This is a genomic window from Brevundimonas sp. UBA5713 (assembly GCF_002419815.1).
GTDB lineage: Bacteria > Pseudomonadota > Alphaproteobacteria > Caulobacterales > Caulobacteraceae > Brevundimonas.
In genome coordinates, this window is sequence record NZ_DIGV01000061.1 from 1 (window position 1) to 57,671 (window position 57,671).

Annotated in this window: 49 protein-coding genes and 1 tRNA gene (1 of these 50 running past the window's edge); 29 read left to right on the top strand and 21 right to left on the bottom strand. The window is 61.6% G+C overall.

From position 1 onward, the window contains the following. The 6 genes from B3B04_RS14010 to B3B04_RS14035 form a co-directional block, all read right to left on the bottom strand. A partial coding sequence (locus B3B04_RS14010; protein WP_292043760.1) for a hypothetical protein occupies positions 1 to 569 on the bottom strand: 569 nt, incomplete at its 3' end. Positions 570 to 713: 144 nt separating this feature from the next. After that, positions 714 to 1,892, bottom strand: coding sequence for a tRNA 2-thiouridine(34) synthase MnmA (gene mnmA, locus B3B04_RS14015; RefSeq protein ID WP_409516047.1), 1,179 nt, complete (start codon positions 1,890 to 1,892; stop codon positions 714 to 716). Positions 1,893 to 2,076: 184 nt separating this feature from the next. Then, complete coding sequence (locus B3B04_RS14020) at positions 2,077 to 2,361, bottom strand: DUF1153 domain-containing protein (RefSeq protein WP_292043763.1); 285 nt, start codon at positions 2,359 to 2,361, stop codon at positions 2,077 to 2,079. Positions 2,362 to 2,548: 187 nt separating this feature from the next. Beyond that, a complete protein-coding gene (locus B3B04_RS14025; RefSeq protein WP_292043764.1) occupies positions 2,549 to 3,946 on the bottom strand; it encodes a flagellar hook protein FlgE in 1,398 nt (465 codons plus the stop codon). Between the two features lie 12 nt (positions 3,947 to 3,958). Further along, the gene (locus B3B04_RS14030) at positions 3,959 to 4,720 is read right to left on the bottom strand and encodes a flagellar hook assembly protein FlgD (RefSeq protein ID WP_292043767.1); all 762 of its coding nucleotides are present in this window, start codon (positions 4,718 to 4,720) and stop codon (positions 3,959 to 3,961) included. A gap of 4 nt (positions 4,721 to 4,724) precedes the next feature. Beyond that, the gene (locus tag B3B04_RS14035; protein ID WP_292043768.1) at positions 4,725 to 6,263 is read right to left on the bottom strand and encodes a flagellar hook-length control protein FliK; all 1,539 of its coding nucleotides are present in this window, start codon (positions 6,261 to 6,263) and stop codon (positions 4,725 to 4,727) included. A 385-nt stretch (positions 6,264 to 6,648) separates the two neighbouring features. On the opposite strand from B3B04_RS14035, the gene flgK reads away from it, so the two are divergent. The 6 genes from flgK to B3B04_RS14065 all read left to right on the top strand — a co-directional run bounded on the left by flgK (position 6,649) and on the right by B3B04_RS14065 (position 13,364). Beyond that, entirely contained in the window at positions 6,649 to 8,766 is a 2,118-nt protein-coding gene (gene flgK, locus B3B04_RS14040; RefSeq protein ID WP_292043770.1) for a flagellar hook-associated protein FlgK, read from the top strand. Then, positions 8,763 to 9,683: a flagellin gene (locus B3B04_RS14045; protein ID WP_292043771.1), complete on the top strand. Its 921-nt coding sequence runs from the start codon at positions 8,763 to 8,765 to the stop codon at positions 9,681 to 9,683. The genes flgK and B3B04_RS14045 overlap by 4 nt, the downstream gene beginning before the upstream one ends. Before the next feature lie 181 nt (positions 9,684 to 9,864). Further along, complete coding sequence (locus tag B3B04_RS14050) at positions 9,865 to 10,986, top strand: MlaE family ABC transporter permease (RefSeq protein WP_292043773.1); 1,122 nt, start codon at positions 9,865 to 9,867, stop codon at positions 10,984 to 10,986. Beyond that, a complete protein-coding gene (locus B3B04_RS14055; RefSeq protein ID WP_292043774.1) occupies positions 10,983 to 11,789 on the top strand; it encodes an ABC transporter ATP-binding protein in 807 nt (268 codons plus the stop codon). The genes B3B04_RS14050 and B3B04_RS14055 overlap by 4 nt, the downstream gene beginning before the upstream one ends. 1 nt (position 11,790) lies before the next feature. Further along, positions 11,791 to 12,729, top strand: a complete 939-nt coding sequence (locus tag B3B04_RS14060; RefSeq protein ID WP_292043776.1) for an MlaD family protein — start codon at positions 11,791 to 11,793, stop codon at positions 12,727 to 12,729. Then, a complete protein-coding gene (locus B3B04_RS14065; protein ID WP_292043778.1) occupies positions 12,726 to 13,364 on the top strand; it encodes an ABC-type transport auxiliary lipoprotein family protein in 639 nt (212 codons plus the stop codon). Before B3B04_RS14060 ends, B3B04_RS14065 begins: the two co-directional genes overlap by 4 nt. A gap of 67 nt (positions 13,365 to 13,431) precedes the next feature. Here B3B04_RS14065 and B3B04_RS14070 read toward each other — a convergent pair whose 3' ends face one another. Together B3B04_RS14070 and B3B04_RS14075 are read right to left on the bottom strand one after the other, a co-directional pair. After that, complete coding sequence (locus tag B3B04_RS14070) at positions 13,432 to 14,139, bottom strand: CoA-transferase (RefSeq protein WP_292043779.1); 708 nt, start codon at positions 14,137 to 14,139, stop codon at positions 13,432 to 13,434. A gap of 3 nt (positions 14,140 to 14,142) precedes the next feature. Beyond that, positions 14,143 to 14,844 (bottom strand): CoA transferase subunit A, encoded by a 702-nt coding sequence (locus tag B3B04_RS14075; protein WP_292043780.1) that lies wholly within the window; start codon positions 14,842 to 14,844, stop codon positions 14,143 to 14,145. Between the two features lie 175 nt (positions 14,845 to 15,019). Between B3B04_RS14075 and B3B04_RS14080 the strand changes: the two genes are divergently transcribed. Further along, the gene (locus tag B3B04_RS14080; protein ID WP_292043782.1) at positions 15,020 to 17,467 is read left to right on the top strand and encodes a S9 family peptidase; all 2,448 of its coding nucleotides are present in this window, start codon (positions 15,020 to 15,022) and stop codon (positions 17,465 to 17,467) included. A 62-nt stretch (positions 17,468 to 17,529) separates the two neighbouring features. Here the strand turns inward: B3B04_RS14080 and B3B04_RS14085 are convergent, their stop codons facing one another. After that, positions 17,530 to 17,823 carry a hypothetical protein gene (locus B3B04_RS14085; protein WP_292043784.1) on the bottom strand — a complete coding sequence of 98 codons (294 nt, stop codon included), beginning with the start codon at positions 17,821 to 17,823 and terminating at the stop codon, positions 17,530 to 17,532. Positions 17,824 to 17,891: 68 nt separating this feature from the next. Continuing rightward, positions 17,892 to 18,782, bottom strand: coding sequence for a LysR family transcriptional regulator (locus tag B3B04_RS14090; RefSeq protein WP_292043786.1), 891 nt, complete (start codon positions 18,780 to 18,782; stop codon positions 17,892 to 17,894). A gap of 107 nt (positions 18,783 to 18,889) precedes the next feature. Between B3B04_RS14090 and B3B04_RS14095 the strand changes: the two genes are divergently transcribed. The 6 genes from B3B04_RS14095 to B3B04_RS14120 all read left to right on the top strand — a co-directional run bounded on the left by B3B04_RS14095 (position 18,890) and on the right by B3B04_RS14120 (position 27,301). Next, entirely contained in the window at positions 18,890 to 21,043 is a 2,154-nt protein-coding gene (locus B3B04_RS14095) for a malate synthase G (RefSeq protein WP_292043787.1), read from the top strand. A 263-nt stretch (positions 21,044 to 21,306) separates the two neighbouring features. Further along, positions 21,307 to 21,918, top strand: a complete 612-nt coding sequence (locus tag B3B04_RS14100) for a hypothetical protein (RefSeq protein WP_292043788.1) — start codon at positions 21,307 to 21,309, stop codon at positions 21,916 to 21,918. A 114-nt stretch (positions 21,919 to 22,032) separates the two neighbouring features. Beyond that, positions 22,033 to 22,830: a hypothetical protein gene (locus B3B04_RS14105; RefSeq protein ID WP_292043789.1), complete on the top strand. Its 798-nt coding sequence runs from the start codon at positions 22,033 to 22,035 to the stop codon at positions 22,828 to 22,830. 246 nt (positions 22,831 to 23,076) lie between these two features. Further along, the gene (locus B3B04_RS14110; RefSeq protein ID WP_292043790.1) at positions 23,077 to 23,814 is read left to right on the top strand and encodes a hypothetical protein; all 738 of its coding nucleotides are present in this window, start codon (positions 23,077 to 23,079) and stop codon (positions 23,812 to 23,814) included. A gap of 53 nt (positions 23,815 to 23,867) precedes the next feature. Continuing rightward, positions 23,868 to 26,378 (top strand): hypothetical protein, encoded by a 2,511-nt coding sequence (locus B3B04_RS14115; protein ID WP_292043791.1) that lies wholly within the window; start codon positions 23,868 to 23,870, stop codon positions 26,376 to 26,378. A 17-nt stretch (positions 26,379 to 26,395) separates the two neighbouring features. Next, a complete protein-coding gene (locus B3B04_RS14120) occupies positions 26,396 to 27,301 on the top strand; it encodes a hypothetical protein (RefSeq protein ID WP_292043793.1) in 906 nt (301 codons plus the stop codon). Between the two features lie 70 nt (positions 27,302 to 27,371). Here the strand turns inward: B3B04_RS14120 and B3B04_RS14125 are convergent, their stop codons facing one another. Then, positions 27,372 to 27,794 (bottom strand): hypothetical protein, encoded by a 423-nt coding sequence (locus tag B3B04_RS14125; protein ID WP_292043795.1) that lies wholly within the window; start codon positions 27,792 to 27,794, stop codon positions 27,372 to 27,374. A gap of 371 nt (positions 27,795 to 28,165) precedes the next feature. Between B3B04_RS14125 and B3B04_RS14130 the strand changes: the two genes are divergently transcribed. Next, positions 28,166 to 29,329 (top strand): aminotransferase, encoded by a 1,164-nt coding sequence (locus tag B3B04_RS14130; RefSeq protein WP_292043796.1) that lies wholly within the window; start codon positions 28,166 to 28,168, stop codon positions 29,327 to 29,329. Between the two features lie 90 nt (positions 29,330 to 29,419). Further along, a complete protein-coding gene (locus B3B04_RS14135) occupies positions 29,420 to 29,842 on the top strand; it encodes a hypothetical protein (RefSeq protein WP_292043797.1) in 423 nt (140 codons plus the stop codon). Positions 29,843 to 29,850: 8 nt separating this feature from the next. Here the strand turns inward: B3B04_RS14135 and B3B04_RS14140 are convergent, their stop codons facing one another. The 5 genes from B3B04_RS14140 to B3B04_RS14160 all read right to left on the bottom strand — a co-directional run bounded on the left by B3B04_RS14140 (position 29,851) and on the right by B3B04_RS14160 (position 35,511). After that, a complete protein-coding gene (locus B3B04_RS14140; protein ID WP_292043798.1) occupies positions 29,851 to 30,807 on the bottom strand; it encodes a hypothetical protein in 957 nt (318 codons plus the stop codon). Beyond that, positions 30,804 to 33,281: a fimbrial biogenesis outer membrane usher protein gene (locus B3B04_RS14145; protein WP_292043800.1), complete on the bottom strand. Its 2,478-nt coding sequence runs from the start codon at positions 33,279 to 33,281 to the stop codon at positions 30,804 to 30,806. Before B3B04_RS14145 ends, B3B04_RS14140 begins: the two co-directional genes overlap by 4 nt. A 4-nt stretch (positions 33,282 to 33,285) precedes the next feature. Then, positions 33,286 to 34,053, bottom strand: coding sequence for a hypothetical protein (locus tag B3B04_RS14150; RefSeq protein WP_292043802.1), 768 nt, complete (start codon positions 34,051 to 34,053; stop codon positions 33,286 to 33,288). Between the two features lie 105 nt (positions 34,054 to 34,158). Continuing rightward, positions 34,159 to 34,776: a hypothetical protein gene (locus B3B04_RS14155; RefSeq protein ID WP_292043803.1), complete on the bottom strand. Its 618-nt coding sequence runs from the start codon at positions 34,774 to 34,776 to the stop codon at positions 34,159 to 34,161. Between the two features lie 126 nt (positions 34,777 to 34,902). Next, the gene (locus tag B3B04_RS14160) at positions 34,903 to 35,511 is read right to left on the bottom strand and encodes a hypothetical protein (protein ID WP_292043805.1); all 609 of its coding nucleotides are present in this window, start codon (positions 35,509 to 35,511) and stop codon (positions 34,903 to 34,905) included. 311 nt (positions 35,512 to 35,822) lie between these two features. Here B3B04_RS14160 and B3B04_RS14165 point away from each other — a divergent pair, with 311 nt between their 5' ends. Beyond that, positions 35,823 to 38,318, top strand: coding sequence for an ATP-binding protein (locus B3B04_RS14165; protein WP_292043806.1), 2,496 nt, complete (start codon positions 35,823 to 35,825; stop codon positions 38,316 to 38,318). A 148-nt stretch (positions 38,319 to 38,466) separates the two neighbouring features. Here B3B04_RS14165 and B3B04_RS14170 read toward each other — a convergent pair. Further along, a tRNA-Lys gene (locus B3B04_RS14170) sits at positions 38,467 to 38,542 on the bottom strand. 192 nt (positions 38,543 to 38,734) lie between these two features. Here B3B04_RS14170 and B3B04_RS14175 point away from each other — a divergent pair. Next, on the top strand, positions 38,735 to 40,144 hold the full coding sequence (locus B3B04_RS14175) for an amino acid permease (protein ID WP_292043808.1): 1,410 nt from the start codon (positions 38,735 to 38,737) through the stop codon (positions 40,142 to 40,144). Further along, complete coding sequence (locus B3B04_RS14180) at positions 40,144 to 40,497, top strand: Hpt domain-containing protein (protein ID WP_292043809.1); 354 nt, start codon at positions 40,144 to 40,146, stop codon at positions 40,495 to 40,497. Before B3B04_RS14175 ends, B3B04_RS14180 begins: the two co-directional genes overlap by 1 nt. Positions 40,498 to 40,564: 67 nt before the next feature. Here B3B04_RS14180 and B3B04_RS14185 read toward each other — a convergent pair whose 3' ends face one another. Both B3B04_RS14185 and B3B04_RS14190 read right to left on the bottom strand, forming a co-directional pair. Beyond that, complete coding sequence (locus B3B04_RS14185) at positions 40,565 to 40,927, bottom strand: chorismate mutase (protein WP_292043894.1); 363 nt, start codon at positions 40,925 to 40,927, stop codon at positions 40,565 to 40,567. After that, positions 40,899 to 41,702, bottom strand: coding sequence for a ferredoxin--NADP reductase (locus B3B04_RS14190; protein ID WP_292043812.1), 804 nt, complete (start codon positions 41,700 to 41,702; stop codon positions 40,899 to 40,901). Before B3B04_RS14190 ends, B3B04_RS14185 begins: the two co-directional genes overlap by 29 nt. Before the next feature lie 144 nt (positions 41,703 to 41,846). Between B3B04_RS14190 and B3B04_RS14195 the strand changes: the two genes are divergently transcribed. Continuing rightward, the gene (locus tag B3B04_RS14195; protein ID WP_292043813.1) at positions 41,847 to 44,093 is read left to right on the top strand and encodes a S9 family peptidase; all 2,247 of its coding nucleotides are present in this window, start codon (positions 41,847 to 41,849) and stop codon (positions 44,091 to 44,093) included. A gap of 82 nt (positions 44,094 to 44,175) precedes the next feature. Further along, positions 44,176 to 44,373: a hypothetical protein gene (locus B3B04_RS14200; RefSeq protein WP_292043814.1), complete on the top strand. Its 198-nt coding sequence runs from the start codon at positions 44,176 to 44,178 to the stop codon at positions 44,371 to 44,373. On the opposite strand, the gene B3B04_RS14205 is transcribed toward B3B04_RS14200, so the two are convergent. Beyond that, a complete protein-coding gene (locus tag B3B04_RS14205) occupies positions 44,374 to 44,850 on the bottom strand; it encodes a hypothetical protein (RefSeq protein ID WP_292043815.1) in 477 nt (158 codons plus the stop codon). Between the two features lie 265 nt (positions 44,851 to 45,115). Here B3B04_RS14205 and B3B04_RS14210 point away from each other — a divergent pair, with 265 nt between their 5' ends. Beyond that, positions 45,116 to 46,729, top strand: coding sequence for an amidase (locus tag B3B04_RS14210; RefSeq protein WP_292043817.1), 1,614 nt, complete (start codon positions 45,116 to 45,118; stop codon positions 46,727 to 46,729). A gap of 52 nt (positions 46,730 to 46,781) precedes the next feature. On the opposite strand, the gene B3B04_RS14215 is transcribed toward B3B04_RS14210, so the two are convergent. After that, positions 46,782 to 47,978, bottom strand: a complete 1,197-nt coding sequence (locus B3B04_RS14215; RefSeq protein ID WP_292043819.1) for a CaiB/BaiF CoA transferase family protein — start codon at positions 47,976 to 47,978, stop codon at positions 46,782 to 46,784. 628 nt (positions 47,979 to 48,606) lie between these two features. On the opposite strand from B3B04_RS14215, the gene B3B04_RS14220 reads away from it, so the two are divergent. From B3B04_RS14220 to B3B04_RS14255, 8 genes are all read left to right on the top strand, one after another. Beyond that, a complete protein-coding gene (locus B3B04_RS14220; RefSeq protein ID WP_292043821.1) occupies positions 48,607 to 49,446 on the top strand; it encodes a GntR family transcriptional regulator in 840 nt (279 codons plus the stop codon). Positions 49,447 to 49,556: 110 nt separating this feature from the next. After that, on the top strand, positions 49,557 to 52,358 hold the full coding sequence (locus tag B3B04_RS14225) for a M14 family metallopeptidase (RefSeq protein ID WP_292043822.1): 2,802 nt from the start codon (positions 49,557 to 49,559) through the stop codon (positions 52,356 to 52,358). 151 nt (positions 52,359 to 52,509) lie between these two features. After that, positions 52,510 to 53,730 (top strand): acetyl-CoA acetyltransferase, encoded by a 1,221-nt coding sequence (locus B3B04_RS14230; RefSeq protein ID WP_292043823.1) that lies wholly within the window; start codon positions 52,510 to 52,512, stop codon positions 53,728 to 53,730. 82 nt (positions 53,731 to 53,812) lie between these two features. Further along, a complete protein-coding gene (locus B3B04_RS14235; RefSeq protein ID WP_292043824.1) occupies positions 53,813 to 54,253 on the top strand; it encodes a nuclear transport factor 2 family protein in 441 nt (146 codons plus the stop codon). Further along, positions 54,250 to 56,055 (top strand): AMP-binding protein, encoded by a 1,806-nt coding sequence (locus B3B04_RS14240; protein WP_292043825.1) that lies wholly within the window; start codon positions 54,250 to 54,252, stop codon positions 56,053 to 56,055. Before B3B04_RS14235 ends, B3B04_RS14240 begins: the two co-directional genes overlap by 4 nt. Beyond that, positions 56,052 to 56,582, top strand: coding sequence for a nuclear transport factor 2 family protein (locus B3B04_RS14245; protein WP_292043826.1), 531 nt, complete (start codon positions 56,052 to 56,054; stop codon positions 56,580 to 56,582). The genes B3B04_RS14240 and B3B04_RS14245 overlap by 4 nt, the downstream gene beginning before the upstream one ends. Then, entirely contained in the window at positions 56,582 to 57,340 is a 759-nt protein-coding gene (locus B3B04_RS14250; RefSeq protein WP_292043827.1) for an SDR family oxidoreductase, read from the top strand. The genes B3B04_RS14245 and B3B04_RS14250 overlap by 1 nt, the downstream gene beginning before the upstream one ends. Before the next feature lie 43 nt (positions 57,341 to 57,383). Then, positions 57,384 to 57,671: the 5' end (the start) of a DUF1295 domain-containing protein gene (locus B3B04_RS14255; RefSeq protein ID WP_292043829.1), read on the top strand. Its footprint extends 510 nt past the window's final position; only the first 288 of its 798 coding nucleotides appear in the window; it begins with the start codon at positions 57,384 to 57,386; its stop codon lies off the right edge, out of view.

Consider the following 57,671-nt stretch of genomic DNA (forward strand, 5'->3'; position numbering starts at 1 on the left):
CCACCTGCGCCGCCCGCGCCGCCGCCGCCACGACCGCCAGAAGCGGCGGGGCGCAACGGGCCTTGCGGCGGGATCGCCAGATGGGAGGGGATAGGCGACAGGTCCAGCGCCTTGCGAATGAAGTCCCGCAGCGAAACCACGAGGGCATCGGTGTGCACCACGCGCCCTGCAACCAGATCGCTCGCGGCTTGTTGGGCCAGCCGTACCTGCTCGTCGGTGCCCAGCAGAATGATATCGGACAGGGCGGTTTCGACGGCGTCGCGCACGCGGCGAGCGCGTTCGTGGCGGTCTTCGAACGGCACACCCTCTTCCTCGGCCTGACGACGCAGATCGCGCAGGTGGCGCGGATCGACGCCCAGATCGCCGGTAAAGGCACCGCCCAACACCTTATAGGCGGCGATCAGCACCTTCAGCCTTTCATTGATCTGGCGGTTCTGGCGCTGTTGGCGCTGCTGGATGGTGAACATCATCACCAGCCGGATGCCCATGCCGATCAGGGTGATCAGCGCCAATCCGATGATGGTGGTGACGATGCTTTCCCACGAACTGAAATCAAAACCGCGCATCATGCCCCGTGATCCTGCCAAGCTGTTGTGTGAAGGCAGCGCAGTAGCGGCCAAGGCGTTCCCCAAAAGACGTACAAAAGCGCGGGCATAAAGAAAAGGGCGACCCCCTCAGAGGCCGCCCTGAAATCTTTGGTGCGCCAGAGCGGATCAGGCTGCGGCCTGCCACTCCACGGCGTCGGTCGACTGGATAAAGCCGCCGCCCAGCACGCGTTCGTCATCGGCAGGATCATACAGCACGCAGGCCTGACCGGGGGCGACGCCTTCTTCGCCTTCGTCAAACACCACCTTCACCACGCCATCGACCATGGCCAGACGGGCAGGCGAGGGCTGGCGGGTCGAGCGCACGCGGGCCAGCACCGGCGCGCCATCGGCGGCGGCTTCATCGATGGTGGCCTGATCACCCAGCCAGTTGATTTCTTCGAGTGTCAGGCTGGCGGTCAGCAGGGCTTCGCGCGGGCCAACGATCACCTGACGCAGCTCGGGGTTCAGCTTGATGACGAACAGCGGCTCGCCCACGGCGACATTCAGACCACGGCGTTGGCCAATGGTGTAGTCGGTGATGCCGTTGTGCTTGCCCAGAACGCGGCCATCCATATGCACGATATCGCCCGCTTCGCGGCCTTGCGGGCGCAGGCGGTCGATCAGGGTGCGATAGTCACCCGTGGGCACAAAGCAGATGTCCTGACTGTCCGGCTTGGCGGCGATACGCAGACCCAGCGATGCCGCTACGCCGCGAACCTGCGGCTTCTCCAGATCGGCCAGCGGGAAGCGCAGATAGTCCAACTGTTCCTGTGTGGTGGCGAACAGGAAGTAGGACTGGTCGCGCGAGTGGTCGATCGCCTTGCGCATCTGCGAACGGTTACCGGCGATGGCGCGGCGCACATAATGTCCCGTCGCCATGGCTTCGGCCCCGAGGTCGCGTGCCACGTCCAGCAGATCGCGGAACTTAACGGTTTGGTTGCAGCGGATGCACGGCACCGGCGTCTGACCCTTGAGGTAGGAATCAGCGAACTGGTCGATCACCGCGTCTTTGAACCTGGATTCATAATCCAGCACATAGTGGGGAATGCCGATGGTGTCGGCGGCCAGACGCGCATCGTGAATGTCCTGACCCGCACAGCAGGCGCCCTTTTTCTTAAGGGCCTCGCCGTGGTCGTAAAGCTGTAGCGTTACGCCGACCACATCATAGCCGGCCTTGTGCAGCAGGGCCGCGACGACGGTCGAATCCACACCGCCCGACATGGCGGCCACCACACGCGCACCAAGGGGCAGGCCGACGGCCTGTCGCACGCTCTCGATCGCGGCTTCCATGTCGGCGGGCGACATGGGGGCGATATCGGGAACGGGGCAGAAGATGTCGTCGGTCATGGTCATGCCGCGCATTTAGTACCTCAACCGTGCGATTTCGAGGCCAAGCGGCGCATAAAGACAAGAATTGAAAAAGGCCGCTTCATTTCTGAAACGGCCTTTTGCGATGTTCTGACCCGTTTCGGGCCGCAAATACCGTCGATTATTCGCGGTAGCTTTGGATGCGGGTCGTACGCAGACCCTGCATGCCCCATTTATCAATGGCTTTTTGCCAGGCCAGAAATTCTTCGGCCGTCAGTCGATAACGCTCAAGAGCGTCTTCCAGGCTGATCAAACCACCACGGACAGCGGCCACAACTTCAGCCTTGCGACGGATCACCCAGCGGTTCGTATCCGCCGGAGGAAGATCGCGCAGCGTAAGGGGCGTACCCGTCGGGCCGACCACATATTGTTCGCCGTTACTATTTAGGCGTCGCTCTTGCAGCATGGGCTAAAGCCTCTTTCACCACCATCACCACTGACACTCACTCTAACGGCCTCCCGCTAAGGCCAATTTAAGCGTTGTGGTGAAGGAATGGCTAATATCGAGCAATGTTCTGCGGCCAAGCTTGGTTCGCAGAAACCTCGAGTTCACTAATACTAACGCGGTGTTACCAAACGAAGCTGAGCTGTAATCAGCGCTTAATGTTGATCAGCTCGGCCAGCATCTCGTCCGCAGTCGTGATGATTTTGGACGAGGCCGAATAGGCGCGCTGGGTGGTGATCAGGCTGGTGAACTCGGCCGACAGATCGACAGTCGAGGCCTCCAGCTGCGAGGCGGCTACCAGACCTGCGCCGCCCGTGCCGGGGGCCTTCAGGTTGTAGGTGCCGGAGTTCTGGCTAACGCGATAGGCGTTGCCCGAAACCTCGGTCAGATTGTTGGTCGACGGGAAGGTGGCCAGCGCAACCTGCGCGATACGGCGCATCACGCCATTGTCGAACACCGCGGTGACATTGCCATTATCGTCGATCTGGATCTCGGTCAGATTGCCGAACGCCGTACCGTTGGTGAATACAGCCTGCACGAAGCTGGTGCTGGAATATTGGGTCAGGCCGCCTGCCGACGCATTCAGGTCAAAGGCAATGTCCTGCGCCGAAACACCCAGATGGGTGGCCCATTTCGGACCTGCGGCGGCGTTGGATGCCCCGAGTGACAGCGTGGGATTGGCCGGATCCAGCAACGGGTTGTTGGCCGGATCGGACATACGGGTGACATCCAGACGGCCGTCCGCCGTAAAGTAGACATTGCCCGACTTAAGCAGGTTGGCCGGTGTTCCGGCTCCCACAACGCTATTGTCCGGACCATAGATTTCGGCATGCCAGACGTTCGGATCAGCCGAACGCTTGAAAGCGACGGTCAGGCTTTGCTGTCCACCTTTAGAGTCGGAAATCGGCACCGCGATGGTGAAGTCCGGCTTCATGCCATTGGCAGGATCGATAGCGTAGTCGGCCATCGCGCCCTGCGTATAGGTGGCGATATCCGGATCGAGGTCCGTGGCGGAGTTCAGGTTGGCATTCAGGCTGACGCGCGTGGTCGGCTCGGCGGCACCGCCGACCTTGCCGACGTTGATCGTGCTGAGACGATTCAGGTCCGACGGGTCAATGCTGACATTGCCGTCCGCGTCGACCGGCCAGCCCTGCAGATAGAAGCCCGAGGTGTTCTGCAGATAGCCCAGTTCGTCGATGGTGAAGGCACCGGCGCGGGTGAACAGACGGGCATCCGACGGCGTCAGGTTTTCCGACTTTTCGGTCACCACAAAGAAACCGTCGCCTGCGATCGCCAGATCGGTCGAGGAGGTGGTGCGCTGAAGCTGGCCCGGTTGGCTGATGAACTGGCGGGTGTTCGCCTTTACGCCACCGGCGGAATAGGACACGCCAGCGGCCTGGGTGTTGACGACGGTCGAGAACTCGGTGGCCACGCGCTTGTAGCCGACCGTGTTTACGTTGGAGATGTTCTGCGAGATCGAGGACAGAGCCGCTGCGTTCGCGGCCAGACCGGAGACCCCGGCCAACATGGCGCCGTTGATGCTCATGACTGGGTTTCCTTAGGACAAATACGAAAGAGGGTTGAGGGCATTGGCGAGGGTGCCGAGCAGGGACGGATCGTCTTCTTCGGCATCGGCGGGCGGCGGCGTTGCATTGGCTGCCCGCTCCTCGAGTGAAATCAGGTTTTCCAGCGGCATGATCGACTTGCCGATGGTGACGTAGGGGATGCCGTCGTACATCTCGACGGATGTGACGCGGCCACGGATCAGGGTCTGGCTGTCTACGGCCTTGCCCGCAGCGTCCTTGGCCGTGACGCGCAGGGCATAAACGCCGCCGTCATCGACGGTGCCGCCGCCGGTGGTCTTGCCGTCCCAGCTGAAATCGTGAACGCCGGTGGTCTTGCCGGCGGCCTCGCCACGCCACACCACCTGACCGCGCGCATCCAGCACTTCCAGAGAGACGGTGGCGGCGTTGGTGCCCAGCTCGTAGGACCAGTCGGCCTTGCCGTCTTCGAGACGCGAGGTCGACCAGATGGCGGTCGCCTCCTTGCCGATATAGGCGGCGGCATTGGACAGGGCATTGCTGTTCTGGGCCGACAGCATGTTCTTCAGCAGGTCGTTGGTCAGCAGCTGCTGTTCCACGCCCGCCATCTGGGTCAACTGGGCGGTGAACTCGTTGGAATCCAGCGGCGACAGCGGGTCCTGATTGCGCAACTGGGTTGTCAGCAGGGTCAGGAAGGTTTCGAAATTGTCGAACAGCTTGACCGAACCGGACGAAATCCGGCTGTCAGCGTTCGAGACGGAGCTTAAGGCGTCCACCATCGGCTCAGACCTTCATATCGACGCGGCGCGGCGTCAGGCTAACGGATGTCCACACGGGGGCGATCGGGGTGTCGGCCTCTACGGCCAGACGGTTCGCACCGACAAAGGCGCGGCGTCCCGGGCGATCATCGGAGAAAAACTGTTGGAAGCTGCCGCGCGACTGGCTGTCGCGGTCGGTGAACTCCAGCGCATTGTCCGACAGCTGGAAGCCAGCCTCGGCCAATTGGCGGCGAAGTTCTTCGGCGCGGGCGCGCAGGTCTTGGGCCGCGGCAGGGTTGTCGAACACCATGCGGGCGCGCAGCTGGCCGTCATTGTCGACCTCCAGCGTCACGTCCACCATGCCGAGGTTTTCCGGCGTCAGCACCATGTCAAAGCGGCTGGTACGCTGCCCCAGCTTCATAATGATGTGGGCGGCCATCTCTGCGGTGGTGCGCACATTGGCTAAGGACAGGCGGCTTTCGAGTGGCTTTTCAGCGGTGTCGGCAGAGACCTCGATGGCCGTATCCGGAGTGGAAAGCAAAGGATCGGCGGCCTCAAGCGGAGCGTCACCGGACGCCTGTGCCGGCAGATCGGCGGCGGCCAGAGCTGTCGGGGCTGCAGGCGTTGTCGCAATAGTGGTCGCTGGAGCTTGCGGTGCCGAGGTCTGGGCGGCGGGCTCGGTCGGCGTGATGTCGATGCGGTCGGCTGGTGTCTGGCCAGCCTGTTCCATCAGGCGACGCAGCAGAGGCTGGGCCTGCGCGGACAGGACCTGCTGGGCGGCATGGACAGCAGCATGGGCCGAGGCTGTGCGGGTGCTGGCAAGGGGCGCGTCTTGGGCCGCATCGTGGGAGATGACCTGAGCGGACAACTCGGTGGTTTCTGCGTCTGCCGACGGTGCCAGGGTGGTCTGTGCTGCGTGATCTTCGCCTGACGAGGCGTGACGCGCGTTCAACGCTGCCAGATGCGGCCCGGTCAGTGTGTTGGGTTGTGGAGTCTGGCGTGTGGCTGAAGTAGCCGCGTCGTTCGCTTGAGCGTTCAAGGCGACGAACGGGGCAGCCGGTATTTCGGCCTCGGTCTGGGCGGAGGCTGTGTCTTCGGCAGGGGCTGTCGCGACGGGTGCCGCCGCCCCGACTGACGGGGCCAGAGGGGCTCCGGCTGTGTTTCCAGTGACCTCTTGAGACCCGTCGATCTGCGGTGCGGGCAGGGGCTGCAGGCGGGCCTGATCTTCAACCTGAGCCGTGAAGGCGTCCTCGCTCGGTGTCAGGCTGGTTGCCGGTGCTGCGATCTCAACAGCCGCGTCGCCGTCTTCCAATGTGGGAGCGGGTGCGGGCGGGGCTTCGGGAATGATGACAGGCGTCATCATTGGCGTCGGGGCCATGACTGCAGCGGTCTCAACCTCGACAGTCTTCTCGGCGACGTCACCCTCAGGGTTCAGCAGGGCGGCAAATTCCGCGCCCAGAGTCTCTGCCGACAGGGCAGCGTCGTCGTGGGCGACGCTATCGATGGCAGACGCTCCATTCGGAGCGCCGCCTATCATGACAGACAGGATGGCGGATGCGGACATGACACTTTGCGTGTGTTCGAGGGTGGCGTCTTCTGCGCCCGGGAATATTCGGACCACCCGTCGCAAGGGGCGGGCCAGTTTTAGAAAACAGGCGCAAATCGCTGAAAACACGCTAAAAAAGTTCGAAATGGCCCTGTGGATGGCGGCGAGGCCGAGCGGGCGTTTCTTGCCTCACCTGATCCTTTTTGCCGGGGTCGGCAGGCACGAATAGCAAGGTGCCAAACTGGCCCGCGAATTGCGCCTCTGTCTGTCGAGAGAACAGGGGCTGAATGCCAATGTCTAATAAAACCAATACGTTGAGCAAAAGCTCTATCGCGCGGGCCGGGCAAGAATTGCTCTGCTGCGCGCAAGGCTTGCCGGGTTGCGCCGGTAAAGGAGGCCGCTGATGTCGCTGGGTCTGATTATGAACATCGCCACCTCTGGGATGAATACCGCCCAGAGCCAGCTGCGGACGGTGTCGGACAACGTTTCCAACATCAACACCCCCGGCTATGTGCGCAAAATTGCCGACCAGTCTTCACTGACCACCCAAGGCATGGGCACGGGTGTCGAGATTGCCCGCGTCCGTCTGGCCACCGACCGCTTCCTGCAAGCCGCCACCCTCAGCTCGGGCGCAGATGCAGGCCGTGAGGCGGTCCGCTATGAGCTGTTCGACCGGATCCAAAGTCTGTTCGGCGATCCGGGGGGCGATACCAGCTTCTTCACCCGTATGGATGACCTGTTCAGTGTGCTGGCCCAAACGGCAGAGACGCCAACCTCCGGCGCGGCGCGACAGGACGCGGTATGGAAGGCCCAGACCCTGTTCGACGAGGCCTCCCGTGTGGCGGCCCAGATCCAGTCTGTGCGCGAAGATGCCGATGGCCGCATCCAGACCTCTATTGAGACAGTCAACGGTCTGCTGGACCAGATCGCCAAGCTGAACAAGGAAATCGCCCGTGCGACCGTGACGGGGGCCGATGCTACCGGCTCGCAAAATGCGCAGATGTCGCTGATCAACCAGTTGTCGGAGTTTATGGACATCCGCATCACCGACCGGTCGATCGGCGGGGTGGAAATCCGTACCGGCGCGGGTCTGATGCTGGTCGGCACCGAGGCGGGCCGTCTGGAATATGACCGCGCCGGAGCCATCAGCGGCCAGACCAATTTCAACGACATCTATGTGGCCGAGCCGGGCACGGGGGCAAGGCGCTCTGTGACCGAAGGGCTGGTCAGCGGCGAGTTAAAGGGCCTGCTGCAGCTGCGCGACGTGGACGCCCCGCAGGTGGCAGAGCGTCTGTCGGAACTGACGACCCGTTTAGCCGATGAGTTGAACCGCGCCCACAATGCCTCCAGCGCCTTTCCGGCTCCGGCCAGCCTGACGGGCCGCAATGTCGGCATGTCTCTGCAAACGGCGCTGACCGGCTTTACCGGCTCGACCACCATTGCCGTGGTCAATGCCTCCGGCGTGGTGCAACAACGCGCCGATATTGTCTTCAACGGCAACACCCTGACGATCAACGGTGTGGCGTCCGATCCGGCCAACTTCCTGACGGATCTGAATGCGGCCCTGCCGGGTATGACGGCCAGCTTTGCCAACGGTCAGCTGAAGTTCGAGGCGTCGGGCGGCAATGGCGTCGCCATCAGCGACAGTGCCGCCAACCCCAGCACCAAGACGGGGCGCGGGTTCAGCCACTTCTTCGGCATGAACGATCTGGTCAGCAGCGGTGCGCCCACCCTGTACGAGACCGGCATGACGGGGGCTTCGGTCCACGGTTTCGCGGCTGGCCAAAGCCTGACCTTCCGTTTCACTGACGCCAATGGCGCGCGCATTCGCGATCTTGAATTCGTGGTGCCGCCGACAGCAACCACCATGACGGGTCTCGTCTCGGCGCTGAATGATCCGGTGAACGGTATCGGGCGGCACGGCAGCTTTGCGCTGAGCCCCTCGGGCGAACTGGTGTTTACGGGACGCGGATCGCCGCCTGCGCAGATGTCGGTGATGAATGATGTCACCAGTCAGGCGGATTCCGGCGTGTCACTCAGCCAGCTGTTCGGGCTGGGTGGCGTGCGCGCCAGCCGCGCCAGCGCCTTTTCTATCCGCAGCGACATCGCCAGCGACCCGACCCGTTTGGCGCTGGGCGAACTGGACCTGTCGGTTCCGGCGGGCACGCCTGCGCTTAGCCATGCCGACGGACGCGGCGCGCGCAAGCTGGCACAGGCGGGTGAACGCTCGACCACCTTCGGATCGGCCGGCGGCATCAGCGGCTCGGTCTCTTCGTTGACGCGCTATGCCTCGGATATGGCCGGTGCCATTGGGGCCAAGGCCAATCTGACCAAAAGCGCCTCCGCCAGCGCCACAGCTCTGCACCAAGAGGCGACCTCGCGCCGTAGCTCTTTCGAAGGCGTCAATCTGGAAGAGGAACTGGTGTTGATGACCACCTTCCAACAGGCGTTCAACGCTTCTGCCCGCCTTATTCAGGCGGCATCCGAAATGTATGACACTCTACTGGGTATGGTCCGATGAGCCGCGTTTCGACCCACGGAAACTATCAATCCGCCCTGCTGGACCTGATGGCTTCGCAGCAGCGCAGCTATGATGCGCAAAAGCGGGTTTCGACCCAGAAGAATGCCACCGACCTGATCGGCTTTGGCCGAGAGTCGGCGACCGTGAATGCGCTGAAATCCACCCACGCCAAGATCAACAGCTATCTGGAAGTGTCCAAGACGGTGGGCAACCGTCTGGAAAGCCAGGATCTGGCCATGGGGCGCTTGCAGGAGGCTGCCTCGGCTTCGCGTCTGGCTATAGCCAATGCCATTGCGGCAGGGCGCATGGATGGGCTGATGGTTGAACTGGAAATCCAGTTCAAGATTGCTGCCGATGCCCTGAACACACAGCATCAGGGACAGTATCTCTTCTCGGGCGGGGTGATGAACGAAGCCCCTGCATCGGTCACCGATCTGGACGCTCTGGCGGCGCTGGGCACAGTGGATGAAGCGTTCCGCAACGGCCATCTGCGTCAGGCCAGCCGTCTGGACGACAATGTGGTGATGGACACCGGTTTTCTGGCCAGCGAACTGGGACAGGAGCTGTTCACCATTTTCCGCGACCTGAAGGCGCTGGATGCCACGACCCCCGTGTCGGGCAAGATCGAAGGCACCATGGATGCCGACCTGACGGCGCTAATGCAGCGCTTCGCGAGCGCCGCAGAAGGTCTGGTCAATGAGCAGGCGCGCAATGGTGTCTATCAGAACCGTGTTGAGAAGCTGGTCAAAGACCACACCGTTCGTGCGGATTCCGTCGAGGTCATGTTGTCCGACAAGACCGACGCCGACATGGGCAAGGCCGTCACGGAACTGGAAATGGCGCAGATCGCGCTTCAGGCTTCGGCGCAGGTGATCAACCAGCTGCGTCAGGTCTCCTTGCTGGATTACCTGAGATAACAGGTCCGTAAGGGCATCCGCTGCGTATGAACAAAGTCGGCTTTGCCGCATTGTCGTCTTAGCAGGCGACAGCGCGGCATTGATTTGTCATCGATTGTTGACGACACATCGGACGCAACGCTTTAAGCGCGGCAATATGCAAAGGCATGCGCATGGGCAGGCTTCAACGAGACGGCAGGCTATGAACCCAACGGCTGACTATCGCATCGAGACGACTGAGGGCGACGGTGTCCGGCTCAGCCTCTTGGGCGAATGGTCATCCACATCCCTGGGGCGGGTGGCTGAATCCCTCAAATCCGAGCTGAAAGGCCGCAAGGTCGAGCGCCTGGATCTGGAAGAGATGGGCCGCTTCGATACGGCAGGGGCCCTCGCTCTGCTTCAGGCAGCAGAGGTTGATCCCGAGGCCGACGTCTGGGAGCACCGTCCGCAGGCGGGCCGTATCTACAAGACCGTGGCCCGTCTGGAAGACACCACGGCGGCACCCCCCAGACAGTCCAAGGGACTGCGTCGTGCTTTTGCCAAGATCGGGCGCGGCGTATTCGATTTCGGCTCCGAGGCCATGGGCAGTTTTGCCTTCCTGGGGCGTTTGATCATTTCGGCACTGGGCACCATCACCCATCCCAAACGTATCCGCTGGCCGGCATGGGTCAGCCAGATCGAGCGTACGGGTCTGGATGCCATTCCCATTGTGGTGGTGACCAACTTCTTCATCGGCGCGGTCGTGGCCTTTATCGGCGTGGATCTGCTGACCCAGTTCGGGGCAGGGGTCTTCTCGGTTCAGCTGATCGGCGTGGCCGTCTTCCGCGAGTTTGCTGTGGTGATTACGGCGGTGTTGCTGGCAGGCCGTTCGGCCTCCAGCTTTGCTGCTGAAATCGGCTCCATGCGGATGAATCAAGAAGTCGACGCGATGCAGGTCATGGGCGTCGATCCATTTCAGGCGCTGGTCATTCCGCGTCTGGCGGCGCTGCTGATCATGCTGCCGCTGCTGACCTTCCTGGCCATGCTGGGCGGTCTGGTGGGCGGCCTGCTGGTGTCGTGGAGCCAGCTGAACCTTGGTCCGGCCTTCTTCTTCCAGCGTCTGCTGGAGGACGGCTATATGGCCCAGCACATGATGGTGGGTCTGGTGAAGGCACCGGTGTTTGCCCTGGTGGTTGCGGCCATCGGTTGCCGTCAGGGCATGGCCGTGGGCGGTGACGTGGAAAGCCTTGGCCGCCGTGTGACTTCGGCGGTGGTGCAAGCGATCTTCGCCATTATCCTATTGGATGCAGTGTTCGCACTGCTGTTCATCGAGTTGGGCATATGAGCGAACCGCAAGATAAAGAACCGGTCATCGAGGTTCGTGGTCTGCTCAGCCAGTTCGGCGAGCGGGCCATCCATAAAGACCTCGATCTGACCATCAATCGCGGCGAGATCGTCGGCGTCGTGGGTGGATCTGGTACGGGCAAGACGGTGTTGCTGAACACCATCATCGGTCTGAAGGATCCCGAAGGCGGCACAGTCAGCCTGTTCGGCAATGACCGCGCGACCATGAGCGATGCCGAGCGCGCCGAGGTTGAGCGCCGTACGGGCATCCTGTTCCAGCAGGGGGCGCTGTTTTCCTCGCTGAACGTGCTGGAGAATGTGTCGGCCCCGCTGGTCGAGCACACCAGCCTGCCGCGCGACACCATTCGCGAACTGGCGGAGATGAAGGTCGCCATGGTGGGCTTGAAGCCAGAAGCGCTTTATTTGAAACCTGCTGAATTGTCGGGCGGTATGAAGAAGCGGGTAGGTCTGGCGCGGGCGCTGGCCCTTGATCCTGAACTGATTTTTCTGGACGAGCCGACGGCCGGTCTGGACCCGATCGGGGCCGCGGCCTTCGACGACCTTATTCTGGAGCTTTCGCGCGATCTGGGACTTACCGTCTTTATGATCACGCACGATCTCGACAGCCTGTATGCCATCTGTGACGAGGTGGCTGTTCTGGCTGACAAACATGTTGTGGCCAAGGCTCCTGTGACGGAGCTGGAAAAGTCGGACCATCCGTGGATCAGGGAATACTTCCTTGGCCCGCGCGGTCGGGCAGCCGGAAAGACCTCCGCGTCAGCGCACGCGGAACAGGAGGCCTGAGATGGAAAGAGACGCCCATTATGCGGCGGTGGGTATTGTCACCGTCGCCCTGATCGTGGCGCTGGCGGTGTTCACCATTTGGCTGGCCCGACTGCAGTTCAACAAGGATTTCGACGTCTATGACATCGTCTTCTACGGGCCTGTGCGCGGCCTGTCGGAAGGCGGCGAGGTCCACTTCAACGGCATTCGCGTCGGTGAGGTGACCGACCTGAACCTTGACCCGAAAAAGGGTGATCAGGTGGTGGCTCGCGTGCGTCTTAACGGCACCACGCCGGTTCGTACCACCAGCCGCGCCCAGCTGGAGCCGCAAGGCATCACGGGTCTGAACTATATCCAGATCACCGCCGGTGATGCGGAGTCGCCGCTGCTGAAAAGCCAGTATGCCGAGCATGTCGTGCCTGTGATCCAGTCGCAGGCCAGTCCGCTGGCCGAACTGCTGACGGGCTCGGGTACAGTGCTGCAGCAGACTGTGGATGCGCTGAACCGGATCAACCGCATCATGTCTGACGACAATATCCGCAGCTTTGCCTCCAGCGTGCGCAATGTCGAAAGCCTGACCGCCGAGCTGGAAGCCCGCAAAGGTATGTTCAAACAGCTTGAAGACGCCATTGCCAGCGCCAATGCGGCGGTGTCGGAGTATCAGCAACTGGGGGCCGACGCCCGTCAGATCGTGAACACCGATGGCCGCGCCGCGCTGCAGAACATCAATCAGGCCTCGGAAGAGGCCCGCGCGGCGATTGCCTCGATCAACCGATCGGCTACGGGGCTTGAAGCGCCGCTGGGCGAATTCGGCACCACGACGGTGCCACAGATCAATGACGCCGTACGCCAGCTCAATCAGGCGACCCGTTCGCTGGAAGACCTGATCGAGAACGTGCGTCGCAGCCCGCGTGAATTCATCGGCCGCGCGCCGGCCAAGGAACTGGAGGTCCAGCCATGATCCGTCTGTCATCTGTGGCCGTGGTAGCGGCGGGTCTGGCGCTGTCGGCCTGTTCGGTTCTGAAAACGCCCGACCCCATCCAGACCTATCGCTTCGGCACTACGCCCGCCTTTGGCGAGACCGCAGCGCAGGGCTCTGTGCCGTCGTGTTCGCCCACGGGCGTCAATCTGCGTCGTGTGGAGTTCAATACCGCGGCGCGTGGCGACCAGATCCTGACGGCCACAGGCTATGAGACGGCCTATATCGGCGGTACCCGCTGGGTGGGCGCGGCCTCGACCCTGTTTGAAGAGGCCCTGCAGGACGGCTTTGCCTCTGGCGCACCGTGTCTGCGGGTGACCAGCGGTCCGCTGACCCGCAATGCCCTGAGCCTGTCTGTCGATGTGCGCCGCTTCGAGACCGTATACGCGGCCCCGGGTGCTGTGCCGGAGGTGAAGGTGGCGGTGTCGGTCCAACTGCTGCGCCGTGATGACCGTGCCATCATCAAGGACGCCCGGTTCGATGTGACCCAGCCTGTGGATGCCAACCGTGTGACGTCGATCGTCAGCGCCTATAATCTGGCGACAGCAGACACCGTGCGAAAGATCGTCGAATGGACGGTTCAGGAAGTGGCCTCGGCCCCGCCCGTCGAGGATTGATAGACCCATAAAAAAAGAGCCGGAAGTTCCGAACTTCCGGCTCTTTTCATTCAGGTTTGCGCGCGGCTTAGGCGACGCCGGTGGCCACGGTGTAGTCGGCCTCGGTCTTGGCGGCGACTTCGTCCAGCGTGACGCCTTCAGCCAGTTCGATCAGCTCAAGGCCCGAACCGTCCGGCTTGACGTCGAAGGTCGCCAGATCGGTGATGATGCGGCTGACCACGCCCGTGCCCGTCAGGGGCAGGGTGCAGGCTTTCAGAACCTTGGACTGGCCGTGCTTGTTGGCGTGTTCCATGACCACGACAACGCGCTTCACGCCCGCCACCAGGTCCATGGCACCGCCCATGCCCTTCACCAGCTTGCCGGGGATCATCCAGTTGGCGATGTCGCCCGTCTGGGAGACTTCCATTGCGCCGAGGATCGACAGGTTGATGTGGCCGCCACGGATCATGGCGAAGCTGTCAGCCGACGAGAAATACGAGGATTCAGGTATCTCGGTGATCGTCTGCTTGCCGGCGTTGATCANNTCGAAGAAGCTCGAGCCGGGCAGGGCGGTGACGGTCTGCTTGCCGGCGTTGATCAGGTCGGCGTCCTCTTCACCTTCGAACGGGAAGGGGCCCATGCCCAGCATGCCGTTCTCCGATTGCAGGGTCACAACCATGCCTTCGGGGATGTAGTTGGACACCAGCGTCGGAATGCCGATGCCGAGGTTCACATAGAAGCCGTCCTGCAGTTCCTTTGCAGCACGCTCGGCCAGTTGTTCGCGAGTGCGAGCCATGACTTAGGCCTCCTTCTTGCGGACGGTGCGCTGTTCGATGCGCTTTTCCGAAACGGTCTGTATCAGGCGGTCGACATAGACGCCCGGAGTGTGGATGTGGTCCGGATCGATCGAGCCGACCGGCACGATCTCCTCGACCTCCACGACGGTGACCTTACCGGCCGTGGCCATCATCGGGTTGAAGTTGCGGGCGGTCTTGCGGAACACAAGGTTGCCGCGCTCGTCAGCCTTCCACGCCTTCACGATAGCCAGATCTGCGACCAGACCGGTTTCCATGATATAGCGACGGCCATCGAACTCGCGCTCTTCCTTGCCCTCGGCGACCAGAGTGCCGACACCGGTTGCGGTGAAGAAGGCCGGAATACCGGCACCGCCTGCGCGGATGCGTTCGGCCAGCGTGCCTTGCGGGTTGAACTCCAGCTCCAGCTCGCCTGCGAGATACTGGCGCTCGAACTCTTTGTTCTCGCCGACGTAGGACGAGATCATCTTCTTGATCTGGCGGGTTTCCAGCAGCTGGCCGAGGCCGAAGCCGTCAACGCCTGCGTTGTTGGAGATAACCGTCAGACCCTTCACGCCACTGTCGCGCAGACCGGCAATCAGGTTTTCGGGAATGCCGCACAGGCCGAAGCCGCCCGACATGACGGTCATGCCGTCGAATGTCAGCCCCTCCAGCGCGGACTTCACGTCAGCGTAGATCTTTCCCATCGTTCTCCCTTTTTCACCGTCTGATGAATATCGCGGTCTTCCTTCCCTTAGAGCGGCTTTCCGCAACGGGCAAGGTGGTGGACATTTGGCCGCTGGATAACAATGCACGGTTGACCGCGCCTGTCGCGCTCCCGCAAACAGTTCACGTGTATTTTCCGCAATGTGGAGGGCTGTTATGCGTTTGAGAAATTTCACGGTGGCATGCGGGGCGTTGATGCTGGCGTGCGGGGCACCGATGATGGCTTTGGCAGACAGCCCCACCTATCAGCAGCCGCCCGCGCCGATTGACCAGATTCTGGACACCAAGCCGACGCCGTCGGTCTCCATCAGTCCGACGGGCGAGCACATCCTTCTGATGGATCGCACCAATCTGCCGTCCATTCAGGAACTGGCCGAGCCGATGCTGCGTCTGGCGGGCTATCGCATCAATCCGCGCAACAACGGTCCGGCGGCCTCGCGCATGAACTGGCTGACGGGCCTGTCGATTCAGGCCGTCGACGGCGGTGAGCCGCGCGCCGTGTCGGGCCTGCCGCAGAACGCACGCCTCACCAACGTCAGCTGGTCACCCAATGGCCAGAACGTCGCCTTCCTTGTGGACGCTGCCAATGGTCTGGAGCTGTGGACGGCCTCTATCGGCGATGGCCGTGCGCGCAAGCTGACCAATGGGGTCATCAATGCTGTGTCGGGCAGTGGCTTCAGCTGGCTGCCGGACAGCAGCGGCCTGTTCGCCCTGACCACGCCGGTCAGCCGGGGCCGCCCGCCGGTCACGGACCGTCCGCCGTCGGGTCCGGTGATCGACGAAACCGGTGGTCGCGTTGCTCCCGTTCGCACCTATCAGGACCTGCTGAAGGACCCGATGGATGAGGTGCTGTTCGACTATTACTTCACCAGCCAGCCGGTCATCGTGAACCTGCAAGGCCGGATGCGTAGCGTCGGCGACGCCGGTGTACTGCTGGGGGCCAGCCTGTCGCCGGATGGCCGCTACATCCTGCAAACGCGGGTGAAGAAGCCGTACTCCTATGTGGTCCCCGCCCGTCTGTTCCCGACCGAGGTGGTGGTGACAGACCTCAATGGCCGCACCGTACATCAGGTGGCAGACCTGCCGCTGCGCGATAACATCCCGACCTCGTTCGACGCGGTGGCCACCGGCCCGCGCTCTGTGGCTTGGCGTTCCGATGCCGATGCGACTCTGGTCTGGGCCGAAGCGCAGGACGGCGGCGACCCGCGCAACCCTGCCGAGGTCCGCGACCGCGTCTTCATGCTGCAAGCGCCGTTCAATGATGCGGTGACCACGCTGGCCGATCTGAAGACGCGCTATGCCGGTGCCGACTGGGGCCGAGAGGATGCGGCGATTGTCTACACCCGCTGGTTCCAGAACCGCAGCGAGGCCCGCATTCTGGTCAACCCTTCTGATCCGTCACAGACGCGCGTGTTGGTCGAGCGTAACTATCAGGACCGCTATAACGATCCGGGCAGCGTGGTGACCGAGGCCAACGCTCGGGGTCGCCAGCAAATCCGTTTCTCGCCGGACGGCAGCAAAATCTATCTGGAAGGCGAGGGGGCCACGCGTGAGGGGGCCTATCCGTTCCTGGATGCCTATGACCTGCAGTCGGGCCAGAGCGAGCGTCTGTGGCGCTCGGCTGAGGGCGAGTACGAAACCCTCGTCGGTATTCTGGACGATGAAGGCCGCCGCCTGCTGACCAGCCGCCAGTCGCAGGCCGACCCGTCGAACCTGCGTATCCGCACGCTGGACGGTCAGGTTACGCCGCTGACCAACTTCCCCGATCCGGCCCCGCAACTGGCGGGCGTAAATCGTCAGCTGATCACCTATACCCGCAACGATGGCGTTCAGCTGTCGGGTACGCTGTATCTGCCGGCGGGCTATGACAAGGACCGCGACGGCCCTCTGCCACTGTTGATGTGGGCCTATCCGGCCGAGTTCACGGACGCCGCCGTAGCCGGTCAGGTCGTGGACACCGACAACCGCTTCGTGCGTCCGTCGGGCAGTAGCCACCTGTTCCTGCTGACTCAGGGCTATGCCATCCTCGACAACCCGACCATGCCGATCATCGGCGCGGACGGGGCAGAGCCGAACGACACCTATGTCGAGCAGCTGGTCGCCAGTGCCGAGGCCGCCGTGAATGCGGTGGTCGAGCTGGGCGTGGCCGACCGTGAGCGTATCGCTGTGGGTGGCCACTCGTACGGGGCGTTCATGACGGCCAACCTGCTGGCCCATTCGGACCTGTTCAAGACCGGCATTGCCCGCTCGGGTGCCTATAACCGCACCCTGACGCCGTTTGGCTTCCAGGCCGAACAGCGCAACTATTGGGAGGCGACCGAGACCTATAACCGCATGTCGCCCTTCACCTATGCCAACAAGATCAACGAGCCGATCCTGTTGATCCACGGTGAGGCGGATGCCAACTCGGGCACCTTCCCGATCCAGACCGAGCGCTTCTATGCGGCGCTGAAGGGCAATGGCGCCACGGCGCGCTATGTGGTCCTGCCGCTGGAGGACCATGGCTATCGCGCCCGTGAGAGCGTTGGCCACACCCTTTATGAAATGACCAGCTGGCTGGACCGCTGGCTCAAGCCGCAAACGACACCGCAAAGCGGTCAATAAGGACAAAGGGCGGGAGATGTCTCCCGCCCTTTTTCATATGCGCGATATCGCGTGACAGCCGGTTATCGCTCCGGCATGGGGGCGGGCTGGGGGCCGGTTTGCGCGGGACGATCACCCGCGAACTCGGCGGTGTCAGCGGCTTTTTCCGGCACATCACGGTCCACATCGCCGCGGTTGACGCTCCACAACAGGAACAGTCCGATAAGCACTATGGCAGCTGCTGCCGTGGAGATCGCCAGAATGGGGAGGACCGATTTGCCTTTTCCGCCGCTACGCACATAGTCTGCGTCAACGGGACGACCGTCGTGGACGGCATCGGCAGCTTTGTGGTGGCGGTCGCGCTCTACAGGCTCCATAATTTTCTCCTTGCCTTTATCCCCTTACAAAGCCAACGCGACCTTGGCCTTGCCGTTCCTTAAGGCCACTAGCGGTCCCACTCGGGAACATCGCCATAGAGGCCGGAAAGAAAGTCGATGAAGGTGCGCACCCTCGTCTCGGCCCGCGCTCTTCCGGCAGTCAGGGCAAAGATGGCGATGTCCGAGGCACCACTATAGGCGGGCAGCACCACGGTTAGGCGGCCATCCTTCAGCTCTTCGCCGACATCCCACGTAGAGCGAAGGGCAATACCGGCTCCGGCCAGCACCAGTTCGCGGGCCACCTCGGAGGAGTTGGTGCGGACGCGGCTGCGGGCACGGAAGGTCACGGGGCCGTTGGGACCTTCCAGTCGCCATAGGGACTGGTTTTCGGCGGCCAGCTGGGCGTGATCGCGCAGCGCGTCCAGCGTGTCCGGTGCGCCGTGGCGGGCGATATAGTCAGGACTGGCGCATAGAACGCGGCGGTTGGGGGCCAGTTTCTGCATCGCCGGATTGGCAGGGTCATGCGCACCGATACGCACCGCCACATCCACATCCTCGGCCATCAGATCGACGAAGGCGTCGGTCAGGTTCAGTTCCAGCGTCAGACGCGGATTGTTTTCCAAAAACGGCTGAAGATAGGGAGCCAGCCTGCGTCGCCCGAACGAGGTGGGGGCCGTCACCCGCAACAGACCACGGGCCTGCGTATTGCGGCGCGAGACCGAGGCCTCGAGGTCTTCGACACCGTCCAGCAGTTGCAGTGCTCGCTCATAGACCAGCCGCCCTGCCTCAGTCGGGGCCAGACGGCGCGAGGTGCGCTCGATCAGGCGCACGCCCAGACGGTCTTCCAGTCGGGCGAGCCGCCGCGACGCCACCGCAGGCGACAGGTCCAGCCTGCGCGCTGCGGCCGACAGGCTGCCTTCCTCCAGTGCGCGGACGAAGATTTCATACTCGGCCAGCATGGTCGCGGCTCCATCCTTGCAGATTATGCAAAGATAGCTGTCATTCTTGTTCATGGATAGCAGGGATCGTCCGCGATAGGGTGGGGCAAGATTTCAGGAGAAGCCCGATGACCACCCCGATGATCCGCCACGGCAAGCTGAGTGTCGCCGCCGAGCTGGACGCCTTCATCCGTGAGCGCGCCGCCCCCGGCACGGGGGTGACGGCAGAGACCTTCTGGTCGGTGCTGGAAGGACTGGTGGATCGCTTTGCCGATAAGAACCGCGAACTGCTGGCCAAGCGCGATCAAATTCAGGCCCGCATCGACGGCTGGCACCGCGCCCGCCCCGGCCAGCCGGATCAGGGCGAGTATCAGGCGTTCCTGAAAGAGATCGGCTATATCGAGCCGGAGGTTGGCCCGTTCACGGTTGCCACGAACAATGTTGATCCCGAACTGGCCACCATGGCAGGTCCGCAGCTGGTCGTGCCGCTGACCAATGCCCGCTATCTGCTGAACGCGGCCAATGCGCGTTGGGGCAGCCTGTACGATGCATTTTACGGCACGGATGCTCTGGGCGACCTGCCGCAGGGCGGCGGCTATGACGCCGAGCGCGGCCAAAAAGTCATCGACAAGGCGCGCCAGTTTTTGGACCGCGCCGCGCCGCTGGGCGCTGGCAGCCACGCTGACGCTGTGGCCTATCGTATCGAAGGCGGCGCGTTGGCGGTTGAGCTGAAGGATGGGCAGGCGGCAGGACTGACCACGCCCGAGGCCTTTGCCGGCTATGTGGGTGAGGCAGGGGCACCGTCCGCTGTCCTGTTGCGCCACAACGGTCTGCATTTCGAAATCGTCATCGACCGCAACCACCGCATCGGCAAGACCGATCCGGCGGGGGTCGCCGATGTCATCGTAGAGGCCGCCTTGACGGCTATCTGCGACGCCGAAGACAGCGTCGCCGCCGTCGATGCCGAGGATAAGGTGCTGGTCTACGGCAACTGGCTTGGCCTGATGAAGGGCGACCTGTCAGCGCGTTTCACCAAGGGCGGTCAGTCGATGGACCGCACCATGAACCCCGATCGCGACTATACCGCGCCGGACGGCTCCAGCTTCACGCTTAAGGGCCGTAGTGTCCTTTTGAAGCGCAATGTGGGCCTGCATCTGACGACCGACGCCGTGTTGGACGGACAGGGCCGCGAAATCCCCGAGAACATTCTGGACATCGCCGTTACCGGCCTGACCGGTCTGCATGATCTGAAGCGGACGGAGGATGAGCGTAACAGCCGTGCGGGCTCCATCTATGTGGTGCGGCCCAAGATGCACGGATCGGAGGAGGTCACCTTCGCCAGCGCCCTGTTCGCAGCAGTGGAGGACGGGCTGGGCCTGCCGCCGCTGACGCTGAAGATGGGCATTATGGATGAGGAACGCCGCACCAGCGTGAACTTGCGCAACTGTATCGCGGCGGCACGCGACCGCGTGGTCTTCATCAACACCGGCTTCCTGGATCGCACGGGTGACGAGATTCACACCATGATGGAAGCGGGGCCGGTGGTCCGTAAGGAGGCGGTGAAGGCGACGCCGTGGATCAAGGCCTATGAGGATCGCAACGTCGATATAGGCTTGACCTCTGGCCTGTCTGGCAAGGGCCAGATCGGCAAGGGGATGTGGGCCGCGCCGGATCGCATGGGCGATATGCTGTCGACCAAGGCGGGCCACCCCAAGGCGGGCGCATCCACTGCATGGGTGCCATCACCCACGGCCGCGACCCTGCACGCGCTGCATTATCATCAGGTGGATGTCTGGTCGGTGCAGGATGAACTGGCCAACCGTGCCGAAACGGGGCTGGAGCCTCTGCTGACCCTGCCGCTGTCTACCGACAACTATTCGCCGGACGATATCCGTCAGGAGCTGGAGAACAACTGTCAGGGCATTCTGGGTTACGTCGTGCGCTGGATCGATCAGGGCGTCGGCTGTTCCAAGGTGCCGGACATCCACGACATCGGTCTGATGGAAGATCGCGCCACCTTGCGAATCTCCAGCCAGCACATCGCCAATTGGCTGCACCACGGCATCACCACTGATGAAGAGGTGATGTCAGCGCTGCAACGTATGGCTGTAATCGTAGATCGCCAAAATGAAGGCGATCCTGACTATCGCCCCCTGGCCCCGACCTATGACGGACACGCCTGGCAGGCCTCTGTTGCATTAATTTACAAGGGTCGCGAACAGGCCAATGGCTACACCGAACACCTGCTGACGGCGTTCCGCCGTAAGGCAAAGCTCGGATAAGGTTTCCAAAAATGGGACATGGGGACAGCGCGTGCCCCATGTCCTTGGGGTATCCCAAAACGAAACATAAACTTGCTTTTGGCTCAAAATAGCCATAAATCCCCGTTTTGTTGACGCGCCTTAACCGTGACTTCCGGTTGATGTTGGTGAATTTTCGCATCTCACTGTTTCAATTCAGGATGGCACGGGTTTTGGAACGTTGACCCCGAAACCAGCCGAGGGGGCTGGCCAGGGCCGCGCTTTGCGGAACGGGGGAAACGATTGTGAGCAAGCGTTTGCAATACCATCGCCAGAGCCAGATCGCCGCAGCCGGCCTCGCCGCGCTGGCTGTCATCACTATGGCGAACACGGCTCACGCCCATAAAGTTGTCGGCCCCGATCCGAACCTGCCGATTGCCCCGATCGGCGACAGCGTCATCGAAAGCGCGACCGGCTTCGATGCGGTGGTAGCGGGGCGTATCCCATCGCACTGCAGTCTTGGCAAAGGTGCCGATATCGATCTCGGCGAGCTGTCGGGTGGCATCACTGTCGACGCCGGACTGGGCCTCAAATGCAATGTGCCGTTTGAACTCAGCATTCGCGCGGCCCATGGCGGGATCACGCACACAACTCGCCCGATGGGAGAGGGGGGCTATACCGGCCGCCTTTTCTACGACCTTGGCATTGAACTTCCGCTGCTGAGCCCTGCGCCGCGCGTCGAAGCACGCCAATACCAAAGCCAGCAACTCCTCGCGGGGGTGTCCATCAGTAGCGCTGACGCTATCGCTGTTGAGGGGCTTTCTCTCCGCATTCAGACCAAACGACCCGAAGGTCATGGTCTGCTGGCTGGTGAGTACTTGGAAGCTATCACTTTTACGATTACTCCGAGAATGTAGAATTTACGCCGAATAAGGGAAATGATTTTCCATATTTAGCGTAATAGTTATGTAAAGAATGGTGAACGGCCTACGCTTACTTCTGGGCCATCAAAATATAAATGGAGAGACACTGTGAAAATTGCTAAACTTTTCTCGGCTGCTGCTGTAGCCGCTCTGATCGCTTCGCCGGCCGCGGCTGATGCCATCAACAAGGGCCAGTACTTTGGGCCTCAGGTGGTGCCGGTGTTCGGCATCCCGCTTCCTGTTGGTCCGATCGGCACCCACGATGTAGGTGGCGGCTTACTCGGTGGCCTGAACCTGGTTAATGCGTCGGCTAATTTCGGTGCCGTGTCCGGTCTGGTTCCGGCCTGGCACGCCGTTGGTGGCGCTGTGGGTCAGATTCAGACCGCCGATCAAGTCAAGACCTCGACCTTTACCCTGAAGGGCAAGGTTACCAAGGACTGCGCCTTCTACACCGGCACCGGCAACCAGGTTCTGGATTTCGGCACCATCGGTATCTACGCCGATGACAGGTCCGGTCCGGCCGCTGCTTTCGACATGACGAACGACGCTGAAGTCACCATCTACAGCAACCTGGCGGGCTGCAATGCGGCTAATCTGGTCTCTCTGTCAAAGAATGACATCCGTGGCCTGGTGAACAACGCCAGCGATGGTTACGACACCAATGTGTTCCAAGCCAACCTGCCTTACTCTGTTGACGCACGTTACACCGCCGGTCCCATCGGCCAAGTCGTGGCTGCCACCGAGTCGACCCAGATCGCTCTGAGCACCACCGCAAACTGGGCTGGTAAGGAGCACGGCGCCTGGAAGTCGCCGATGGCTATCTCGGTCAAGATTCCTGCTCCGTCGAAGTCGCTGCTGGCCGGCAACTACGAAGGTGACCTGACCGTCGAAATCCGCGCCTACTAAGTTCTGTAGACGCTGGTGGGCGCGCCATCCGCAGTGGGTGGCGCGCCTTTTTCTTTATCGCGCACGTTGGCTTGAAGCTTGCACTTCACTGTTACGCAAAGCGCTGCCTGATCCATTTTGGGGCAGGCAGACTTAATCTTGTGGGGACCATTCGCAATGTTTGCAAACGCAGGTTTTACGCGTCGGATGGCTGCGAGCTCAGCGGCTATCGTTGTACTCGCGTCATTGGCAGTCAGCGCTTCCGCTATGCGCGTATCGCCGATGGTCTCAGAGCTGACCACCTCGGGTGCCGGCTCAACTGCGCGTGTCGAAGTGGGCAACGTCGGTACCGCAGCCCTGCCGTTCGAAACCTTACTGACGCGTATGGAAGTCGATTCCGACGGCAACATCGTTGAAACCCCCGCTGACGAAGAGTTTCTTGTGTTCCCGCCGCAAGGTTTGGTGCCTGTGGGCGGGCGTCAGGTTGTGCGCGTACAATGGGTGGGGCCGGCTTCGCTGGACGCCTCGCAGGCCTATTATCTCTGGGTTCGCCAGTTGCCGGTCGATATTGAGCCCAATCCGGAAACGGAAATGGGTGCGGCGGCTATTCAAGTGCTTTATACGATGAAGGCGCTCATCGTCGTGGCACCTCCCGGCGCGGAACCGAAAATTGAACTGGTTTCTGCTGTTCCGGCTATCATTACCCCGACGACGCCCGATCTTTCGGATGTTGGTGGCACTGTCGAGCAGGTCGAGCCGACGACCGGCATCGAGATCGTGGTGCGCAATACCGGCCGCCGTTATGCCCTGATGAGCGGTGCCAACTGGACCATCGAAGGCACCGATGTTTCAGGCCAGCCATTCGCCCAGAGCTATACAGGCGATGAAATCTCTCAAAGCGTGGGCGTTGGCTATGTCCAGCCCCTGAACGGCACCCGCAAATTCCAGTTGCCGACTTCCGTGGCTCTGGATGGCACTAAGCCGATCAAGGTGAAGTTCTCATAATGGGCCGCCGTCGTCTCACATCGCGGCTGTGTTGCGCAACCTCGGCCTCAGCCTTGGCGCTGGCTGTGCCTATGACAGCGTTCGCGCAAGCCGAGAAGCCGGCGGCAGTTTCTGAGCAAGATGTTCAGGACGCGCAGCCTGTGACGGCGACGACCCCGCCCACGACGCGCCCGAATATCAACCCCTATGATCGCGATATAGCGATGACCGTGCCGTTGAACTTCAACCGGCGTGTGCTGGGGGAGTTGGACGTTCTTCTGACGCGCGATGACTATTTTATTGTTTATTCACGCGGCTTCATCGACCTGATCAGCCCTCTGCTCACTCCCGAAGGGCAGGCCGAGCTGGAAATGTTGTTGGCTGATCGGCCAAGTTTTACGCCCGAAGAGATCGCCAATAGCGGCATCGTGCTGGATTACGACCCGACGCAGCTGGCTGTGATGGTGCTGCGGATCGATCCGTCAAAAAGAGCTGTCGAAGGCCTGTTTCAACAAGGGCGTAGCGAAACGCCGGGCGCTCCGCCCGAGCCGTTTTCGGCATATCTGAACACCAATTTGGTGGTGTCCAAGTTCCATGGCGAAGACGATATGCGGGCCCCTAGCGTGTTCTTGATGGGCGCTATGCGCTACAAGAATGTTGTTTTTGAAGCTGATTTTCAGGGGCAAGAACAGTTTACAGGCGCTGAATACGAAGTTTCCCGTCGGTACGCGCGCTTCGTTTATGACGACCCGAAGAATTTCCGGCGCTGGTGGCTGGGCGATCTGGATACAGAGACGCGCGGTCGTCAGAATTTCTTGCAGATGGGCGGCATCGGTATCGCCCGTCAACGACAGCGGTTCGATAATTTCCGGAACAGCGTTCTGTCCGGAAACCGTCAGATTGTATTGCAGGAAGGCTCGACCGTTAGGGTCAACCGAAACGGCATTTTTGTGCGCGAATTCCAGCTGGATGCGGGCCAATACGATCTGTCGAACCTGCCGCTGGAAATCGGATCAAACGATATCCAGCTTGAAATACGTGACGTGACCGGTCGCAGTCAGACACTCAACTATAGTGCCTATCTGGACGCCATCGACCTGGATCCGGGTGATTATGAATACGGGGCCTTTCTTGGGATCAACAGCCCGATGTCGTTTGGCTCGCCAGACTATTCAGATGGCGAACTGACCTTCTCGGGCTATTGGCGAAAAGCGTTCGAAAACCGTCCCGCCATCGGTCTAGGCCTTCAGGCCGACCAGTACTCGCAATCCATTAGCGGTCAAACCCAGTTGATCCTGCCCAATGGCAGCCGATTGCGGTTTGACGGCGCGCTCACGACCGCGGACGATATCGGTACCGGCTACACCGTGGCGACGATGTACGACCATTTCATTGACCGTGGTCTGACCTATGACACATGGGCATTGGGCGTCGAATACATCTCGGAAGATTTTACGACGGTCGGCAGCCGGTATGCGCAGAACCAGACCGAGTGGGCCTTCCAGGGCAGCTATAGCCGCCGCTTTAACGAGCGCTGGATCGGCTCTTTAAGTGCCAGCTACCGGCTCAGTCGCGATTCCATCATCGGCAACTCGTACAGCCTAAACCTTCACACCAACTATAGCGTCTCCAAGAACTGGGGGGTGCAGGCCGGCATGGAGTATGCAGATATTGGCATGCCGACAGCCTCGCGGATGGAAGGATTTGGCTTCACCTTGGCGCTGGTCTGGACGCCCCGCTACGATCGGCGAGCCGAAGCCCGCTATAACTCTGCCCGTAACTCGGCATCCTTGACGATGCAGCAGTCGGGCGAGAACCGCGTGGGGGCGTTGGGTTACTCGTTGTCGGCAGGCTACGACGACGGACCCTCCAACCTGTCCGGTCAGGTAACCTACACCGGTAATCGTTTTGACGGCTCGATCGTACACTCGACGTTCGGTCAGGATTTCAGCGATGTAACCGATCAGCATGTCACCACTCTGACGGCGGGCTCGGCCATTGCATTTACGGGTGGCAAGTTCGCTATCGGTCGTCGCATTTACGACAGCTTCGCCATTGTCGGCGCGCACAAGTCGCTTGAAGGTCGTTCCACCATCGTGGGGGATAACCTTGAAGGGGGTCGATACAGCGCCCGCAGCGGGGTGCTGGGGCCGGCGCTGTCGAACCAGTTAGGTTCCTATGTGAACCAGTCGGTGCGTTATGACGTGATCGACGTACCGGCGGGCTATGACATCGGCGACGGCATTAAGCGCGTTCACCCGTCGTATCGCAGCGGCTATTATATCGAAGCGGGCAGCGACGCGTTTGTTTCAGCCGTCGGGCGTCTGGTTGGCTTTAATGACCAACCCGCCGGACTGTTTTCTGGGCGCATCTACTCGGTTAGCGAACCAGAACAAGCGCCGGAAGTCTTCTTTACCAACTCGGTCGGCCGTTTCGCCATTCAGAAGCTGAAGCCAGGCCACAGTTATCGTGTTGAACTGTTCTCCAACCCGGCACGACACTTCGAGTTCACAGTTCCCGAGGACAACGAAGGTCTGCTGGATCTGCAAAAAGTATCCTTGCCTATCTTCGTTACCGAGCAATGAGAGGAGGGGTCTGGAAAATGATCCACTTTACCTTCGTTCGCAGGCTATTCGTCGCCGTCTCGGTGGGGATGGGACTGATCATGATGGCCCAGCAGGCCATGGCGCAGGCCAAGTGCGAATTGGCCATGAGCGCGCCAGATGTCTGGGAGCTGCAATACGATCCGTTTGGTGATGCGCAGAACTCTGCCACTTTCGACATCAACTTCGCAAACTCGGGGCACACACCGTGTGTCGGGCGTTTGTCGGCATCGTCTTTCGGCGACAAGGCTTATCTGCAAAGCGATACGACTTCGGCTCGTGTGCCCTTCGCACTGCGCGATGTGAGCAACAACAACAACCTAACCCCCGGAACGTCAGATCGTCTGACAGGAACCCCCACCCAGATTCCTTCCAATGGTGTGGGCTCGGGCCGAATTGAGCTACGCGCCGTGCCGCCTGCCAACCTGCAAGCGGGACGATATACCCAGTATGTCGATCTCGAATTCATTATGCCCAATGGCGATGTGCATGCTGCCAAACGGGTACTTCTGGTTCTGAACGTTAAGCCGTCCTTGATCATAGGCTTGGCGGGGCAGGTGTCTCGCGTCCATGGCGTCCCCACGCTGGACCTCGGCGAACTGACGCAAGATGGTGAGGTACCATTGCAGGCCCGTGTCTATGTGCGCGCCAGCACCCACTATCAGATCACGGTGACCTCGGTGAACAATGGGCTATTGCGTCATCGGCAACAGGAATGGGCCATTCCTTACCGCCTGAAGATGGGTGGCCAGGATATTGTGATGGGCTCACCCTACAGCGTCACCTATGCGCACACAGGGCAGCCTGTCGATAACTACCCGCTTCAGGTCTTCGTGCGCGATGTCGCGAACAAGCGGGCTGGCCGCTACACGGATGTCTTGCGTTTTACGGTGGCGGCGATCTAGTCGCGGTTGATGTCCAAATGCAAAACGCCCCGTCGGCTGACGGGGCGTTTTCGTTTTTGCACTCCGTCGATCAGAGTGGCTGGATCGTAAGTGCCAGGATTAGCGGCTGTTCCAACTGAACGTTCTCGAACTGGTAGGACACGCTACGGATAGTCGCGATACTGGAATGACGCAGGACCTGCTGACCCGAAGATGAAAGGTCGACTGCGCGATCGTGATAGACCATGCGGGCGTTCTCACCGGCAGATAGTGGGCGGTACTGCGCCGTAACTGTGTATCCACCAGGATTGTTGCAGGCTTCGATGACGCTGCCGGCGGAGCCGGCTTGTGCCACAACGGTGCGGTCAGGACGAACCCAGCAGGCCACTGGAACACGAGCCTTGATGCGGAAAGTGTGCGACGACGTGTTCTTCGCCTCGGCCATGGTGGGCAGGCTGATGGCGGCAATGGCTGCGGCCAGCAGGGCGGCGCTCTTCTTGGAAACCCGGTTCATAATGACGTCCCTCGTCACTGCAATCTTGAGGGTGACCATAGGGACCAGCTGTTAACTCCACGCGATCAGACACGCTTAGCGGGAGCTTAAACCGTAGGGTCAACAACGGCTTAACCGTAACGGACGACGACGCCATCTCTGCTTCAGAATATGAAGCGCCGTTAACCATGTTCTTCCCATTTATGGGCGATCTCGGCACTATAGGGTGATTGATTCGACGGATGGACACTTCGATGCCGCTGCAAATCTTTAAGGGTAAGGGCCGTCGTGCCCGTCGCGTGGTTTATTCGCGCCCCGGTGGACTGTTGTTCCGACTGTTTACGGGCTGGCTTCGCAGCGGGTCTTTTTCGGCGCGTTAAAGGCCGTCTTACATGTTCCCCCATCCTGTTTTTGCCGACGCCAAGACAACGATTTTCGAGGTCATGTCCGGTCTGGCGCGACAGACGGGGGCCATCAATCTGGGGCAGGGATTTCCCGAAGCGCCCGGTCCGCTGGAACTGAGGCAGGCGGCCGCCCATGCGGCCGTAGAGGGCTGGAACCAGTATGCGCCGTCGCGTGGCCTGCCTGAACTGCGCGCCGCGGTCGCCGAGCATTACAACCGTCTGCACCTGACCGATTGGATCGCCGAGGAGGTGCTGGTGACCTCCGGCGCGACCGAAGGCTTGGCGTCGGCCCTGCTGGCATGGATCAAGGCCGGTGACGAGGTTATTGTCTTCGAGCCTGCCTATGACGCCTATCGTCCGCTGATCGAGCGTGCGGGCGGGGTGGTCAAGCCGGTTCGGTTGCAGCCGCCGCACTGGCGTATTGAACGCGCCGACATCGAGGCTGCGATCACGCCCGCTACGCGCATGGTGTTGTTCAACAACCCGATGAATCCGGCAGCACGGGTGTTCGACGCCCAAGAGATCGCCGCCGTGGCAGGCGTGTGCGTAGACCATGACCTGATCGCACTCAGCGACGAAGTCTGGGAGCATGTGATCTTTGATGGTCGCCTGCACCGCTCTCTGTCTCAGGCCGAAGGGATGAAGGACCGCACGATCAAGGTCGGTTCGGCGGGCAAGATGTTTGGCTTGACGGGCTGGAAAATCGGCTTTGTTTGTGCGCCGCTGAGCCTGCTGGATCCGGTGGCCCGCGCGCACCAGTTCGTGACCTTTGCCTCTGCGCCTTTATTACAAAGCGCGGTGGCTCAGGGTGTGGCGTGGGGTGCGGACCGTTTCGACGAGATGCGTCACGATCTGGCCCGCTCGCGCGACAGGCTGAAGGCCGGACTGGAAGGTGAGGGTTATGTCTGCCTCGAGGCCGAGGGGGCCTATTTCCTGAACATCGACCTGGCTGCCTCGGGCATTGAACAGGGCGATGTCGAGTTTTGCCACAGCATCGTCAATGAGTACGGCGTTGCCGCCATTCCAGTATCGGCCTTTTTCAGTGACGGACTGTCGGGTCCGATCGTGCGTCTTTGCTTTGCCAAACCTGACGCTGTGGTGGACGAAGCCGTTCAGCGCCTCGGCCGTGCACGAAAGGCGCTGATGTCCTGAGCCGCTATGGCTAATGGATTTTCACCATCCTGCTTAAGCGGACTTTGAAACTCTGTCCCTAAATCGGTCGATAAGGGACGGAGTAATCTGATGGCTTCTAAAATCATGGGTCTGGCCGCAGCGACGATGTTGGGTGCCGTTTTGGCCGGTCAGGCCGGTGCCAGCACCAGCGTCACGATTGGCGGGCGCGTCCGCACCATTTGTCAGGTGTCAGTGTCCAGCGCTGTCCCCGTGTCCGATGCCGAGGCGCACCGTTATTCTGGCCGCATGTCGGAGCTGTGCAACAATGTTGAAGGTTATCAGCTAATCCTTCGCCACCCGCAGGGGCTGGAGAACGCCTTTGTGGAATTGGACGGCCAGCGCATTGCGCTGTCCAGCCAGTCCACGCAGACCGTCATCGTGGATAGCCAGCATCCTGCCGCGCGCGACCGAAACTTTGTGCTGAGTTTCGATGCGGCTGCGGCAGTGCGGGACTTCAATATCGAAGCCCAGCCCAAAGGCCCGCGTTTCTAAATCAGGGGCTAGCTCGACAGACTACAGGTCGCTGATCCGGCCAGACCGCTGCGCGGTACAAAGGTTAAAGTTACCACGTCCGAATAGCTGCCTGCTGGCACCACGCGGACATCCTGCGGCTGGACGGCCACCTGCAGTGTGTGGGTGCGGCCTGCCGGAACGGGCGTTCGCGAACAGCCCATGACCGAACCGTCGCTGACCGGACGATTGTCCAGCGTCACGGCATAGGGAATGCCATAGTTGTCGTCGTCGCGACGGCGCAGTTGGCCCCGCGTCTTTTCCATTCGCATGTCATAGGCGACAGTGGATTGGGCCGTGACCGAAAGCGGGCGTACGGTAGGACTGCGCGTGTCCAGCGCGCCGAGGTTGATCTGGCCGCGGCGCGTACCGGCCGAGCCGATGTAGGTCGAGATTTTTTCAGGCACGGACAGGTCCAGCCGCAGGCCGCGATTGGTCTGGCTCTCAATGGGAGTTGTGTCCCGATTGGCCAGTACACAGAAAAAGCGCGCCTCAAGGTCCTCGGTAAACTGACCGGCCCCGACATCCTGACCGGCGGGCAGTGCGAAGGTCAGGCTTACTGTCTCCACATCATTCTGCGCGCCATTAGCAAAGTTGATGGCGATGCCGTTTGTGCGGTTGGGCTGCTCTGCGCCGCTGACCAGAACGGCACGGATGTTACCTTCGTGCTGGGTGATGGTGTAGCCCGCAGGTCCCTGACCCAGCTGATGGTTGCTGCCCATGCTGTCGGTGTCGACCAGCACGATATTCGCCGCGCGTATACTGGGGCTGGACCGGCGTACGCGCAGGGTGAAGGTCTGCTGCAAGGCGGCAGGCGAGAAGGGGTCGTAGCGCAGATTGAGGCTGCCGCTGTCGATCTGAACCTGAACGCACGGGCTAGCCTGCGCCTCGGTGGCCGTGACCATCATGGCAAGGGCGGCCGCACTGCACACAAACAGGGTCTTCATTTGCGAGGCTCCGGTTTCAGCTCGCCCGCGCGATACAGCCCTTCGGCGTCGGCGGGTACGTCGATGTAATAGACAGCGTCGGTCGTGTTCGAAGTCTGGATACGCCACAGGCCCGGGCGCAGTCCGGTGAGGGAGAAGCGACCGCTGGCGTTGGTGAAAACGCGGGCAGGGGCGCGTTCCGGGTTGGCGATTTCCACCGCCTCGCCGATCCAAAGGGCGACAGGCGAACCGTCCGCATTGCGCAGCGCGCCGACCACCGACACAGAATAGTCCGAGCCCACACCGATGCGATATCCTGCTCGATACGGGGCTATCAACTGGGCCGTGCCAGTGCCGATATCATATCCGGTTGGGGCTTGCGGTGCGTCATAGGTCAAGGTGCGCAGAGAATAGGCACTGACCTCGGGCGTGACCGCGCCGCCCAGCCATCCCGAACGGGCCGTATAGTGGCCGCGATGCGGATCCACATAGACCGACGCGCCCTTCAACGAGTGATGGGGATCAAGGATGGCAAAACCATCATAGACGGGCCGCGAAACGGCGAAGGCACCATCGGCAAACACAATGGCCGAGCCGGCGCTCAGGATGGTGCGCTGATCCGAAATCCTGCCGCCATCGCTGGCAAACAGGGTCTGGTGGTTCACGCCAAGCTCGGCGCGGTTCAGCACGGCATTGGCCGCTGCGTTCACACCATAGGAATCGCGCGTGTGGTCCAGCGAGCCGTTAAGCGAAACGCTGTTGACGCCCTGACCGCGCAAGGTGTTGTACTCGATGCGTTGTCGATCGCGGAAGGTGTCGACCTCCGCGCGTACGCTGGATGACTGGCCAATGCGATAGTTGAGAGTGAGGCGCGCCCCATAGTCCTGACGGTCCGCACGGTCCTCGTAGATGCCCTCCATCAACCACGTCAGGCTGGGCGTCAGGCGCCACCCGTAAGAGCCACGGAACGTCATCTGGTCGGGATTGTCGTGACGCCCCGACGAATAGAAAGTGTCAAACGCCACATATTGCGTGGACGTCAGCGGCTGCGAATAGGTCAGACCTGCTTCCCAGGCAAACGGGTTGCTGACGTGGTCGGCACCCGGCGAGGCCCAGTTTTCGCTGACTGTCTGAAAGGTTGCCGAGAGCGATCGCGTGCGGTCTTCGGGACCAAAAGCCAGCTCGTACCCCAGATTCAGGGCCCAGCCTTCTCCGACCCTGTCAGCCGACGACAGGGCCAGATCGCCGCCTATCGAACCAATGGGGGAGGCCCAGATCATTTCTGCTCCCACCACGCCGTCGCCATCGCTGTACCGGAAGTTGGTGCCCGCAGTCAGGCTTTCGGTCATGCCGCGGCGATAGAAGCCCGATACGGCCACGCGGTCTGAATAGTTCGGACCGTCTGGGCCCATATCTGTTTCGGTACCCGCGAAAAGCCCGAACTCGGCCAAGCCCTGAGCCAGCAGGCTGCGGTCGAAGTTGAGCGAGAAGTTGATGGCGGTCTCGCGTCCGGCATCATCGCGGATGACCATGCGAACATCGTTGGCCCCTTGGGCAAAGGGAAAGTCACGGATGTCATAGGTGCCGGCTTCCAAGCGCGTGCTTTGAACCGGACGACCGTTGATAAAGGTCTCGACTGTGGCCGCGCGTTCCAGAGTGAACGTCCGCTGACCGCGTGGCTGGATATTGCGTTGTGGATCAAGCTGCGAATAGGAGCGCACCACGCCGATGCCCAGCATGGGGGCAGCACCCGCGAACCCGCGCGAGGCCACTTCCAGATCGCCAAGACTATAGCGGGCGGTGCGGGCCAGATCGTCATAGATCAGGCGCGTGCCGTCACGACGCACCTCTTCGTAGACCGTCGCCTCGGTCTCCAGCACCACGCCGCCAAAACGTGCAGCGCCGTCCAGTATGAGGCTGGGGGTATCAAAGCCGCGATCCGAACCTGCGCTCTGGTGCACATAGCTGGAGGTCAGATAGCCGGACAGGCTAGCAGAGAAGCGTGCCGGTTCCGTCAGAACAGGCGCTGCCGTTGGCATGCCACCGTTGATGCTGATGCTTTGCAGCGGGCGATCCTCGGCAGTCAGGCGCACGATCAAGCCGAAGTTGGCGGGGTTGTATTCCAGACCGATGCCCAGATCGGCCAGAGCTTCGGCAGTGACAGTCTGGCGACCGGCCGTACCCACTGCGACGCGCGCAAATGCGCTCTCCGACAGTCTTGATTGCAGAAGCGGCATCAGGGTCGACAAGTCGGCCAGCAATTTATCGTCTGCGGTCAACACATAGTCGACTTCACCCAAGATGAACTGGCCGTCCTGCAACGGTCCGCCCAGATGAATGTCGCGTCCTGATGGGTTCAGGCGTTCCGGATTTGGGCGCGGGGCGGTCCGTACCACATCGTCGCCCTGTGTGAGCGAAGCTTGGGCAGATCCGGAAACGGGAGATGCCAAGGTGCCCGCAGCCGCCGTCGCCAGCGCTATCGGCCAGAGTTTCATGGCGTTAGCGACCTTGGGCTGCAGACAGGGTCACGCTGACGGTGCCCTCATTGCGCGGCAGGTCGACGTTCAGTGGCAAGCGGCGCGTAGCACCGGACGGGATCAGGCCCAGTCCCATGACGCGCTGGACGTCATCCGAGGTAAAGCTTTTTCGGAAAATTTCGGTTCCGGCGGCATCGTGCTGGACGATGGTCATGCGGCTGCTGGCGACATAGCCGTGCGTGTCGCCTTCATTACGGGCCACGATAACCGGAAAAGCGCGGCCGCTGTCGTCGGTTTCGATCGTGGCGGACTGGATACCGATCTGTGCCGTGCCGTCGGGATTGCCGACGCTCACCAATACCTTGAAATTATAGAGGATTTGAACAGCGTTTTCGTTCTCGGGCAGATCGATAGGCAGCTGGGCGACCGACACATAATAGTGTTTGCTGCGATCCAGATCCGGCTCTCCGACCCACTGTACGCGGAAGGCGTGCGACTGCCCTTCTGGCACCAGAGCCGTGGCGGGGAAGACCATAAGATCTTCGCTCTCGGCCTCAAGCTCTTGGAACTGGTCATCGACCAGCTGGACTTCGCGAACGCTCAGCTCGACCGGCACCGTTCCGGTCAGGGCGTTTTGCAGGGTGATGATGGACGCACTGCGGCGACCTTTGCTCATCAGATCCACGACAACCGGTTGGACGTTCAGGGCCGAGACCGGCACGCCCGAGGCCACGGTCACCAGACCAGCCACACATGCGACTTTCAAAATACGCGAGAAGACACCGAACATGGGGCGATCCGAACACTCGATTGCAGGGATGGGGGAGGCGAGAGGGGCGCGGACCACTGGCACTTGCCGGTGATCCGCGCGCTCTTGCCTATACGGCTAACGGGCTTAGGCGCCCGGGGTCAGGACAACCTGAACCGCACCCTGGTAGGTGCCGGCAGCCAGTCTACGGTCGGTGTTGGAGCCCCAGTTGGTGTGGTACTGGTCCGAGTAGCCGCCCATCGTGGCTACGGCGTTACCATTGCTGGCCGACGGAGCGAAACGGATGTGGGTGTTGCTGTCCGACAGCGAGCTGTGACCGCCGAAACGTGCGGCGACCGTCGAGGCACCAGCAGTGGTGGTCGAGTCGAGGAAGGTGCCGCCCAGCGAGGCGTCCAGGTTGTAGCGGATTTGGTTGGCGAAGCCGCCAGCCACACCGTTGCCGTTGGTCGTGCCGACCAGACGCAGAACAGCACGCTTAACTTCAACCTGGCTGTTCACGTTGTTGCAGAATGCGACAATGCGAGCACCGTTCAGAGCCGAAGCGATTTCAGCGGTTACTTCGCTACGTGCCATGGCCGAGGAGTTGGTCAGGTCGTTAGCCAAGGTTACGGTCGTGTTTTGAGCGTTTACGCCGCACTTCGAAGCGACGGTGCCGTTGATGTCGACTTGTACTTGCTGGGCCGAGGCGGTGCCGGCGACCAGCAGGGCAGCAGCCGAGGCGGCGGCGAAAGCGATCTTCTTCATGGTGTAAGTCCTTGGTGGTGATGATGGACCGGCGGGCCGGCTCTCTGAGCGAGTGGCCTTAGCCCTCGGGGTTTTTCGTCCGGATGTGATGGTGCTGGACGAAAGCTGGATCATCGGTGCGTGGCATTAGCTGCGGGCTCCGATGGTAATGGTGATGGTGTCCTGATAGTCGCCAGCGGCGAGGCGGCGCGGCAGTCCAGACTGGTCTGGCCAGTCGATGGTCAGGATGGCGTCGCGATCGACGGCGACGCCGTGACCGGAACTGAGACCGCGACCGTTGGCCAGTTCGCAGGCACCGCCGTCGCGCATCGCGCTGGAGTCACAGCGCGCGCTGGTGACCAGACCGATATCGGTCTCGACAGCGACCTGAACATTATAGGTTTTGGAAAAGGCAAAGCCGGAGCTGTCCGGCGAGGCAGTCGTGTGGACCAGAGCGCCGGATTGAGACACGGCGTGGATGGCAAACGGTGTGTTGCAGTCCAGCTTGAGCCGGATGTCCTGACGGAAGGCCTGCTCCAGATTGCCCTCGCGCGTCTGGTGCGTGGGCGTGCTGCTGGCAAAGCCGCAACGATCCGGCACAGAGGCCAGAATATCGATGCTGACGCTATCGGTTGATTGTGCGGCAGCGATGTTCGCCCATAGGGCAAAGGCACTGACGACCAAACAGCTGACAACGCGTACAGGATGGTGCTGAAGCCCCATCGAACCCTCCGGCGACACAAACGTCCCACTCACGATCGGTCATTACAAAAGCTGTGCCATACCGATTTGGGACGTCGTTGATCACTGTTTTGGAGGAAAATCCAGAATATTTGTTAACCATAAATATGGGATTTGATATATCTCGTTGATTTCATGAATAAAAAATTATACGGGCGGAACGTTCCGTTATGACACGGTCTCGGTCAGTACGCGGGGGTGTATGCCCTGCGTATCGAAATGATCACTGTGTTGTCGCGCATCGATACAATCGGCCATCAGTCTATTTTTAGTGAAGTGCCGTTAAGCTGAGCGGTATGTATCGAGTGAGTTTGCGACAGGCTGTCATGGCGGCCGTGTCGGTAGTGGTGTTGGGTTCGGCTACGGAGGCTTCGGCCCGTAACGGTGCGGCTTTGGGCGGGCCGGCCGCGGTCGAGGCAGGGGACGAGCGAGCCCTCGAGCTTGCGATGGCGATCCGCGAGCGGGCGATGTCCTCCAGCTTCGAGGCGCTGGAAGCTTACGCCGAAGATGCGGCGCAGCGCGGCGATAAGAAAGCCCTGCTGCAACTGCAGCACGCCATCAATGTGCATATCGAGCAAAACGATTTCGAAGCGGCCAGTAGCTGGAACCGTGCGCTTGGTCGTCTGGCGGATCGCCACAAGGCGGCCCACTATACCGAGCTGACCAAGATCAATGATCTGGTCATTCGGCGCTTGCGTGACGGGCAGGGTAGTCTGGCCGAGGCCGAGGTTTTGTCGGCCAAGCAAAAACACTGGATGCCCAAGGTTATGGCTGAAAAAGCTATGGCGCGCATTTTGGTGGATGAATTGCGCTCGTCCGAGGCCATGATGGTGCTGGCCAAGGCTCTGACGCTGATCCCGGATGATGATCGTGCCAAGCACATGGTATCAGCCAGTGTGTGGCAAGCCGTGGCCGAGGTGCACGCGGGGGTGGACGACGTGCCCGGCTTCATCAGCTCGATCGAGGTGGCGGAAAACTACCGGCTTCTGGCGGCTATGCCTGATCCCGACTATCGCGCCCTATACTATATGGCGCAGTCCATGGGCGCGGTGGGCCGCTATAAAGAGGCGATCTCAACGGTCGAGATATACCGCGAGCTGGCCGACCGGCATGGCACGCCAATGTCACAAGGACTGGCAGGCAATATTTGCGGGCTCGTGTCGACCGCGGCAGATAATTGGCGCGCCGTGCTGGACTGCTACGCGCCCTTTGGTCCGCAGCTGGATGTCCCCGATTTCGTTCGCCTTATGATGTTGCCGCGTCGCGCGGCGGCCTATGCGCGTACAGGGCAGGCGGCGTTGGCCAAGGCGGATCTGGAGGAAATCCGTCGTCTGGTGGCCGAGGGGCAGATGCGGCCAGTATTGGCCATCGAGCGCGCCGAGGCCGAATATCTCATCGCCATTGGTCAGTATGCCCAAGGCATCGAACGCCTGCGCAATTATCACCTGACCATGCAACGCAGTGCGGCCCAGAGGACGTCTGCCATGATGGGGCAGGCGGTCATGGGGCTGGACGAACAACTGCGACAATTGAAAGAGCAGGCCCGCCTGAAGGAAGCGACCATCGCCATGCAACGCTGGCTGGTGTTGTTCGGCGTGGTCTTTGGTTTGGTGGCGGGCGCTATGTTTGTGCGCCAGCGTGGTTTGTCTCGCGAATTGGCCGAGATCAATCGGCGTCAGGCGGATGCCCATGCCAAGCAGGCAGAGATGTTCACCAATATCAGCCATGAAATTCGCACGCCGCTGAATGGCGTGGTCTCCATGGCCGATGCCTTGGCCAAGGCCGATCTGCCGCTGGAAGCTGCCAAGATGGCCCGCATCATCGCCTCGTCCAGCAATACGCTGGAGAGGCTGATGTCGGATATTCTGGACAGCGCAAAGATCAAGGCCGGACAGGTGGCCATCGAGCCGATGCCGTTTTCCTTGCGTCATGCCCTGACAGATGTGGCGGCGCTGTGGACCACGCGGGCGACAAACAAGGGCATTCGTATCGTCACCCAATTCGGCGAAGGGGCCGATGTCTGGGTTATGGCCGACCGTGTGCGGTTGACGCAGGTGCTGAACAATCTGGTCAGCAATGCATTGAAGTTCACTGAGGCGGGAAAGATTGTCATCAGCGTCGTCGCCCAGAAGGACGACCGCTATCTGTTTGCGGTTACCGACACGGGCGTGGGCTTTGATACAGCCAATAAGGCGCAACTGTTCCGCCGCTTTGAACAGGCGGACAACACCATTACCCGTCGTTTTGGCGGTACGGGGCTAGGGTTGCCAATCACGCAGGAATTGGTTGAGCTGATGGGTGGAAAACTGGATTGCGAAAGCGAAAAGGGCCACGGTTCGCAGTTCTGGTTCACCCTGCACTTGCCGCGCGTTCCGACACCGGCAGCCCTTACGGAGACTGCGGATGGCCTGGGTGCGTCGACGGCCCGCTATCTGATCGTTGACGATAACGCCACCAACCGCACCATTATGGGCATGCTGCTGAAGGACGAGAGCCGACAGCTGCATTTTGCCGAAAATGGGCAGGAGGCCGTGGACTTGGCGCAGGCCATACCCTTCGACGTCATCCTGATGGACATGCAGATGCCGGTGATGAGCGGTCTGGATGCCATTCGGGCCATTCGTGCGCACGAATCGCGTGCAGGCAGCCAGCCCGCGACCATCGTGATCCTGTCTGCCAATGCCGATAGCGAACACATGAAGGCCGGAGCCGAGGCTGGCGCTGACGGTCACATCGCCAAGCCGGTCGTTCTGGAGCGCCTGATGTCCGGCATCGACCAGGCCGTGCGCAAACGCGCCGGAGAGGCCGTCAACGCCGCCTGACGGGCATAGAAAAGGCCCGCGCCAATGGGGCGGGCCGAATACTTGTCGGATTAATGCCGAGGCGGGTTGCGCAAGAGCGCATGCGTAACGACGAAAGGGGCTTTCGCCCCGTCGTTTCCGCAAATCTTTGATTGTATAGGAAAAACGATGGTGGGTGATCACGGGCTCGAACCGTGGACCCGCTGATTAAGAGTCAGCTGCTCTACCAACTGAGCTAATCACCCGTACCGTCGTATGAGCCTTTGGTGGGGCTCCGGCGTCTCGCCAGCGGTGCAGTGCGTCGCGGCGAGGGCGGCTTAATACGCACGGACCTCTTGGCGCGCAAGCGATAAATTTCACTAAACTGATTTTTCTCAGCGCACAGAAAGTGATACCGAAGGTCTTTCGGAGTTCTTGGCTGTTTCGGGGAGAGACCTATGGCTTTTTGGAGCCGACGCCGTTCAATTGATGCCATGTTGGCACCCCAAGAGGGGCCGGCGCTTAAAAAGACGCTGGGGTGGCCCCACCTCATCGCTCTGGGGGTAGGGGCGATTGTGGGAACGGGCATTCTGACGCTGATCGGCGTGGGTGCAGGTCTGGCCGGTCCGGCTGTTCTGATCAGCTTTGCCTTGGCCGGTGCAGTGTGTGCCTGTGCGGCCCTGTCCTATGCAGAGTTGGCGACGGTCATGCCGGCGTCGGGTAGTGCCTATAGCTATTCCTATGCGGCATTGGGCGAGCTGTTGGCATGGATCGTCGGCTGGAGCTTGATCCTCGAATATTCGCTGGTGGTTTCGGCTGTGGCCGTGGGCTGGGCCGGTTACGCAGCGCCCTTCCTGCAAGAGTGGGGCGTGCCCATGGCCTTCCTCGCAGGCCCCCACGTTGAAGGTGGTATGGTCAATCTACCCGCTGTCGGCATCATCGCTGTCGTAGCGGGTCTTTTGTTGTTGGGGACCAAGGAAAGCGCCACGCTGAACGCCGTGCTGGTGTTCGTGAAGATCGCGGCGCTGGTGCTGTTCGTGGCTCTGTCGCTGCCGCACTTCGATTCGGCCAACTTCAGCCCCTTCATGCCGCACGGCTTCGGTGCACCATTCGTCCAGACGGGCGTGATGGCGGCGGCGTCGATTATCTTCTTTGCCTTCTACGGCTTTGACGCCATCGCCACGGCAGCCGAAGACACCAAGAAGCCGGAACGCGATCTGGCCATCGGCATCGTCGGTTCGATGCTGATCTGTACGGTGCTTTATATCGCTGTGGCCGGTTCGGCCATTGGTGCGGCTCCGGTGGCCAGCTTCTCGGAAAGCCCCGAGCCGCTGGCTCTGATCCTGCGTGAACTGGGTCAAGGCGCTGCCGCAAAGTGGATCGCCGCTGCGGCTGTGATCGCCCTGCCGACCGTGCTGCTGGCCTTCCTGTTCGGTCAGTCGCGTATCTTCCTCGGCATGGCCCGTGACGGACTGCTGCCGAACCGTCTGGCCAAGATCTCGAACCGTGGCGTGCCGGTGGTTGTGACCGTGTTCACGGCGGTGGTCGTGGCCTTCCTGGCCGGTGTGATGCGTCTTGACGAACTGGCTTCGCTGGCAAACGCAGGCACGCTGACGGCCTTCGCGGCTGTGGGTCTGAGCCTGATCGTGCTGCGCATCCGCGAGCCGAACCGTGAACGCAAGTTCAAGGCTCCGCTGTGGCCGCTGGTCGGTGGTTTCACCATCGTGGGCTGCCTGTTCTTCATGACCAGCCTGAAGGCCTCGACCCAACTGTGGTTCCTGGCCTGGAACGTCGTGGGTCTGGTGGTCTACTTCGCGTGGTCGTCGCGTAACTCGCGTCTGGCCAAGGGCGAGGAAGAGGCTGCCTGATGGCACGGCGCGACCTGACCGGCGCGGTGGATTTCTCGGTCCTTGAGGCGGCCACCGCCGGTATGGATGACATCAGCGAGGAAGTGTTGGGCCTGTTTGTCCATCAGGCCTCGCTGTGGTCGCCCATGCTGACGACGGATCAGGCCGGTTGGCGCGATGCCGCTCATACCCTGAGGGGGGCAGGGGGCGGCATCGGTGCCAAGGCACTGGCCGAGGTCTGTGCCGAAGCCGAGGCCGCCGATGATGCGGTGGCCGAGGGTGTACTGGTTCGCGTTCGGGACGCTCTGGACAGGGCGTTGTCAGACGTGGCGGCCTACCGCCACGAACTGGCTCTCAAAGGCCTTAAGGGCTGAGTTTGATAGCTCGCACAGAAAAGGCGGCCTGACAGGCCGCCTTTTTTATATCCCGTGATGGACCGAACTAGCCGCGCGTGCGGTCGTAACGATCGAACTCGTGCGCGATGCAGCGGTCGATCAGCAAGCGCCAGACGGGTTCGGCAATGTCGGGGGATAGGCCTGCCGTTTCGGAGGCGGCCAGAACCTTAGCGACGACATCATTGATGCGGGCCTGATCGAATACAGCGTCGCGGTTGGGTTTGATGCGGGCAGCGGCGTCCATATAGCGCTGGCGCTCTGCCAGCAGGGCCACCAGCGCGCGGTCCAGAGCATCGACGCCGTGGCGTACATCTACCATCGTCTCGCAGGCCTCTGGAGCCTTGCGGTCATCGATAGCCACCGACAGCGGGGATTTCACATCAGCCGACAAAGGCACGCTCCAGCACATAGTCACCCGGCTCGGCATTCGAGCCTTCCTTCAGACCATAGGATTCCAGCAGTTCTGCCGTTTCCTTGATCATGGCCATCGATCCGCACAGCATGACGCGGTCGGTGTTGGGTGAAAAGCCGATCGGCAGTTGCAGGTCGGCAAACAGATCGCCCGACTTGATACGGTCGGTGATACGGCCCGGCGTCTCGAACTTTTCGCGCGTGACGGTGGGATAGTATTTCAACTGGGCCTTGGCCTCGTCACCGATCAGCGGATCATCGTGGATGCCCTTGGTGAAGAAGTCGCGGTAGGCGAGGTCCTGCACGTTGCGGACCGTGTGGCAGACGATCACTTCCTTGAAGCGCGAATAGGTCTCCGGTTCACGCGCCACCGACAGCCACGGGGCCAGACCCGTGCCGGTCCCGATCAGCCACAGGCGCTCGCCGCCGGTCAGTGCATCAAGCACCAGCGTGCCGGTCGGCTTCTTGCCCATCAGTACGGTGTCGCCCGCCACGATCTTTTGCAGGCGCGAGGTGAGGGGTCCATCCGGCACCTTAATCGAGAAGAACTCAAGCTCTTCGGCCCAGAACGGGCTGGCGATGGAATAGGCCCGCAGCACGGGCTTGCCGCCGTCTTCGCCGGGCAGGCCGATCATCACGAACTCGCCCGAGCGGAAACGGAAATCCTCGGGGCGTTTCACACCAAAACTGAACAGTTGGTCGGTCCAGTGGCGGACCCACAAGACTTCCAGTTCGTGGAACGGGCTGGGCTTTGCAGGGGAGGCGTCTGTCATGCGCCCTAACTAGGGTGTTCCAGTGATTTGCGAAAGGCTCGCCCGTCACTGCATCACAGCTTCTCGCGCTTTTCAGATGACGGGACGTATTTTGGCCCCTAACCTGACACGATGCGCACACTTCTTCTCGCTTCGACGATCCTGATGGCTGCAGTGGCAACGCCCGTGATGGCCCAGAACGCAGCGGCACCGGCTGCCGCAACCGCTCCCGCTTCGAACATTCTGACGGTCGAACGGGTTTTCTCGAATCCCTCGCTGTCCGGTCCGGTCGCCCGCGGGGTCAGCCTGTCGCCTGATGGCGAGCTGGTGGCCTTCCTGCGCTCGCGCGAGGATGACGTGGATGTGCTGGACCTGTGGGCCGCACCGGTCGCGGGCGGAGATGCCTTCAAGCTGATCGACGCGCGCGCCTTGGTGCCGGATGCCGGTGAGCTATCGGAGGCCGAGAAGGCCCGCCGCGAACGCATGCGCATCAGCCAGCGCGGCGTGGTCGAATACAGCTGGGACGAACAGGGCCGCTATATTCTGGCCCCGCTGGAAGGCGATATCTTCCTTGCCAACCGCGCCGATGGCTCGGTACGCCGCCTGACCGAAACCGCCGCCGATGAAATCGACGCCAAGGTCTCGCCCAAGGGCCAGTACGTCAGCTTTGTGCGTGACCAGAACCTGTTTGTGCTGAACCTCGAAACGGGTGCCGAACAGGCCATCACGACTGACGGCAAAGACCTGATCACCTGGGCGACAGCAGAGTTCATCGCCCAGGAAGAGCTGGACCGCGACACCGGCTATTGGTGGTCGCCGGACGAGAAATACATTGCTCTGCAACGCACCGATGAGTCGACCGTGGACATCATTCCGCGTCTCGATATCGCGGGCGGTGGTGCCTCGGTGGTCGAGCAGCGCTATCCGCGTGCGGGTCGACCCAATGCGGTGGTCGAGCTGTTCATTCAGGACGTGACTACGGGCAACCGCGTTCAGGTCGATCTGGGCACCAATAAAGACATTTATCTGGGCCGCGTGAACTGGGCCGCCGACGGCTCGGTCGCCTATGTCCAACGCCTGTCACGCGATCAAAAGACGCTGGACCTGCTGAGCGTCAATCCGGCGACGGGCCAGAGCCGCGTTATCACCAGCCAAACCTCGAATGCGTGGGTGCCGCTGACGCATAATTTCAAGGCGCTGAAGGACGGCAACTTCATCTGGTCGTCGGAAGAGACCGGATGGCAGCACCTTTATCTCTATAACAAGGACGGGCGTCGCCTGCGTGCGATCACGCGTGGCGAATATCCGGTCAAAGCTCTCAACGGGGTGAACCAGGAGACCGGCGAGGTCTTCTTCACCGCCTCCATGCGCGATGGCAAGGAACTGCCGATCGAACAGCAGCTGTTCAGGGCCTCGCTGCGCCGTACCGTGAACCCAACCGAGGTCACCCCGCGCGGTGGCTGGTGGTCGGCATCGGTGAACGGCACCGGCACGGCCTATGTCGGCAACTATTCGGACCTGAACACGCCGCCGCAATCCGCCCTCTATACGATGGACGGCCAGCGCGTACGCTGGATCGAAGAGAACAAGCTGGAGGCGGGCCATCCGTTCTGGCCGTTCGCCGAGCGTCAGCAAAAGCCGGAGTTTGGCACGTTGGAAAGCGACGGCCACACTCTGGTTTGGCAGATGACCACGCCTCCGAACTTTGACCCGAGCAAGACCTATCCGGTCATCATGCAGGTGTATGGCGGCCCGTCGGGCGGCGGCGTTAAACGTGCGTGGCAACCGGCCACGACCCAGCTGCTGACCGAGGCGGGCTATATCGTCTTCCGTCTGGACAACCGTGGCGAAGGCGACCGTTCGGCCGCCTTCAAACAGGCGCTGTATCTGAAGATGGGCCAGCCCGAGATCGAAGATCAGGTGCTGGGTGCCAACTACCTGCGCACCCTGCCGTACGTCGACGCCAACCGCATCGCCATGATGGGGTGGTCATACGGTGGCTTCATGAGCCTGATGGCTTTGACCGAGCCGAAGATGGGTCTGGCCTCGGCCATAGCCGGTGCGCCGCCGACCGAATGGGGCCTGTACGACACGGCCTATACCGAACGCTATATGTCCACGCCGCAGGGCAATGTGGACGGCTATGCTGCCTCGGACGTCAACAACCGTCTGGATAATCTGACGGGCCGTCTGCTGCTGATGCATGGCATGGCGGACGACAATGTGATCTTCGAGAACACGACCCGCGTGCTGAACGCGCTGCAGGAAAAGAGCATTCCGTTCGAGACCATGCTCTATCCGGGCCAGCGCCACGGCATTCGCGGCAATGACCGCCAACTGCACCAGTGGCGGACCTATCTGGACTTCCTGGATCGCACCATTGGCACGCGTGCCGAAACGGGCGGTCAGTAAGCATACCAAGGGGCAGGGCCAAAAGGCTTCTGCCCCTTATTCTTTTGAGAACAGGGCAAACCTGTCGCGGGAGGAGATAAAAATGAAATCGTTGCAAATGATGCTGTCGGGCACGCTGGTCCTGATGGCCACACCGGCGGTAGCGGCCAGCGAAATGGAAACCGGAACGACAATCGTCTGGGTCGCGCTGGCGGTGGTGGCTATAGGTGCCTTGGCCGCGGTATTTGGCAGTGTCCTGCTGGCCAAGTCCGGCGACAGAGAGGCCGGGATCGAGGACTGATCAGGGGGCAGGCGCGCGCGTCATGGTCACTTCGCCAAAGTCAATTTGACCTGATCTGACGTAGTTGACCCGCAAATGGGCGCGGCCTGCAAAGCCGGTCTCGGTTCGGCGCGTCAGCACATAGACCAGACGACCTCCATCGGGTGAGGTGCTGTCGATCACAAAGCGCCGACCATTGAAGTAGCAGGACCGTTCGTCGCCGCCGACGGTGCATTGCAAGCGGCGGGCGGTCCGCCGGACCACCAGCGGTTCGGTTAAAGGGCGCGAAGAGCGTTCCATGTCCTGCGAACGCAGCCCCCTAGCGTCGGTGTGAGGCAAGGTCAGCGTCCATTGACCGATCACGTCGTCAAAGCTCAGGCCCTCGATCTGGGCAATGCTGCTTTCGCGCGCGGGATGCGACGCGCCGACACTCTGCTGGGCCGGAGCATCGGCTAAACCCAGACCCAAGGCCGACAAGACCACCGCCGACATCATCATGAAGACACTCCACTAACCACGGTTATAAAATGGGGTGGATCAATATGAATGTCGCGTGAAAACGTAGGATATTTACATCTTGGGGTTGATGATTTGTCCGAAAAGCTCTGACGCGCGCGCTACGGCTTTGATAGGGCGGGGCAAATCCCGATCCGGTTGAACAAGTTGAGGGTGCTGCGCATTCCTCATGGGCTGCGCGGGCTGTGTGGTGTCACGCACAAACGGGTGCGTGGGTGTTCCGGCTGATGAAACCAAGGCATTTAAAATGAACAATGCGACCGCCACGGCTGCTCGCCACCAGACTGCCCTGCGCCGAGGCGGAGCGCTTGCGGCATTGACGTTGTTGGCCGGTGTGACAGCCTGTGCGACAGCGCCTGACAGCCCTGATGGATACGTCACTGTCGCCGATGTGATCGAAGGGCGCGCCACCTATGAGCCGTCGTGGGTCGCTAAAGCGAAGGCGAAGGACCAGCGCGGTGCCCGCCCGATCAACTCCATTATACATATCGCGCCGGGTCTGGATCAGCCGGAGGTCTGGCAGGCTGCGGGCGCGCTTGGCGGCGTGCCGATTTTGATCAAGGACAATATCGACACGCGCGATATGCCGACCACAGCAGGGTCGCTCGCGCTGCTTGCCAATGAAACCCGCCGCGATGCGCCTGTCGTCGCTCGCCTGCGCTCTGCGGGCGCAGTGATTATGGGCAAAACCAATCTGTCGGAGTGGGCCAATCTTCGCGGCTCGAATTCTGTCAGCGGCTGGAGCGGGGTGGCTGGTTTGACCCGCAATCCGCACGACCTGTCGCGCTCGACCTGCGGCTCGTCGGCAGGTTCGGCTGCGGCTGTGGCCGCAGGGCTGGCACCGGCTGCCATAGGCACGGAAACCGACGGGTCTATTGTGTGTCCGGCCGCCGCTGTGGGCATCGTGGGCTATAAGCCGACTGTGGGTCTGGTGTCGCGCACCCACATCATCCCCATCAGTGAAACGCAGGATACGGCTGGCCCGATGACCCTGACGGTCGAGGACGCGGCTATATTATTGACGGTCATGGCCGGTAGCGATCCGGCAGACCGTGCCACGGTCGATGCTGATCGTCTTAAGGTCGATTACCGCGCCATTCTCAGCAAGGATGCGCTTTCGGGTCAGCGGATCGGCGTGGTCCGGTTCCTGACCGGTTACTCTGCGGAACTGGACGCCGTCTTCGAGCAGCAACTCGAGGTGCTGCGTCAGGCAGGGGCCGAGTTGGTCGACATTACCGAAGGTCCTGATGGCCAAGCTCTGTCGCAGGCGGAAATGACCGTACTGCTGCATGAACTGAAGGCGGGTCTGAACGACTATCTGCAATCCACCGATGCCTATCGGGTGTCGACGCGTTCGCTTGAAGACGTGATCGCCTTTAACGCCCGTACCCCGCGCGAGACGGCCCTGTTTGGGCAGGACTATTTCGAACAGTCGCAGGCGACCAAAGGGCTGAGCGATCCGGTCTATCTGCAAGCCAGATCGGACGCCCTTCGTCTGGCGGGGCAGGAGGGCATCGATCGAATGCTGTCACAAAATAATGTGGTGGCGCTGGTGGCACCCACCACGGGCGCGGCGTGGTTGGTTGATCCTGAACGGGGTGATGATTTCGAGGGTTCGGCCAGCCAGCTGGCCGCCGTCGCGGGCTATCCACATCTGACCGTACCGATGGGGCAGGTGCGTGGCCTTCCAGTCGGGATCAGCTTCTTCGGAGCCAAGTGGGATGACGCCCGCATCCTGTCGCTGGGCTATGCCTATGAGCAGCGCAGCCGCGCATGGCGTGCCCCGCGCTATCGCGATGGCGGACCGGTGGCGCGCGGCTATGAAGCGACCTTGAGCCCCTACACGCGCCCGACACGCTAGGAACGCCAAATCCGGAAATGCGAAAGGCGCGGCTTCGACCGCGCCTTTGTATTCAGTCCTCAAGCGATTTCAGCAGATCGTTGTCAGCCCCCAGCGCTGGGGGCGGCCGATCATAGCGCACTGGCGTTTTTGACAGCCGGATCGGCGAGGCCACGGTCTTGATCGGGGCGGACAGATCGGCGCGGGCCTGTTCGACGACCAGCCCGCGATGTTGCGCCTGTGCTTCCTCGAACACCTGATCGATGCGGTTGATAGGGCCGCAGGGCACGCCGTGCTGTTCCAGAAGCGCCATCAGTTCGCTCATGGAATGGACTTGGGTCAGGGTGTTCAGCATGGGTATCAGCACGTCGCGATGGGCGACGCGGTCTGCATTCCTGGCAAAGCGTTCGTCGAGACCGAGCGCCGGCTGGCCCAGCGCCTCCGTCAGTTTGCGGAACTGGCCGTCATTGCCTACCGCGATGATGATCATGCCGTCAGAGCAGGGGAAGGGCTGATAGGGTGCCAGATTGGGGTGGGCATTGCCCATCCGCGTCGGCACCTTGCCAGAGACGAAATAGTTGGTGGCCTGATTGGCCAGAACAGCGGCCTGAACATCGAACAGGGCGATGTCGATGTGCTGGCCTTCGCCGGATTCGCGCGCGTGCCACAGGGCGGCAAGTATGGCGTTGGAGGCGTAAAGGCCGGTGAACAGATCTACCACCGCCACGCCGACCTTCATCGGCTCGGCACCGTCGCTGCCGTCCGGCTGCCCGGTGACCGACATCAGCCCGCCCATTGCCTGGATCATATAGTCATAGCCCGCACGGTGGGCATCCGGTCCGTTTTGACCGAAGCCGGTAATCGAGCAGTAGACCAGTTTCGGATTGATGGCAGACAGGCTGGCGTAATCGAGACCGTATTTCTTCAGACCGCCGACCTTGAAATTCTCGACTACCACATCGGCGTCTCGTGCCAGTTTACGGATGGCGTCCGCACCCTCTGGCGAGGCCATATCCAACTCCACCGAACGCTTCCCGCGGTTGGTACACATGAAGTAGGCGGCGTCGGCGCGCTCACCGTCGGGTGTGGTGGTGAAGGGTGGACCCCAGTGCCGGGTGTCATCGCCCACGCCCGGCCGTTCGACCTTGATGACCTCGGCCCCCATGTCGGCGAGGGTCTGGGTGGCCCACGGCCCTGCCAAAACACGCGATAAATCTAGAACGCGTACACCGCGTAGCGGGCCAAAGGCGGAAACGTCAGACTGTGTCATGATCATCGCAGATAGCAGGAGTCTGTGATCGGGGGCAGGGGCGATATCTCGGAGGTCCGGTGGGCACACAACCGGCGGTAGACCTTTGTCGACCTTGGTTTCGCCAAATTGGACTTATATTATCACTGTTAATCCAAGCGAACGGCTGGGTTCAGGCGCGTCCCCTCCCGCGACCTGCGCATCAGAGCCGAATTTTATCGCCTTGGATCAGAAGTACTTCAGTGATGCGTTCAGTAATTTCACTGATGTAGCGAAGGCACAGCGTGAGTACGTGCTTGTCGCTGGATGCATACAAGTCTTGTGCATCGAACAGTAGGCGTGCTACCGCACGTATCAGTAAGCGTAACAGTATGCGTTGAGTACCAAGGGCGGCAGAGATATCTGCCGCCCTATTTTTTATTGTGCTTTCATTGATGTGCGTATTCTTGGGGATTCTAAAATCATTCGTGAGTAGTCATATTGTAGCATAAGCTATTCTGGTGCCTTGGCGTATCGCTGTGTTTGTGCATAAGGTATGTGCACGCTTTGGTTGCTGGTGATTGACGCCATTTACCCGGGCGCTTTGTGATCCGCGTCGGGGGAGGCGGTGTCACATCCACATCAGCTTGTATGAGGACGAAGCGGGCCCATGTCAGAGACGAATCTGCGCCATGAATCGCGTCTGGTGCGTCCGCCCAGTGCACGTCGCAGTCTGAAATCGTCGGGCGCTACCCACACCTTGCCGGTGTATCACCAGTTGAGCTCGATCCTGCGCCAGCAGATCAAGGACGGCGTGTTTCCGACGGATCGGCCTATGCCGTCCGAAATGCAGTTGGCGTCGGATTACGATGTGTCGCGCGTTACGGTGCGTCGGGCGCTGGAGACGCTGGAGGTTGAGGGGCGCATCGTGCGCCGGCACGGCGTAGGGACCTTTGTCGCGCCCCCCGACAAGAACGAACGCAGCACGTGTGCGCGTGTATCGGGTATTGTCGAAAACCTGATCGCCATGGGCATGGATACCGAATGCCGGTTGCTGGAACACGTGCCGCATCACACGCCTCCGTCCAATGTTCTTCATGCGCTGGGGCTGTCCGAAGGCGACACGGTCACCAAACTGGTCCGGTTACGGACCCATCAGGGCAAGACGCTGGGCGTGTCGACCGTCTATGTGCCCCTCAGCGTGTCGCATCTGGTGCAGGAACACCTGCTGGATCATCGCCCTGTGGTTCGCATCCTCGAAGATGCGGGTGTGCGGCCCTATCGGGCAGAGCAGACCCTGACCGCTGTACCTGCGGACGACGCCGTGGCCAAATCGCTGGGGATCGGCATCGCCATGCCGGTAATCCGTCTACGCCGCACGGTTTTTGGCGATGTTGGCCAAGCCTTGCTGCACACCGTGGGCCTCTTCAATCCCGACAACTATGAGTATCACACCATGCTGACGCGGGATAACTCTACGGAACGACCCCAGTGGCGTCACATCGGTTGACCTGATCGGCCACCGCGCATTTGCGCCCTTGTGTGACGGGGCGAATACTGACGATAACTCCCTATGGGGGCGGCGCAGGGGGACTGTGCCGCCGCAGTGAGGGGTTATCCATGCGTTTTCCTGTACGCGCGGCCGGTCTGACGGCGGCACTTCTGGCATCCACCATTCTGGTGGCACCGTCCGTGGCTGTGGCCGAGGCCGCCGCACTACACGCCGAGGCCGCGGCGGCCGGTCCGCTCACGCCCGCCGTGGCGGGTGTCACCGCGCCCAAGGACTTCTTTCCGCAAGAGCCGGGCACGGATTACTATCTGATCAACTACGATCAGTACGAGGCCTATCTAAAGGCGCTGGACGGTCAGTCGGACCGGATGCAGTTGCAAAGCTTCGGCACCACCGAGGAAAGCCGCACCCAGTGGATGGCCATTGTCTCCTCGCCCGAGAACCTCGCGAACTTGGATCGCTACAAGGAGATCGCCCGCAAGCTGGCCAAGGCCGAAGGGGTATCCGAGGAAGACGCGCGCCAGCTGGCTGCCGAAGGCAAGTCGGTCGTGTGGATCGATGCCGGTCTGCACGCCACCGAGACCGTGACGACCCAAGGTCAGGTGCATGTGCTGTATCGCCTGTTGACCGGGCAGGACGCCGAGACGCTGCGCACGCTGGATGACACCATCATCCTGTTTGGCCACGCCAACCCTGACGGCCTGCAACTGGTCGCCGACTGGTATATGCGCAAGGAGAACCCGCAGGAGCGTTCGTTCCGCGATATTCCGCGCCTGTACCAGAAGTACACCGGCCACGATAACAACCGCGATTCCTACATGGCTTCGCAGGCCGAGACGACGAACATCAACCGCGTCCACTATCGCGAGTGGTTCCCGCAGATCGTCTATAACCAGCACCAGACCGGCCCGCGCGGTATGGTGGTGTACATCCCGCCCTTCCGCGACCTGTATAACTACAATCTCGACGGGCTGGTTATGAACATGACCAGCGAACTGGGCACCGCCATGCACAGCCGTCTGGTGGCAGAGGGCAAGGGTGGTTCGGGCTCGAACTCGGTCGGAGCCTATTCGACGTGGCACAACGGCATGGTCCGCTCTACGCCCTATTATCACAATGCCATTGGCATCCTGACCGAGCTGATCGGCGGCCCGACGCCGGAAGACATCGCTCTGATCCCCGATGTGCAACTGGCGCGCAACGACATTCCGCTGCCGATGGCGCCGCGTCGCTGGCACCTGCGCGACAGCATCGATTATCAGTGGAGCATGAACCGCGCGATCCTCGACTATGCGTCGCGCAACCGCGAGCGCCTGCTGTTCAACATCTGGCGCATGGGCATGAACGCCATCGAGCGCGGATCCACCGATACGTGGCAGATGACGCCGACGCTGGTCGACCGGATGAAGGCGGCAGGTACCGATGCGCGCGGTGCCGTCGATCCGGCCCTGCTGGACACGGTGGTGCGTACGCCCGAAAACCGCATGCCGCGCGGCTATATCATCAATCCGCAGACCCAACGCGATCTGCCCGCGACGGTGGCCTTCCTGAACACCCTGATCAAAAACGGGGTCGACGTGGAAATCGCCGATCAGGCCTTTACGGTGAACGGCACCCGCTATCCCGCCGGATCCTATGTGGTGAAGACGGCGCAAGCCTATCGTCCGCACGTGCTGGACATGTTCGAGCCGCAAGATCACCCGCACAACACCGAATATCCGGGCGGCCCGCCCAAGCTGCCTTATGATGTGGCGGGCTATACGCTGGCCTATCAGATGGGCGTGAACTTCGACCGTATTCAGGACGGTTTTGAAGCTCCGACGACGAAGGCAGCCGACCTGGTAGTCCCGCCGCCGGGCCGCGTGATCGGCAATGGCCGCGCAGGCTATGTGATCGGCCACGAAGAGAACAACAGCTTCATCCTGACCAACCGCCTGCTGGCGGCGGGCATTACGCCGGAATGGATCGGCCAGTCCGTTCGCGCCAATGGCGAGACGCTGAGTGCCGGCGCGATCTGGGTGCCTGCTTCGGATCAGGCCGCGTCTATCATCCGTGAGGCTGTCGGCCCGCTGGGCATCGATGCCCATGCCATGTCGCGCAAGCCGGCTGGCGAGGCGCTGGCGTTGAAGCCGGTACGCGTCGGTCTGGTGGATCGCTATGGCGGGGTGATGTCGTCCGGTTGGACCCGCTTCCTGCTGGAACGCTATGAGTTCCCGTTCGAGGTGGTCTATCCGCAGGCGCTGGATACCGAGGACCTGAACGCCAAATACGATGTGCTGGTGTTCACCGACACTGTTGCTCCGGCGCTGAACGTCGACGGCTATCGTCGCACCAATGCCTGGCCGCAGCCGGAACCGGAAACCATTCCCGCGGAGATGCGCAGCTGGCTGGGCGAGGTAAGCGAGCAGACCGTCCCGCGCATCGCCGCCTTTGCCCAAAACGGCGGCACGGTGGTGACCATCGGCAACTCCAACCGCCTGGCCCACCTGCTGGGCGCGCCGATCGAACCGGCACTGGTGAAGGAAGAGAATGGCCGTCGTGCACCGCTGTCGACGACCGACTTCTTCCTGCCGGGCTCGGTGCTGTCGGCCAAGGTCGATGCCAGCAATCCGCTGGCCTATGGCATGCCGCAGCAGGCTGACGTCTTCTTCAACAATGGCCAGACCTTCCGTCTGACGGGCGACACGGCGCGTCCGGTGGTCGTGTTCGACAGTGCCACGCCGCTGCGCAGTGGTTGGGCCCACAATCAGGAACGCCTGAAGGACACGACGGCGGTGGTGGACATCGATCTGGGCGAGGGCAAGCTGTTTGCCTATGGCGCAGAGGTGATCCAGCGCGCCCAGCCGCATGGCACCTTCCGCCTGTTCTTCAACGGCCTGTTGTACGGTCCGGCGCAGGCTTCCAAGGACTAAGATCAAGCTCCTCTGACGACGGATGAAATGAGGGGAGGGCCGTGCCATCGGTCCTCCCTTTTTCGTGTCCAATCCCTGTACATATTGATGCTTGCGTTATGAGACTGACTAAAGCAGTCTGCACCGTAACGATAAAGGGGAGGACAGGCCGATGGTCTATGTACTGGGCGGTTGGCAAAGCGATTTCGCCCGCAGCTATGCGCGCGAAGGACTGGAAATCGGTGACGCCTTTGCCGAGGCCCTGAACCATGGCCTGCAGGCCGCGCATCTGGATGCCTCAGATATCCAGTCGGGCCATGTCGGCAATTTCGTAGGCGAACTGTTCTGTGGTCAGGGCCAGTTGGGCGGCTTCTTTGCCCAGACCGACAAGGGCTTTGACGGCATGCCGACCATGCGCCACGAGGCGGCCTGTGCCTCGGGCTCTCTGGCCATCCTCGCTGCTATGGCCGAGATTGAGGCGGGTCACTATGACGTCTCCTGCGTGCTGGGCCTCGAATATATGCGCAATGTGCCGGGGCAGCGCGCCGCCGAATATCTGGGCGCAGCAGGCTATACGGGACACGAGTTTCAGGATGCCACCTATCTGTGGCCGCGCGCCTTTTGCGACATTGGTGAAGCCTATCAGGAACGCTTTGGCCTGAAGTACGAGCATTTGGGCCGCATTGCCGAGATCAACTATGCCAATGGCCGTCGCAACCCGAACGCCCAGACCCGCAAATGGCAGTTCACTGACGCCAGCTTTACCGCCGATGACGAGGCCAATCCGGTTATCGAGGGCCTGATCCGCCGTCAGGACTGTGGTCAGGTGACCGACGGGGCGGCGGTGATCTTCCTCGCCTCGGAAAAGGGCGCGGCGGAGTATGCGGCCAAGCGGGGCATGTCGCTGGACGATCTGCCGCGTATCAAAGGCTGGGGCCATACCGGTGCGCCGATTTCGCTGAAGGCCAAGCTGGATGCCTCGGCGGGTGGCGGCTTCATGTTCCCGCACGTGAAGAAGGCGGGCGAGGATGCACGCCGCCGTGCTGGTTTGCAGGATGTTTGGGACGTGGACGTCGTCGAGACCCACGACTGCTTCACCACCACCGAATATATGGCCATCGAACATCTGGGCCTGACCGCTGCTGGCGAGGCATGGAAGGCGGTCGAGGATGGCACTATCGATTTTGACGGCACCTTGCCCTTCAACCCGTCCGGCGGGCTGATCGGCCTTGGTCACCCCGTGGGCGCGACCGGCGTGCGCATGGTGCTGGACGGGGCCAAACAGGTCACCGGTACGGCGGGAGACTATCAGGTCGAAGGCGCAAAGAACGTCCAGACCCTGAACATCGGCGGCTCGACCACCACCACAGTCAGCTTTGTGGTTGGACGTTAAGCGCGTCGCCTAAAACACTGAAAATCAAACAGTCTGCCGACGCGGTCCGCCCAATGAGACCGCGCGGCTTGGAGGAGTAGACATGTCGAATATCGACCGGCTGCTGGATATGATCGCAGCATGGGGACGGCAGGATTTGGATGCCGTCATGACCTTCATCCACGACGATATCGAGTGGAACAACTCGGGCGGTTTCCGCGCGCCGGTCAAGGGCAAGGCGGCTATGCGCGAGGCACTGGAGCAGATGGCCTCGACCATCGCCGAGAGCCGCTGGCGTCTGTTCGACTACATGGAGGACGGCGACAATCTCTGGATGGAAGGGGCCGACGAGTTCATCCTGACGGATGGCAAGCGCGTCGCCATTCCGTACATGGGCATGCTGGAATACCGCGACGGCGTCATCCATCGCTGGCGCGAATATTACAACGGCTATCTGCACACGACCCAGCACAAGACCGGCGTGGTTGCGCCGGAAGCCGAAGTCATGCTGGACCGTCCGGTCATCACGGGGCCGAAAGCATGAGCGCCGCTCCGCTGATGGGTCTGACCCGCGAACAGATCGCCGCTGCGCCGCTGCGCGATGCCTCGCTTCTGCCGGTCGATATCGAGGTGCGCCGCGAGACGGATGGCACGCTCTATTTGCAATCGCGCGTGCCACTGGCCCCCTATGATTTCAACCTGCCGCGCCGTTTTGCCGAAGGCGCGGCACGTCAGGGTGAAAAGGCCGCGATCGCGCGCCGTGCGCCGGGTGGTGGCGACTGGATCAAGGTGTCCTACGCCCAGCTGAAGCGTGACTGCGACGGCTTTACCCAGTGGCTGCTGGACCTCGATGTTCAGGGCACGGTGCTGTTGGTGTCGTCCAACTCCTCGCTGTTCTCGACTGTCACCTATGGCGGCTGGGCATCGGGCCGTCCGGTATGTCCAGCCAGTCCGATGATGGTTGCGCTAGGTGGTGATCTGGGCCGTCTGCGCCATGTGGTGAACAAGGCCAAGCCCGCCGTGATCGTGGCCGAAACCGCTGCCATCGCCGCCGCCTTTGCCAAGGTCGATACCGGCAATGCCATCATTGTCTGCGGCGAGGACGTCGAGGGCACCACGCCGTTTGCCTCTGTCATCGCGACCGAGCCTACCGACGCCGTGGCCGCCAGCATCAAGGGTCTGAAACCGGAAACTGTCTCGGCCTATATGCTGACGTCCGGCTCGACCGGCCTGCCCAAGCTGGTGGAACTGACCATCGGTGCGCTGGGGGCCAATACGGCCCAATGCCAGCAGACCGTCGGCAAGGCCGCGGGCTGGAGCGACGTGATGATGGATTGGCTGCCGTGGCACCATGCGGCGGGCGCGTTCGCCATGCGCACCACCCTGCTGGAAGGCGGCACCTTCTACATCGACGATGGCAAGCCCATGCCGGGCCTGTTTGACCAGTCGATCCGCAACCTGACCGAGGTCAGCGTCGGTTATTACAACAATGTGCCGCTGGGCTACGTCATGCTGGCCGATGCGCTGGAAGCGGACCCTGCGCTGCGCAAGACCTTCTTCGAGCGCGTGCGGATGATGCTGTTCGGTGGTGCGGGTCTGACGCAGGCGGTGTTCGACCGCCTGCAAGCCTGCGCCGTGTCCGAATGCGGCCATCGCGTCATGCTGACCAGTGGCTATGGCTCGACCGAAACCGGTTCGGCCATCACGGTTACCCACTATGAAACGGACAAGGTGGGCCTTGGCCTGCCTGTGCCGGGCTGCGTGCTGAAACTGGTTCCGGTCGGTGAACGCTACGAACTGCGCGCCGCTGGCCCCAGCCTGTCGAACGGCTATCTGGACGAGCCGGAAAAGACTGCAGAAGCCTTTGATGGAGAGGGCTTCTATCGTTCGGGTGACCTGTGCGTCTTCCACGATCCGGAACGCCCTGAACTGGGTCTGGCCTTTGCGGGTCGCGCTGCCGAAGAGTTCAAGCTGCTGAACGGCAACTGGGTCTATGGTGGCCACCTGCGCGAGCAGATCCTGAAACATCTCGACCCGCTGGCGCTGGATCTGGTGCTGTGTGACGAGAACCGTCCGTATCTGACGGCGATTATCTGGACCAAGGCAGAAAACGCAGACGCCGAGATCGCGGAGCGTCTGAAGGCGTTCAACGCGGGCCAGTCGGGCGGCAACCGCATCCGCCGCATCCTGTTCCCGACCACGCCGCCGAACCCGAACGCCCACGAGCTGTCGGACAAGGGCACGGTCAACCGCCGCGCCGTTCTGGATAACCGCAAGGATCTGGTTGAGCGCCTGTTCGCGGATCAGCCAGACGAGGGTGTCATCGTTCTGGAGGCTGCGAAATGAGCCATCATCCCGAAATCCAGGCCCTGTTGGACAAACAGGCCATCACCGAAGTCATCCATCAGTATCTGCGCGGTGCGGACCGCGCAGACGCCGAACTGATCGGCCAGTGCTATCACCCCGATGCATGGGAAGATCACGGCGGCATCTATGACGGTCCGGCCGATGCCTATGTGGCGGTCATGGCCAAGATGCTTCCGCGTTCGGGCGTGATGAACCACTTGGCCACCAACATCCTGATCGAACTGGATGGCGATAAGGCCAAGGTCGAGCACTACATCTTCGCCTTTGCCCGCATGAAAAAGAAGGACGGCGAAGAGCTGGATACCTTCACTCTGGCCCGCGCCATCGACCGTTTCGAAAAGCGTGACGGTAGCTGGAAGATCGCCCGTCGCACGCTCGTCTGGGAATGGAACCACGACAGCGCCACGGCCGAGAACTGGGGCGCGGGCATGATCACGCCTGACCCAAGCAAGCTGGTGCGTGCCGCCAAGAAGCCGCACGACGCCCTCTATGCGGAGATGAAGTGATGGATATCGCAGGTAGCGTCGCCATCGTGACCGGTGCCAACCGCGGTATCGGCGAAGCCTTTGTCCGTGCCTTGATCGGTCAGGGCGTAGCCAAGGTCTATGCCGGTGCGCGCAATGCCGCCTCGGCCCAGCATCTGGTTGAAGAGTTTGGCGACAGGGTCGTCGCTATCGATCTGGACGTGACCAAGGAAGAGCAGGTCGCCGCTGCCGCCGCGCGCTGCACCGACGTGTCCATTGTCATCAACAATGCCGGTGCCTTCCTCAATCAGCGTCTGATCGGGGCCGACACCATGGCCGCCGCGCGCGAGGAGATGGAGGTCAACTATTTTGGCGTCCTGTCCATGTCGCGAGCCTTTGCGCCGGTGCTGAAACAAAATGGCGGCGGTGCCATCGTGAACGTGCTGTCGGCCGGTGGTCTGTGCGCCATGCCGGTGATGGGCGGCTATAGCCCGTCCAAGTTCGCAGCCAAGGCGGCGACGACCTGCATCCGTGCCGAACTGGCCCCGCAGGGCACCAGCGTCACGGCCCTGTTTGTTGGCTCGGTCGATACCCGCATGGCCTCGCACGTCGAGGGCAAGAAGGAACGGCCGGAAGACATCGCCCGCGTCGGCTTGTCGGCCATCAAGCGCAAGCTGGACGAGGCCGACACCGACCGGATGGTGCTTGAGGTCCGCGCCGCGCTGGCCCGCGACCCGAAAGGCCACGAGCGGGCGCTAGCCCGCATGCTGTTCGCCGACAGTCTCAAGACCGGCCAGTAAAACATAACGGGCCGCAAAAGGCCCATAAGGGGGAGAAGTGCAGATGGAACTTGCGACCATACTGCTGGTGAATGCGGGCGTTGCCGCCGTAGCATTCTTTATCGTCTGGCTGATTTCGGTGCGGATCAAGGACCCGACCCTGATCGACAGCTATTGGGGGCTGGGCATGCCTGTGCTTGCCCTGTCGACCTATCTGCAGATCGACGAGCCGTCGATGCGCCATTGGCTGTTGCTGGGCATCAGCGCCATCTGGGGTGTGCGTCTGTGGGGCTATATGATCCGTCGCTGGCGCGTGCAGGGTCCGGACCGCCGCTATGAGCGCCTTTATGAA

Coding starts and splice junctions, on each gene's coding strand:
- mnmA (WP_409516047.1), bottom strand. CDS start 1,892: ATGTCGCCCGCCGACATGGAAGCCGCGATCGAGAGCGTGCGACAGGCC.
- B3B04_RS14020 (WP_292043763.1), bottom strand. CDS start 2,361: ATGCTGCAAGAGCGACGCCTAAATAGTAACGGCGAACAATATGTGGTC.
- B3B04_RS14025 (WP_292043764.1), bottom strand. CDS start 3,946: ATGAGCATCAACGGCGCCATGTTGGCCGGGGTCTCCGGTCTGGCCGCG.
- B3B04_RS14030 (WP_292043767.1), bottom strand. CDS start 4,720: ATGGTGGACGCCTTAAGCTCCGTCTCGAACGCTGACAGCCGGATTTCG.
- B3B04_RS14035 (WP_292043768.1), bottom strand. CDS start 6,263: ATGTCCGCATCCGCCATCCTGTCTGTCATGATAGGCGGCGCTCCGAAT.
- flgK (WP_292043770.1), top strand. CDS start 6,649: ATGTCGCTGGGTCTGATTATGAACATCGCCACCTCTGGGATGAATACC.
- B3B04_RS14045 (WP_292043771.1), top strand. CDS start 8,763: ATGAGCCGCGTTTCGACCCACGGAAACTATCAATCCGCCCTGCTGGAC.
- B3B04_RS14050 (WP_292043773.1), top strand. CDS start 9,865: ATGAACCCAACGGCTGACTATCGCATCGAGACGACTGAGGGCGACGGT.
- B3B04_RS14055 (WP_292043774.1), top strand. CDS start 10,983: ATGAGCGAACCGCAAGATAAAGAACCGGTCATCGAGGTTCGTGGTCTG.
- B3B04_RS14060 (WP_292043776.1), top strand. CDS start 11,791: ATGGAAAGAGACGCCCATTATGCGGCGGTGGGTATTGTCACCGTCGCC.
- B3B04_RS14065 (WP_292043778.1), top strand. CDS start 12,726: ATGATCCGTCTGTCATCTGTGGCCGTGGTAGCGGCGGGTCTGGCGCTG.
- B3B04_RS14075 (WP_292043780.1), bottom strand. CDS start 14,844: ATGGGAAAGATCTACGCTGACGTGAAGTCCGCGCTGGAGGGGCTGACA.
- B3B04_RS14080 (WP_292043782.1), top strand. CDS start 15,020: ATGCGTTTGAGAAATTTCACGGTGGCATGCGGGGCGTTGATGCTGGCG.
- B3B04_RS14085 (WP_292043784.1), bottom strand. CDS start 17,823: ATGGAGCCTGTAGAGCGCGACCGCCACCACAAAGCTGCCGATGCCGTC.
- B3B04_RS14090 (WP_292043786.1), bottom strand. CDS start 18,782: ATGCTGGCCGAGTATGAAATCTTCGTCCGCGCACTGGAGGAAGGCAGC.
- B3B04_RS14095 (WP_292043787.1), top strand. CDS start 18,890: ATGACCACCCCGATGATCCGCCACGGCAAGCTGAGTGTCGCCGCCGAG.
- B3B04_RS14110 (WP_292043790.1), top strand. CDS start 23,077: ATGCGCGTATCGCCGATGGTCTCAGAGCTGACCACCTCGGGTGCCGGC.
- B3B04_RS14120 (WP_292043793.1), top strand. CDS start 26,396: ATGATCCACTTTACCTTCGTTCGCAGGCTATTCGTCGCCGTCTCGGTG.
- B3B04_RS14125 (WP_292043795.1), bottom strand. CDS start 27,794: ATGAACCGGGTTTCCAAGAAGAGCGCCGCCCTGCTGGCCGCAGCCATT.
- B3B04_RS14130 (WP_292043796.1), top strand. CDS start 28,166: ATGTTCCCCCATCCTGTTTTTGCCGACGCCAAGACAACGATTTTCGAG.
- B3B04_RS14135 (WP_292043797.1), top strand. CDS start 29,420: ATGGCTTCTAAAATCATGGGTCTGGCCGCAGCGACGATGTTGGGTGCC.
- B3B04_RS14140 (WP_292043798.1), bottom strand. CDS start 30,807: ATGAAGACCCTGTTTGTGTGCAGTGCGGCCGCCCTTGCCATGATGGTC.
- B3B04_RS14145 (WP_292043800.1), bottom strand. CDS start 33,281: ATGAAACTCTGGCCGATAGCGCTGGCGACGGCGGCTGCGGGCACCTTG.
- B3B04_RS14150 (WP_292043802.1), bottom strand. CDS start 34,053: ATGTTCGGTGTCTTCTCGCGTATTTTGAAAGTCGCATGTGTGGCTGGT.
- B3B04_RS14155 (WP_292043803.1), bottom strand. CDS start 34,776: ATGAAGAAGATCGCTTTCGCCGCCGCCTCGGCTGCTGCCCTGCTGGTC.
- B3B04_RS14165 (WP_292043806.1), top strand. CDS start 35,823: ATGGCGGCCGTGTCGGTAGTGGTGTTGGGTTCGGCTACGGAGGCTTCG.
- B3B04_RS14175 (WP_292043808.1), top strand. CDS start 38,735: ATGGCTTTTTGGAGCCGACGCCGTTCAATTGATGCCATGTTGGCACCC.
- B3B04_RS14180 (WP_292043809.1), top strand. CDS start 40,144: ATGGCACGGCGCGACCTGACCGGCGCGGTGGATTTCTCGGTCCTTGAG.
- B3B04_RS14185 (WP_292043894.1), bottom strand. CDS start 40,927: ATGTGCTGGAGCGTGCCTTTGTCGGCTGATGTGAAATCCCCGCTGTCG.
- B3B04_RS14190 (WP_292043812.1), bottom strand. CDS start 41,702: ATGACAGACGCCTCCCCTGCAAAGCCCAGCCCGTTCCACGAACTGGAA.
- B3B04_RS14195 (WP_292043813.1), top strand. CDS start 41,847: ATGGCTGCAGTGGCAACGCCCGTGATGGCCCAGAACGCAGCGGCACCG.
- B3B04_RS14200 (WP_292043814.1), top strand. CDS start 44,176: ATGAAATCGTTGCAAATGATGCTGTCGGGCACGCTGGTCCTGATGGCC.
- B3B04_RS14205 (WP_292043815.1), bottom strand. CDS start 44,850: ATGATGATGTCGGCGGTGGTCTTGTCGGCCTTGGGTCTGGGTTTAGCC.
- B3B04_RS14210 (WP_292043817.1), top strand. CDS start 45,116: ATGAACAATGCGACCGCCACGGCTGCTCGCCACCAGACTGCCCTGCGC.
- B3B04_RS14215 (WP_292043819.1), bottom strand. CDS start 47,978: ATGACACAGTCTGACGTTTCCGCCTTTGGCCCGCTACGCGGTGTACGC.
- B3B04_RS14220 (WP_292043821.1), top strand. CDS start 48,607: ATGTCAGAGACGAATCTGCGCCATGAATCGCGTCTGGTGCGTCCGCCC.
- B3B04_RS14225 (WP_292043822.1), top strand. CDS start 49,557: ATGCGTTTTCCTGTACGCGCGGCCGGTCTGACGGCGGCACTTCTGGCA.
- B3B04_RS14230 (WP_292043823.1), top strand. CDS start 52,510: ATGGTCTATGTACTGGGCGGTTGGCAAAGCGATTTCGCCCGCAGCTAT.
- B3B04_RS14235 (WP_292043824.1), top strand. CDS start 53,813: ATGTCGAATATCGACCGGCTGCTGGATATGATCGCAGCATGGGGACGG.
- B3B04_RS14240 (WP_292043825.1), top strand. CDS start 54,250: ATGAGCGCCGCTCCGCTGATGGGTCTGACCCGCGAACAGATCGCCGCT.
- B3B04_RS14245 (WP_292043826.1), top strand. CDS start 56,052: ATGAGCCATCATCCCGAAATCCAGGCCCTGTTGGACAAACAGGCCATC.
- B3B04_RS14250 (WP_292043827.1), top strand. CDS start 56,582: ATGGATATCGCAGGTAGCGTCGCCATCGTGACCGGTGCCAACCGCGGT.